The 57,152-nt window shown below is 73.5% G+C and carries 49 protein-coding genes; 28 read left to right on the plus strand and 21 right to left on the minus strand.

The window, feature by feature from the left end:
* Positions 1–383 precede the first annotated feature (383 nt).
* From ACH4E8_RS33610 to ACH4E8_RS33630, 5 genes are all read left to right on the plus strand, one after another.
* Positions 384–1,493 (plus strand): aliphatic sulfonate ABC transporter substrate-binding protein, encoded by a 1,110-nt coding sequence (locus tag ACH4E8_RS33610; protein ID WP_398455371.1) that lies wholly within the window; start codon positions 384–386, stop codon positions 1,491–1,493.
* 30 nt (positions 1,494–1,523) lie between these two features.
* A complete protein-coding gene (locus tag ACH4E8_RS33615) occupies positions 1,524–2,321 on the plus strand; it encodes an ABC transporter ATP-binding protein (protein WP_398455372.1) in 798 nt (265 codons plus the stop codon).
* The gene (locus ACH4E8_RS33620; protein ID WP_398455374.1) at positions 2,308–3,261 is read left to right on the plus strand and encodes an ABC transporter permease; all 954 of its coding nucleotides are present in this window, start codon (positions 2,308–2,310) and stop codon (positions 3,259–3,261) included. The genes ACH4E8_RS33615 and ACH4E8_RS33620 overlap by 14 nt, the downstream gene beginning before the upstream one ends.
* Before the next feature lie 8 nt (positions 3,262–3,269).
* Positions 3,270–4,082: a sirohydrochlorin chelatase gene (locus tag ACH4E8_RS33625; protein WP_398455375.1), complete on the plus strand. Its 813-nt coding sequence runs from the start codon at positions 3,270–3,272 to the stop codon at positions 4,080–4,082.
* 101 nt (positions 4,083–4,183) lie between these two features.
* Complete coding sequence (locus ACH4E8_RS33630; RefSeq protein WP_361970514.1) at positions 4,184–4,375, plus strand: DUF4236 domain-containing protein; 192 nt, start codon at positions 4,184–4,186, stop codon at positions 4,373–4,375.
* A 181-nt stretch (positions 4,376–4,556) separates the two neighbouring features.
* Here the strand turns inward: ACH4E8_RS33630 and ACH4E8_RS33635 are convergent, their stop codons facing one another.
* The 4 genes from ACH4E8_RS33635 to ACH4E8_RS33650 all read right to left on the minus strand — a co-directional run bounded on the left by ACH4E8_RS33635 (position 4,557) and on the right by ACH4E8_RS33650 (position 8,311).
* Positions 4,557–5,120, minus strand: a complete 564-nt coding sequence (locus ACH4E8_RS33635; protein ID WP_398455376.1) for a DUF1697 domain-containing protein — start codon at positions 5,118–5,120, stop codon at positions 4,557–4,559.
* A gap of 34 nt (positions 5,121–5,154) precedes the next feature.
* Complete coding sequence (locus tag ACH4E8_RS33640) at positions 5,155–6,471, minus strand: ABC transporter substrate-binding protein (RefSeq protein WP_398455377.1); 1,317 nt, start codon at positions 6,469–6,471, stop codon at positions 5,155–5,157.
* Positions 6,468–7,265 carry a carbohydrate ABC transporter permease gene (locus ACH4E8_RS33645; protein ID WP_398455468.1) on the minus strand — a complete coding sequence of 266 codons (798 nt, stop codon included), beginning with the start codon at positions 7,263–7,265 and terminating at the stop codon, positions 6,468–6,470. The genes ACH4E8_RS33640 and ACH4E8_RS33645 overlap by 4 nt, the downstream gene beginning before the upstream one ends.
* Positions 7,266–7,375: 110 nt before the next feature.
* Complete coding sequence (locus ACH4E8_RS33650; protein WP_398455378.1) at positions 7,376–8,311, minus strand: carbohydrate ABC transporter permease; 936 nt, start codon at positions 8,309–8,311, stop codon at positions 7,376–7,378.
* A 205-nt stretch (positions 8,312–8,516) separates the two neighbouring features.
* Here ACH4E8_RS33650 and ACH4E8_RS33655 point away from each other — a divergent pair, with 205 nt between their 5' ends.
* A complete protein-coding gene (locus ACH4E8_RS33655; RefSeq protein ID WP_398455380.1) occupies positions 8,517–9,383 on the plus strand; it encodes a phosphotransferase enzyme family protein in 867 nt (288 codons plus the stop codon).
* A gap of 247 nt (positions 9,384–9,630) precedes the next feature.
* Here ACH4E8_RS33655 and ACH4E8_RS33660 read toward each other — a convergent pair whose 3' ends face one another.
* Both ACH4E8_RS33660 and ACH4E8_RS33665 read right to left on the minus strand, forming a co-directional pair.
* Positions 9,631–10,353 (minus strand): exonuclease domain-containing protein, encoded by a 723-nt coding sequence (locus ACH4E8_RS33660; protein ID WP_398455382.1) that lies wholly within the window; start codon positions 10,351–10,353, stop codon positions 9,631–9,633.
* A 63-nt stretch (positions 10,354–10,416) separates the two neighbouring features.
* Entirely contained in the window at positions 10,417–11,652 is a 1,236-nt protein-coding gene (locus ACH4E8_RS33665; RefSeq protein ID WP_398455384.1) for an SAV2148 family HEPN domain-containing protein, read from the minus strand.
* A gap of 405 nt (positions 11,653–12,057) precedes the next feature.
* On the opposite strand from ACH4E8_RS33665, the gene glgX reads away from it, so the two are divergent.
* Both glgX and treY read left to right on the plus strand, forming a co-directional pair.
* The gene (glgX, locus tag ACH4E8_RS33670) at positions 12,058–14,202 is read left to right on the plus strand and encodes a glycogen debranching protein GlgX (RefSeq protein ID WP_398455385.1); all 2,145 of its coding nucleotides are present in this window, start codon (positions 12,058–12,060) and stop codon (positions 14,200–14,202) included.
* Positions 14,203–14,692: 490 nt separating this feature from the next.
* Positions 14,693–17,029 (plus strand): malto-oligosyltrehalose synthase, encoded by a 2,337-nt coding sequence (gene treY / locus ACH4E8_RS33675; protein WP_398455387.1) that lies wholly within the window; start codon positions 14,693–14,695, stop codon positions 17,027–17,029.
* A gap of 33 nt (positions 17,030–17,062) precedes the next feature.
* Here treY and ACH4E8_RS33680 read toward each other — a convergent pair whose 3' ends face one another.
* Complete coding sequence (locus tag ACH4E8_RS33680; protein ID WP_398455389.1) at positions 17,063–17,626, minus strand: FHA domain-containing protein; 564 nt, start codon at positions 17,624–17,626, stop codon at positions 17,063–17,065.
* A 304-nt stretch (positions 17,627–17,930) separates the two neighbouring features.
* Here ACH4E8_RS33680 and ACH4E8_RS33685 point away from each other — a divergent pair, with 304 nt between their 5' ends.
* The 3 genes from ACH4E8_RS33685 (at position 17,931) to ACH4E8_RS33695 (ending at position 21,950) form a co-directional block, all read left to right on the plus strand.
* The gene (locus tag ACH4E8_RS33685; protein ID WP_398455391.1) at positions 17,931–18,836 is read left to right on the plus strand and encodes a GNAT family N-acetyltransferase; all 906 of its coding nucleotides are present in this window, start codon (positions 17,931–17,933) and stop codon (positions 18,834–18,836) included.
* 302 nt (positions 18,837–19,138) lie between these two features.
* Positions 19,139–20,893: a malto-oligosyltrehalose trehalohydrolase gene (gene treZ / locus ACH4E8_RS33690; RefSeq protein ID WP_398455393.1), complete on the plus strand. Its 1,755-nt coding sequence runs from the start codon at positions 19,139–19,141 to the stop codon at positions 20,891–20,893.
* Between the two features lie 58 nt (positions 20,894–20,951).
* Complete coding sequence (locus ACH4E8_RS33695; protein WP_398455394.1) at positions 20,952–21,950, plus strand: aldo/keto reductase; 999 nt, start codon at positions 20,952–20,954, stop codon at positions 21,948–21,950.
* A gap of 416 nt (positions 21,951–22,366) precedes the next feature.
* On the opposite strand, the gene ACH4E8_RS33700 is transcribed toward ACH4E8_RS33695, so the two are convergent.
* The 7 genes from ACH4E8_RS33700 to ACH4E8_RS33730 all read right to left on the minus strand — a co-directional run bounded on the left by ACH4E8_RS33700 (position 22,367) and on the right by ACH4E8_RS33730 (position 28,928).
* Positions 22,367–23,506: an aminopeptidase P family protein gene (locus tag ACH4E8_RS33700; RefSeq protein ID WP_398455396.1), complete on the minus strand. Its 1,140-nt coding sequence runs from the start codon at positions 23,504–23,506 to the stop codon at positions 22,367–22,369.
* A gap of 55 nt (positions 23,507–23,561) precedes the next feature.
* The gene (locus ACH4E8_RS33705; protein ID WP_398455398.1) at positions 23,562–24,584 is read right to left on the minus strand and encodes a hypothetical protein; all 1,023 of its coding nucleotides are present in this window, start codon (positions 24,582–24,584) and stop codon (positions 23,562–23,564) included.
* A gap of 83 nt (positions 24,585–24,667) precedes the next feature.
* Positions 24,668–25,294, minus strand: a complete 627-nt coding sequence (locus ACH4E8_RS33710) for a nucleoside/nucleotide kinase family protein (RefSeq protein WP_398455400.1) — start codon at positions 25,292–25,294, stop codon at positions 24,668–24,670.
* Positions 25,295–25,668: 374 nt separating this feature from the next.
* A complete protein-coding gene (msrB, locus tag ACH4E8_RS33715; protein ID WP_398455402.1) occupies positions 25,669–26,076 on the minus strand; it encodes a peptide-methionine (R)-S-oxide reductase MsrB in 408 nt (135 codons plus the stop codon).
* Between the two features lie 13 nt (positions 26,077–26,089).
* Positions 26,090–27,490 (minus strand): UDP-N-acetylmuramate--L-alanine ligase, encoded by a 1,401-nt coding sequence (gene murC, locus ACH4E8_RS33720; RefSeq protein WP_398455404.1) that lies wholly within the window; start codon positions 27,488–27,490, stop codon positions 26,090–26,092.
* Positions 27,491–27,549: 59 nt separating this feature from the next.
* Positions 27,550–28,002 carry an indole-3-glycerol phosphate synthase gene (locus ACH4E8_RS33725; protein ID WP_398455470.1) on the minus strand — a complete coding sequence of 151 codons (453 nt, stop codon included), beginning with the start codon at positions 28,000–28,002 and terminating at the stop codon, positions 27,550–27,552.
* 125 nt (positions 28,003–28,127) lie between these two features.
* Positions 28,128–28,928, minus strand: a complete 801-nt coding sequence (locus ACH4E8_RS33730; RefSeq protein WP_398455406.1) for a pyrimidine reductase family protein — start codon at positions 28,926–28,928, stop codon at positions 28,128–28,130.
* Between the two features lie 37 nt (positions 28,929–28,965).
* Between ACH4E8_RS33730 and zapE the strand changes: the two genes are divergently transcribed.
* The 3 genes from zapE (at position 28,966) to ACH4E8_RS33745 (ending at position 32,188) form a co-directional block, all read left to right on the plus strand.
* Positions 28,966–30,039, plus strand: coding sequence for a cell division protein ZapE (gene zapE, locus ACH4E8_RS33735; RefSeq protein ID WP_398455408.1), 1,074 nt, complete (start codon positions 28,966–28,968; stop codon positions 30,037–30,039).
* Positions 30,040–30,129: 90 nt separating this feature from the next.
* Positions 30,130–30,555, plus strand: a complete 426-nt coding sequence (locus ACH4E8_RS33740; protein ID WP_398455410.1) for an OsmC family protein — start codon at positions 30,130–30,132, stop codon at positions 30,553–30,555.
* A gap of 271 nt (positions 30,556–30,826) precedes the next feature.
* Positions 30,827–32,188 carry an alkaline phosphatase PhoX gene (locus ACH4E8_RS33745; RefSeq protein ID WP_398455412.1) on the plus strand — a complete coding sequence of 454 codons (1,362 nt, stop codon included), beginning with the start codon at positions 30,827–30,829 and terminating at the stop codon, positions 32,186–32,188.
* Between the two features lie 161 nt (positions 32,189–32,349).
* Here the strand turns inward: ACH4E8_RS33745 and ACH4E8_RS33750 are convergent, their stop codons facing one another.
* Positions 32,350–32,853 carry a cupin domain-containing protein gene (locus tag ACH4E8_RS33750; protein ID WP_398455414.1) on the minus strand — a complete coding sequence of 168 codons (504 nt, stop codon included), beginning with the start codon at positions 32,851–32,853 and terminating at the stop codon, positions 32,350–32,352.
* Between the two features lie 142 nt (positions 32,854–32,995).
* Here ACH4E8_RS33750 and ACH4E8_RS33755 point away from each other — a divergent pair, with 142 nt between their 5' ends.
* On the plus strand, positions 32,996–33,850 hold the full coding sequence (locus ACH4E8_RS33755) for a polysaccharide deacetylase family protein (RefSeq protein WP_398455415.1): 855 nt from the start codon (positions 32,996–32,998) through the stop codon (positions 33,848–33,850).
* A 391-nt stretch (positions 33,851–34,241) separates the two neighbouring features.
* Here the strand turns inward: ACH4E8_RS33755 and ACH4E8_RS33760 are convergent, their stop codons facing one another.
* From ACH4E8_RS33760 to ACH4E8_RS33770, 3 genes are read right to left on the minus strand one after another with little or no spacing between them, the layout of a single operon-like run.
* Positions 34,242–34,907, minus strand: coding sequence for an ABC transporter (locus tag ACH4E8_RS33760; protein WP_398455417.1), 666 nt, complete (start codon positions 34,905–34,907; stop codon positions 34,242–34,244).
* Positions 34,904–35,764, minus strand: a complete 861-nt coding sequence (locus tag ACH4E8_RS33765) for an ATP-binding cassette domain-containing protein (RefSeq protein WP_398455419.1) — start codon at positions 35,762–35,764, stop codon at positions 34,904–34,906. The genes ACH4E8_RS33760 and ACH4E8_RS33765 overlap by 4 nt, the downstream gene beginning before the upstream one ends.
* Complete coding sequence (locus tag ACH4E8_RS33770) at positions 35,764–36,438, minus strand: AIM24 family protein (RefSeq protein WP_398455420.1); 675 nt, start codon at positions 36,436–36,438, stop codon at positions 35,764–35,766. Before ACH4E8_RS33770 ends, ACH4E8_RS33765 begins: the two co-directional genes overlap by 1 nt.
* 105 nt (positions 36,439–36,543) lie before the next feature.
* Here ACH4E8_RS33770 and ACH4E8_RS33775 point away from each other — a divergent pair, with 105 nt between their 5' ends.
* The 6 genes from ACH4E8_RS33775 (at position 36,544) to ACH4E8_RS33800 (ending at position 44,043) form a co-directional block, all read left to right on the plus strand.
* A complete protein-coding gene (locus ACH4E8_RS33775; protein WP_398455471.1) occupies positions 36,544–37,278 on the plus strand; it encodes a peptidyl-tRNA hydrolase in 735 nt (244 codons plus the stop codon).
* Positions 37,279–37,428: 150 nt separating this feature from the next.
* The gene (locus ACH4E8_RS33780; protein ID WP_398455421.1) at positions 37,429–38,274 is read left to right on the plus strand and encodes a DUF4142 domain-containing protein; all 846 of its coding nucleotides are present in this window, start codon (positions 37,429–37,431) and stop codon (positions 38,272–38,274) included.
* Positions 38,275–38,413: 139 nt separating this feature from the next.
* Entirely contained in the window at positions 38,414–39,721 is a 1,308-nt protein-coding gene (locus ACH4E8_RS33785) for a DUF692 domain-containing protein (RefSeq protein WP_398455423.1), read from the plus strand.
* Positions 39,722–39,723: 2 nt separating this feature from the next.
* On the plus strand, positions 39,724–40,713 hold the full coding sequence (locus ACH4E8_RS33790; protein ID WP_398455424.1) for a TIGR04222 domain-containing membrane protein: 990 nt from the start codon (positions 39,724–39,726) through the stop codon (positions 40,711–40,713).
* Positions 40,714–41,297: 584 nt separating this feature from the next.
* A complete protein-coding gene (locus ACH4E8_RS33795; RefSeq protein ID WP_398455425.1) occupies positions 41,298–42,287 on the plus strand; it encodes a TIGR04222 domain-containing membrane protein in 990 nt (329 codons plus the stop codon).
* 133 nt (positions 42,288–42,420) lie between these two features.
* Positions 42,421–44,043: an alpha/beta hydrolase gene (locus ACH4E8_RS33800; RefSeq protein ID WP_398455426.1), complete on the plus strand. Its 1,623-nt coding sequence runs from the start codon at positions 42,421–42,423 to the stop codon at positions 44,041–44,043.
* 174 nt (positions 44,044–44,217) lie between these two features.
* Here ACH4E8_RS33800 and hemQ read toward each other — a convergent pair whose 3' ends face one another.
* Both hemQ and hemG read right to left on the minus strand, forming a co-directional pair.
* Positions 44,218–44,931, minus strand: a complete 714-nt coding sequence (gene hemQ, locus ACH4E8_RS33805) for a hydrogen peroxide-dependent heme synthase (RefSeq protein WP_398455427.1) — start codon at positions 44,929–44,931, stop codon at positions 44,218–44,220.
* Positions 44,928–46,412 carry a protoporphyrinogen oxidase gene (gene hemG, locus ACH4E8_RS33810; RefSeq protein ID WP_398455429.1) on the minus strand — a complete coding sequence of 495 codons (1,485 nt, stop codon included), beginning with the start codon at positions 46,410–46,412 and terminating at the stop codon, positions 44,928–44,930. The genes hemQ and hemG overlap by 4 nt, the downstream gene beginning before the upstream one ends.
* A gap of 174 nt (positions 46,413–46,586) precedes the next feature.
* Between hemG and ACH4E8_RS33815 the strand changes: the two genes are divergently transcribed.
* Together ACH4E8_RS33815 and ACH4E8_RS33820 are read left to right on the plus strand one after the other, a co-directional pair.
* Positions 46,587–47,534, plus strand: a complete 948-nt coding sequence (locus ACH4E8_RS33815) for a DUF4349 domain-containing protein (RefSeq protein ID WP_398455430.1) — start codon at positions 46,587–46,589, stop codon at positions 47,532–47,534.
* Positions 47,535–47,562: 28 nt separating this feature from the next.
* Positions 47,563–48,939 (plus strand): FAD-dependent oxidoreductase, encoded by a 1,377-nt coding sequence (locus ACH4E8_RS33820; protein WP_398455431.1) that lies wholly within the window; start codon positions 47,563–47,565, stop codon positions 48,937–48,939.
* 174 nt (positions 48,940–49,113) lie between these two features.
* Here ACH4E8_RS33820 and hemE read toward each other — a convergent pair whose 3' ends face one another.
* Entirely contained in the window at positions 49,114–50,181 is a 1,068-nt protein-coding gene (gene hemE, locus ACH4E8_RS33825) for a uroporphyrinogen decarboxylase (RefSeq protein ID WP_398455433.1), read from the minus strand.
* Between the two features lie 91 nt (positions 50,182–50,272).
* On the opposite strand from hemE, the gene ACH4E8_RS33830 reads away from it, so the two are divergent.
* From ACH4E8_RS33830 to ACH4E8_RS33850, 5 genes are all read left to right on the plus strand, one after another.
* The gene (locus ACH4E8_RS33830) at positions 50,273–50,962 is read left to right on the plus strand and encodes a DUF3000 domain-containing protein (protein ID WP_398455434.1); all 690 of its coding nucleotides are present in this window, start codon (positions 50,273–50,275) and stop codon (positions 50,960–50,962) included.
* Positions 50,963–51,277: 315 nt separating this feature from the next.
* Positions 51,278–51,943, plus strand: coding sequence for a response regulator transcription factor (locus tag ACH4E8_RS33835; RefSeq protein ID WP_361544737.1), 666 nt, complete (start codon positions 51,278–51,280; stop codon positions 51,941–51,943).
* Between the two features lie 89 nt (positions 51,944–52,032).
* Positions 52,033–53,316 (plus strand): HRDC domain-containing protein, encoded by a 1,284-nt coding sequence (locus ACH4E8_RS33840; RefSeq protein WP_398455435.1) that lies wholly within the window; start codon positions 52,033–52,035, stop codon positions 53,314–53,316.
* A gap of 460 nt (positions 53,317–53,776) precedes the next feature.
* On the plus strand, positions 53,777–54,994 hold the full coding sequence (locus ACH4E8_RS33845; protein ID WP_398455437.1) for a thiolase family protein: 1,218 nt from the start codon (positions 53,777–53,779) through the stop codon (positions 54,992–54,994).
* Positions 54,991–57,126, plus strand: coding sequence for a 3-hydroxyacyl-CoA dehydrogenase NAD-binding domain-containing protein (locus ACH4E8_RS33850; protein ID WP_398455438.1), 2,136 nt, complete (start codon positions 54,991–54,993; stop codon positions 57,124–57,126). The genes ACH4E8_RS33845 and ACH4E8_RS33850 overlap by 4 nt, the downstream gene beginning before the upstream one ends.
* Positions 57,127–57,152 lie beyond the last annotated feature (26 nt).

The following is a 57,152-nucleotide window of genomic DNA, read 5'->3' on the forward strand; positions in this document are numbered from 1 at the left end:
CCCTCGACCCCTACACCCACTCCCGCCGCACCGGCGCCTTCCTCCTCATCGACCCCAACGACGGCACCACCCTCACCGCCGCCATGACCGGCGACAGCTTCGTGACCGCGGCCCGGTCGGCGCGGGCCGCGGCGGAGCCCGCCGACACCCCTGACGAGAAGTCGGAGTGGGATTTCTGATGCAGAACGTGTTCGCCACCTTCGCGAAAGAGGGCGGTCGGGTGGGTAGTGGCACCCTCGGCGCCGGTTCGGGAGGTGTGGAGCGATGTGCGCGCTGACCCGCGTCCCGATCCACCCGCGCCGGAAACGAAGACCCTTACCCGATGACTCCCCGGCCGCGCCGCACCGGCGTGGCCCCAGGGGACAACGAGAGGAACACCTCCCGTGCCTGCCACCCGCCCCACCCTCCGCCGTACCCTCGCCCTGACCGCTGCGCTGCCGCTGCTGGTCGGCACGCTCGCCGCCTGCGGCTACGGCTCCGAGGCCGAGAAGGACGACGAGGTCGCCCCGGCCGCGAAGGGGAAGAAGCTCTCCGCCGACAGCGTGCGCCTCGGCTACTTCCCCAACCTCACCCACGCCACCGCGCTCGTCGGTGAGCAGGAGGGCATCCTCCAGAAGGAGTTGGGCGGGACCGCGATCAAGTCGACGACCTTCAACGCCGGCCCCTCCGAGATCGAGGCGCTGAACGCGGGCTCGATCGACATCGGCTTCATCGGCCCCTCCCCCGCGATCAACGGCTTCACCAAGTCCAAGGGGAAGAACCTGCGGATCGTGGCGGGCTCGGCATCCGGCGGGGTCAAGCTGGTGGTCAACCCGGCGAAGATCAAGACGCTGGACGACCTCAAGGGCAAGAAGATCGCCACCCCCCAGCTCGGGAACACCCAGGACGTCGCCTTCCTCAACTGGATCGCGGAGCGGGGCTGGAAGACCGACGCGCAGAGCGGCAAGGGCGACGTCTCCGTGGTCCGCTCGGACAACAAGATCACCCCGGACGCGTACAAGTCCGGCTCCATCGACGGCGCTTGGGTGCCGGAGCCGACCGCCGCCCGCCTAGTCAGCCTGGGGGCGAAGGAGCTCCTGGACGAGTCCACGCTGTGGCCGGACAAGAAGTTCGTGATCACCAATGTGATCGTGAACCAGAAGTTCCTCAAGGACCACCCCGACGTGGTGGAGGCCGTGGTCCGCGGCACGGTGAAGACCAACGCGTGGATCAACGCCAACTCGGACGCCGCGAAGAAGTCCGCGAACAGCAAGCTCAAGGCGCTCACCGGCAAGGAGCTGCCCGCGGAGATCATCGACGGCGCCTGGCCGTCGATCCAGTTCCTGGACGACCCGCTGGCCAGCACCCTCCAGGCGCAGGCCGAGAACGCCGTGCAGGCGGGCCTGTTGAAGGAGCCCGACCTGGCCGGCATCTACGACCTGCGGCCCCTGAACAAGGTGCTGAAGGCCGAAGGCAAGCCCGAGGTCCCCGACGCCGGTCTCGGCGTCAAGTAAGCCGTAAGCCAATCCCAGGAGGTGACGACCATGGCCAGCGCCACTGTGACGAAGGACCGGGCCGGGGCCCGTACGACGGCCGGGTACGCCGCGCGGATCGAGCACGTCTCGAAGTCCTTCGCGACGCCTGCGGGGCGGCAACTCGTCCTGGACGACATCAGTCTCGACGTCGCTCCGGGCGAGTTCGTGACCCTTCTCGGCGCCTCGGGCTGCGGCAAGTCGACGCTGCTCAACCTGGTCGCCGGGTTGGACGCGCCGTCGGCGGGGGCCATCGAGACCCCTGGCGGACGCCCGGCGCTGATGTTCCAGGAGCACGCGCTCTTCCCGTGGCTGACCGCGGGGCGGAACGTGGAGTTGGCGCTGCGGCTGCGCGGCGTCCCCAAGGCGGAGCGGCGCCCCGAAGCGGAGCGACTGCTGGAACTGGTGCGGCTGGGCGGGGCGTACGGCAAGCGGGTGCACGAGCTGTCCGGCGGCATGCGCCAGCGCGTCGCGCTGGCCCGGGCGCTCGCCCAGGACAGCCAACTGCTGCTGATGGACGAGCCGTTCGCGGCGCTGGACGCCATCACCCGGGACGTGCTGCACGACGAGCTGACCCGGATCTGGCGGGAGACGCAGCTCTCGGTGCTGTTCGTGACGCACAACGTCCGCGAGGCGGTCCGGCTGGCCGAACGGGTGGTGCTGTTGTCGTCCCGGCCGGGGCGGATCGCCCGCCAGTGGGAGGTCGGCATCGAGCAGCCGCGGCGCATCGAGGACGCCGAGGTGGCGGAGCTGTCCATCGAGATCACCGAAGAACTGCGGGGGGAGATCCGCCGACATGGCCAGCACTGAGAGTCCGGCGAAGGACGCCAGGGGCGCCGACGGTCCCAAGGGCGCTTCGGACGCCGGGGACACCGGGGCGCCCCGGGCCGGCTCGGGGGACCTCGCCGGGTTGGAAGCGGGGCTGGACGCCCTGGACGCCGTACAGACCCAGCGGACCCCGCTGCGTCAGGTGCTGCTGAACAAGGTGCTGCCGCCGCTGGTGGCGGTCGCCCTGGTGGTGGCGGTCTGGCAGACGCTGGTGTGGGCGGAGGTCACCGACGAGGGTTCCCTGCCCGCACCGTCCGCGGTGTGGGACAGCCTGTCCGACCTGTGGCTCCAGGGGACGCTGCTGGAGATCGTGTGGACCAGCGTCTCGCGCGGTCTGCTCGGCTTCCTGCTGGCGCTGGCGATCGGCACCCCGCTCGGTCTGCTGGTCGCCCGGGTGAAGTTCGTCCGGGCGGCGATCGGGCCGATCCTCTCCGGTCTCCAGTCCCTCCCCTCGGTGGCGTGGGTGCCGCCCGCGGTGATCTGGCTGGGGCTCAACAACCAGATGATGTACGCGGTGATCCTGCTCGGCGCCGTCCCGTCGATCGCCAACGGGTTGGTGTCCGGCGTGGACCAGGTCCCGCCGCTGTTCCTGCGGGCCGGGCGCACGCTCGGCGCCACCGGCCTCAAGGGCACCTGGCACATCGTGATGCCCGCGGCGCTCCCGGGCTACGTGGCGGGGCTCAAGCAGGGCTGGGCGTTCTCCTGGCGGTCCCTGATGGCGGCGGAGATCATCGCCTCCTCCCCCGATCTGGGGCTCGGCCTCGGCCAGTTGTTGGAGAACGGCCGCAACAACTCCGACATGCCGGGGGTCTTCCTGGCGATCCTGCTGATCCTGGTGGTCGGCATCGCCATCGACCTGTTGATCTTCAGCCCGCTGGAGCGCGCGATCCTGCGGGGTCGCGGTCTCCTCGTCAAGAACTGAGCACCGGCATGCGCCCTCCCCGTCTCCTCGTCGTCGCCCACGGCAGCCGTGACGCCCGGCACGCCGCGACCGTGCACGCCCTGGTGGGGCGGGTGCGGGCGCTGCGGCCCGGACTGCGCGTGGAGACGGGGTTCCTCGACTTCAACGCGCCTTCGGTGCCGCAGGTGTTGGAGCGGCTGGCGGCCGAGGAGCCGGGGGCGGCCCGGGGTGCGGGGGCGCGGGACGGGGTGACGGACGTGGTGGCGCTGCCGCTGCTGCTGACGCGCGCCTTCCACGCCAAGTCCGACATCCCGGCCGTGCTGGCCGAGGCGTCCGCCAGGCTGCCGCGGCTGCGCGTCCGACAGGCGGAGGTGCTCGGCCCTTCGCCGCTGCTGCTGGCGGCGGTGGAGCGGCGGCTGACCGAGGCCGGAGCGGCGCCGTCCGCCGCCGTCCGACGCTCGACCGGGGTCGTCCTGGCCTCGGCGGGCTCCACAGACCCGGAGGCGATCGCAGCGATCGCAGAAACGGCGCGGGAGCTGCGGCGCACCGGTTGGTGCTCCGTGCGGCCTGCGTTCGCCTCCGCATCCCTTCCGCGCACGGAGGACGCCGTGCGCGCGCTGCGGGCCGACGGCTGCGCGCGCGTGGCCGTCGCCCCGTACGTGATCGCCCCCGGCCGCCTCCCGGACCGGATCGCGGCCGGCGCCCGTGACGCGGACGTCCTCGCGGACGTCCTCGGCCCGGCCCCGGAACTGGCCCGGCTGCTCGTCGAACGGTACGAGCAGGCGGTCGCCGCGACCCGCGGCGAGCGTGCGGCGTCCGATCGGATCGAGGTTTCCGCGTAGGGCCCGGTACGGTCGGTGGTCCGTGACGCGCTCGTGGCACCTCGGTGACGGGGACGCAGCGCAGGGCGGGCACGATCGGGGGCAGAGGGCAGGAGGCCGAGATGCCGTTCCACTACCACAAGCGGATCACGCTGATCCCGAAGCTGCTGCACGTCACGATCAGCCGGCACGGCTGGTCCTGGTCGCTCGGCGGCCGGCGGGCGCATCTGACGCGGGACAGCCACGGCCGGCGCAGCGCCGCGGTGCGGCTGCCGGGCGGCTTCAGCCTGCGCCGGGACTCCCGCCGCCACTGAGGCGTGCCGCCGGGCTGGCCGGGGTAGGCGCGGTTCCGCCGTGCGGCGGGCTGCGCTGTGGCGTCTGCGGCCCGTCTGTGGCTTGTCGCGCAGTTCCCCGCGCCCCTGATTCGCTCCCCCCGTCACTCGCCTGCCGGCTGAAGGCGGAGGCGTTTGGGGCGCGGGGCCTTCCGGGCGTGACCTAGAGGCTCGTCAGTTCGACGAGTTTAGTCACCGTGTTCCAGTTGCGGGTGGTGGCGACGAGGCCGCGGGTGACGGAGGGGCGGGCGAGGGCGTCGGCGAGTTTGGAGCGGCCGAGGCCGTCGGGGGCGTAGAGGTACAGCGCGCGGTCGCCGATGCGGAACTCCTCGGGGGCGAACGCCGCTTGGTCGATGCCGTCGAACCGCTCGGGCGCGACGGGCCCGGAGAAGTACGTGACGTGGAGCTGCTTGGGCTCCAGCGCATCCGCGGGGAACGGGCAGTCGGTCACGACGGCGCGAAGGTAGGCGGCGTCGCGCACGAGGCAGTCGACGGCGAAGCCGAAGCGGCGCTCGATGGCCTCCTCCAGCGCGCGGCGCACCGCATCGCCGGCGGCCTCGTCGGCGGCGTCGTCGACGGCGGTGAAGGCCGCGTTGCCGCTCTGGAGGTGGGTGACGACGTCCCGGTGGCCCAGGTCCGCGATGACGGAGCGCAGTTCGGCCATGGGGACCTTGCGGTGGCCGCCGACGTTGATCCCGCGCAGGAGCGCCGCGTATCTCGTACTCATGCGACTCACTGTAGGGACCGGGTCCGACAGCGGGTCAGTCCCGCTGGTAGCGGGCGAGCACCAGGTTTCCGTCGCGCACCAGTCGCTTGCGCAGCTCCCGTTCGTCGATGGCGCCGCTGTAGTACTCCTGGTACGCCGGGGTCGCCACCTTGTCCTTCCACTCCGGGTAGCCGCGGACGGACTGGGCGGGCGCGGGGCGCAGTCCGCGCGCCAGGGCGGTGCCGACGGCCCACCCGTGTTCGGCGGTGCGCAGGGACGGGTCGGCCAGGGCGCGGGTCCCCGTCGGGAGCATCCAGTCGCCGCGGGCGAGCCGGACCGTGTTCTGCGGCTGGAGCAGGAAGTCGACGAAGCGGGCGGCCTCCCGCTTGTGGCGGGCGTCCTCGGCGATGGACAGGGTCTGCGGGCTCACGCCCTGCACGGCGCCGCCGGGGCCGACGGGCATCGGCAGCACCGTCCACTCGAAGCCGTCGGGGGCCTGCTGCACGACCTGCTGGCGGTACGAGAAGCCGAGCGGCACCATCGCGTACTTGCCGCCGAAGAAGCCGGGCAGGGTGTCGGAGCCGCCGCCGCCGAGGGTGGTGCGGGCCGCGGTGCGGTCGCGGTTGACCTGGTCGCGCACGACGGCGGGCACCACGCCGTCCGCGTCGGTGAAGCGGATGCGGACCTTGCCGTCGTCCTCGCGGTGGAAGAGCCGTCCGCCGGCCGACAGCCCCATGTTGAGGCTGATGGAGACGGGCTCCTTCAGGGGCCAGGCGACGGCGTGCTTCCCCTCGCCCATCCGGGCGGTCAGGTCCTTGGCGACCTGGCGGAACTCCTCCCAGGTCCAGGGCGCTTCGGGGGTCGGGACGCGGACGCCGGAGGCCGCGAGGAGCTTGCGGTTGGCGATGAGGACCTTCGGCTCCTGGAGGAAGGGGACGCCGTAGACGCCGTCGCCGAAGGTCGTGGTGCGCCAGCTCTCCCGGGGGATGTCGGAGACCAGCCGCTCGGGCAGCAGCCCCCGCAGGTCGGCGAGGTATCCGCCGTAGGCGAAGTCGGCGAGGTCGTCGGACGCGTCGTGGATGACGTCGGGCGCCTCGCCGCCCTCGAAGGAGGTCAGCAGTTGGTCGTGGACGCTGTCCCAGTTGCCCTGGACGTACTGCACGCGGACCCCCGGGTTGGCCGCGTTCCACTCCCGTACCAGCGCCTTGTTGGCGTCGACGGACTCCTTCTGCCAGGCCAGGGAGAGGAAGCGGAGGCGGATGGTGCCGTCGTCGGGTCCGTCGTCGTCGGCGGTGCAGCCGGTGAGCAACAGGGCGAGTACGGCCAGGAGGGCCAGCAGCTCGGGCGGCGTCGGCAGCTTCGTCCGCGTCACGACTTCATCGCCCCCGCGAGCACGCCGCCGGTGATCCGCCGCTGGATGAGCGCGAAGACCAGCAGGGACGGGAGGGTCGCCAGGAACGCGGCGGCTGCGAGCGGGCCGAGGTCGGCGACGCCCTCCGCGCCGATGAAGTGCGTCAGCACGATCGGCAGGGTCTGTTTCTCCGGGGACTTCAGCAGGACGAGCGCGAAGAAGAACTCGTTCCACGCGGTGACGAAGGCGAAGAGCGCGGTGGCGACGATGCCGGGCCCGAGCAGCGGCGCGGTGACCGACACCAGGGTGCGGGCCCGGCTCGCGCCGTCGACCGCGGCGGCCTCCTCCAACTCGCGCGGCACCGCCCGCACGTACCCGGTGAGCATCCACAGCGCGAACGGCAGCGCCCACACCACGTACACCAGGACCAGCCCGGAGAGGGTGTTGATCAGCCGCAGGTTCTTCAGGACGAGGAACAGCGGGATGATCAGGAGGACGAAGGGGAACGCCTGGCTGAGCACGACCCAGCCGGTGGCGGCGGTGGCCAGCCGGGTGCGGGCGCGGGCCATGGCGTACGCCATCGGGGTGGCGATCACCACCGCGATCAGCGCCGCCGAGAGCGCCACCAGCAGGCTGTTGCCGGCGGCCCGCAGCAGCGGGTGCTCGTCGAACGCCTGCCGGAAGTTGTCGAGGGTGGGGTCCTCCGGGATCCAGGTGGGGTGCAGCGAGCCGAGTTCGCGGGCCGGTTTGAAGGCGGTGGAAACCAGCCACAGAAACGGCAGGGCGAGGAAGAGCAGATAGCCGACGAGGGCCAGGTACTGCCCGGCGCGGCCGGCCGTCGCCCGGGCACCGCGGCGACGGCGGCGGGCCGGGCGGGGTGCCCGGGCGGGCGTGCGGGCGGGGTCGACGGTGCCGCTGGGCTGCTTCACCGCTCGTCGCCTCCTTTGAGCCGCCCCACCAGGTAGCAGGCGAGCAGCACCGAGATGACCGCGACCATGACGCAGCCCATGGCCGCGGCGTAGCCGAACTGGCCGTAGCGGAAGGCTTCTTCGTACGCGAAGAGCATCGGGAGCCGGGTGCGACCGCCGGGGCCGCCGGAGGTGAGCACCCACACCAGGGCGAAGGCGTTGAAGTTCCAGATGAAGTTGAGGGCGGTGATCGCCAGGGCGACGGGCCGCAGCGCCGGCCAGGTCACGGTGCGGAAGCGGCGCCAGGCCCCGGCGCCGTCGAGGACGGCGGCCTCGTGCAGTTCCTGCGGGGTGTTCTGGAGGCCGGCGAGCAGGGCGACCGTGGTCTGGGGCATGCCGGCCCAGATGCCGACGACGATCACGGCGGGCAGCGCGGTGCCGAGGCCGGTGAGCCAGGCTTGGCCGTCGCCGAGGCCGAGGTCGCGGACGGTCTCGTTGAGGATGCCGGCGTCCGGGTTGTAGACCAGGCGCCACATGATGCCGACGACGACCTCCGGCATCGCCCACGGGACGATCGCGAGGGCGCGCGCCAGCCAGCGCAGACGCAGGTCCTGGTTGAGCAGCAGGGCGAGCCCGAGGGCGAGGGCGAACTGGGGGACGGTGACCCCGACGGCCCACAGCAGCCCGATCCCGAACGACTCCCAGAAGAGGGTGTCCTTGAGCAGGTCCTGGAAGTTCAGGGTGCCGATCCACTGGGTGGGCTGGGTGCGGCCGGCCTGGGCGTCGGTGAAGGCGAGGGAGACGCCGTACAGCAGCGGGCCGACGCTCAGCACGAGGATCGGGAGCAGCGCGGGCAGGACGAGGAACCAGGCGCCGTGGTCGAGGTGCCGACGCTTTCGAGGGCGGGGACGGGTGCTGGTGTCGGTGTCGGGAGCCGCGGTCGCCGCTGTCACGGTTACGACTCCTTCGGTTCTGCGCCGGCCTGCGCCGTGGGCTGTCTACATACGGACCTGCTTCTGCGGGATTGCTCTGCGGGCCTGTGACATCGTCGTGACGGCCCCACCGGGCGTCAAGGACGCCTGCCGCGAATGCGACACTTTGGCGAGTTCGCACAGGTGGACGGCGAGTGGCGAGTACGGAAGGCGCGGGACGCGAGGGATGGACGAGACACGGGCGCGGCAGGTCCTGGACGCCGCGGGGCTGCGGGCGGCGGGTCCTTCGGGAGGCGCGGAGCTGGTCGCGCTGGGCGAGAACGCGGTGTTCGCCGTCGGCGACGTGGTCGTCAAGGTCGGCCGCTCGCGAGAGCTGTTCGAGCGCGCGCAGCGCGAGGTGGCCGTCGGGGCGTGGCTGGCGGCGGCCGGGGTCCCGGCGGTACGGCCGGCGGAGGACGGCGCGCGGCTGGTGGAGGGGCATCCCGTCACCGTCTGGCACCGGCTGCCGCCGGCGGTGCGCCCCGCGCAGCCCGTCGACCTGGCGCCGCTGCTGCGTCGGGTGCACGCCCTGCCGGCGCCCGACTTCGCGCTGCCGCGCCGTGAGCTGCTGGGCGGGGTGGAGCGGTGGCTACGGCTCGCGGGCGACGCGATCGACCCGGCGGACGCGGCGTACCTGCGGTCGCGGCGGGACGGTTTCGCGGCGGCCGCGGCGGCGCTGACGCCGCACCTGCCGCCGGGCCCGATCCACGGCGACGCCCTGCCGCGCAACGTCCACGTCGGCCCCGACGGGCCGGTCCTGGTCGACCTGGAGACCTTCGCCACGGACCTGCGCGAACACGACCTCGTGGTCCTGGCGCTCTCCCGCGACCGGTACGGCCTGCCGCCGGAGGCGTACGACGCGTTCACCCGGGCGTACGGGTGGGACGTGCGCGCTTGGGAGGGCTGCGGGGTGCTGCGCGGGGCGCGGGAGACTGCGAGCTGTGCGTGGGTGGCGCAGCACGCCCCCACGAACCCGAAGGCCCGCGAGGAGTTCACCCGCCGCGTCGCCTCCCTCCGGGACGCGGATCCGTCCGTCCGCTGGTACCCCTTCTAGCGCGACGGGTGCGGCGACGCGGGCCGCGTCTTATCTGTGGCCCGTTGCCGGTTGCCCGCGCAGTTCCTCCCCCTGTGCCCCGCGGGCACGGGGCTCTTCAAGCGACCCTGTTGCGGCTTGCCGTAGCCCTGTGCTTCCTGCTTCCGGTGCGCCATGCCAACCCCCCTCGCCCGTAGGGCAGGGGGGCTGGGCGAGGAACTGCGCGAGCAGCCCACGCCGGTCGCAGGGAGCGCGCGGCGCGGTGGGGTCAGTGGGGCGCCGGGGTCGGGGCGCGCAGGGGCCAGGAGGTGTCGACTTGGGCCGAGGCGTTGCCCTTGCGGCGGAGGAAGGACTCGAAGTCCTTCGCCCACGTCGCGTACCAGACGATCTGACGCTCATGCAGGTCGGCCGCCGAACTCGCCGCCACCGACGCGTGGCGCGCCGCCAGCGCGCGCGCCACGCGGACCGCCGCCTCCGCGTCCGCCGTCGCGTCGTGCGCGTCGGCGAGCGCGACCGCGTACTCCGCGCAGGCCGCTTCGAGGGTGCGCTTGCCCTTGCGGTAGCGGTCGACGGCGCGGTCGATGGTGAGCGGGTCGATCACGGGCGCCGCGTCGCGGCCGCCGAGGCGCTCCGCGAGCGTCGGCAGGCCGTGCCGCTGGAGCTCCGCGGTGAGCAGGGTCAGGTCGAACGCCGCGTTGTACGCGACGACGGGGGTCCCGCGCTCCCAGTGCTCGCACAGGACCGTGGCGACCTCGTCGGCGACCTCGCGCGCGGGGCGGCCCTCCGCCGTCGCCCGCTCCGTCGTGATGCCGTGGATCGCGGACGCCTGCTCCGGGATCCGCACCCCGGGGTCGGCGAGCCAGACCCGGCGCTCGACGGGCGCCTCCACGTCCATGTGGACGATCGCGGCGGTGACGATCCGGGCCTGGAACGGCTCCGTGCCCGTCGTCTCCAGGTCGAAGCCGACCAGTGGTTGCGTGTGCCAAGTCATCCCGGGCCCCTTCTCCATGACGCTCCCCCAGTTGCCCTTCACCCTCGCATGCCGCACTGACATTCAAGACACCGGGCGGGAGTCGGCCCACGCCGACTCGAACTCCTCGCGGTAGATCTGGAACAGGCCGTGCTCCCCCGGGTCGGCCGGGTCCGCGGCCCGCACCACCGACCGTCCGCCGCCCCGCAGCACCAGCACGGGCGCCTCGATGCCGCGGGCCTTGCGCAGGTAGGTCTGGACGACGGCGACGCCGTCGGGGCCGTCGCCGTCGACCAGGTACGCCGTGAAGCGGGGCGTCTCGTCGAAGACGTGGATCTCGAACGCGCCCGGGTCGCGCAGCCGGGCGCGCACCCGGCGCACGTGCAGGATGTTCATCTCCACGGTCCGGCTCAGCTCGCCCTTCTTGATGCCCAGTTCGCGTTCCCGCCGCTTGACCGCGCTGCTCGCCGGGTTGAGGAAGAGCAGCCGCACCCGGGCGCCCGCCTCGGCGAGCCGGACCAGGCGCCGGCCGGAGAAGTTCTGGACGAGCAGGTTGAGGCCGATGCCGACGGCGTCCAGCCGGCGGGCGCCGCCGAACAGGTCCTCGGCCGGGAGCTGGCGCTGGAGGCGCACCCGGTCGGGGTGGACGGAGACGACGTCCGCGTACCGGTCGCCGACCAGGTCCTCGACGGCGTCGACGGGCAGCCGGTCCACGGAGCGCGCGCCGGTGCCGAGCATCTCCAGCAGCCGGGCCGACGCCCGTTCCGCCTGGGCGAGGACGGCTTCGTTCAGGGCCCGGTTGCGGGAGACGACGTTGCGCGCCACCTCCAACTCGTCCAGGGCGAGTTCCACGTCGCGCCGGTCGTCGAAGTACGGCTCGAAGCAGGGCCAGTGCTGCACCATCAGCTCGCGGAGCTGGGGCAGGGTCAGGAAGGAGAGGACGTTGTCGTCGGCGGGGTCGAGGAGGTAGCCCTTGCGCCGGGAGACCTCCCGGACGGCGACGGCCCGCTGCACCCACTCCTGCCCCGCGGGGCCGGCCGCCGCGACGACCCAGTCGTCGCCGTGCACGGGTTCGTAGATGGGGCGCAGCACCGCGGCCACCACGGCCCTCAGCCGCTGCTCCACCAGGTTCAGCCAGATGTAGGCGCGGCCGGCGCGCTGGGCGCGGGTGCGCACCTCGCGCCAGGACTCCGCGTCCCACTCCAGCTCCGCCCCGATCTCCACGGGTCTGGCGAGCGAGACCGCGCCCGGCGGGGCGTCGGTGGTGTCCCCCTCGTGACCACCGTCACCGGGGGGTAGCTCCAGCCCTCCCGAGCTCACCGGCGTGCCCCTTCCCGTCCCCCACCAAAGATCACCGCAGACTACTCCGCAAGCGTGAGTGGGTGCAGCCGGATGGACAGGCTCTTTTCCCAACTCCCGGTCGGGCGGAGGTCGTTCTCCTCGGCGGCGGTCCGGGGAGTGAGCGGATTCATAGCGGTGGGGCCGGCGCGGCGGGCCGGGGGGCTCGTCGGGGCGGTCGGGGCGGGCGCCCGGCCGTGGTCCCGGGCGTCTCGCGGGTGACGGAACGAGCCGCGTGTTGACCGGCGTCGCACGGCGTCCGTCGGGGGCGGTCGGGGGGCGCTCGGCGCCGTCCGCGGGCGGTCCAGGGACGCTCGGGGTACGTTCGGTCGGGAACCGGGCCCCGCGTCCCCCACCCGCCCGGATCAGAAGGGGCAGAGTCGATCCATGCAGGTCTGGCCGGGGCAGGCGTATCCCCTCGGTGCCACGTACGACGGCGCCGGCACGAACTTCGCGGTGTTCTCGGAGGCCGCCTCCCGCATCGAGCTGTGCCTCCTGCACGACGACGGGTCCCAGACCGCGGTGGAGCTGCGGGAGACGGACGCCTTCGTACGGCACGCCTACCTGCCGGGGGTGATGCCGGGGCAGCGGTACGGCTTCCGGGTCCGCGGCCCGTACGCGCCGGAGCGCGGGCAGCGGTGCAACTCCGCCAAACTGCTGCTCGACCCGTACGCGCGTGCGATGAGCGGAAGCGTGCAGTGGGACGAGTCCGTCTACGGGTACCGCTTCGGCCGGCCCGACTCCCGCAACGACCTGGACTCGGCGCCGCACACCATGAGCTCGGTGGTGGTGAACCCGTACTTCGACTGGGGCGACGACCGCTCGCCCCGGACGGACTACCACCGCACGGTGATCTACGAGGCCCATGTGAAGGGTCTGACGATGCTCCACCCCGAGCTGCCGCCGAAGCTGCGCGGCACGTACGCGGGGCTGGCCCATCCGGCGGTGCTCTCGCACCTGACGGAGCTGGGCGTCACCACGCTGGAGCTGATGCCGGTGCACCAGTTCGTGCACGACCACCGGCTGGTGGACGCGGGGCTGCGCAACTACTGGGGCTACAACACGATCGGCTTCTTCGCCCCGCACAACGCGTACGCCTCCTGGGGCGACCGGGGCGAGCAGGTGCGGGAGTTCAAGCACGCGGTGCGCGCGCTGCACCGGGCGGGCATCGAGGTGATCCTCGACGTGGTCTACAACCACACGGCGGAGGGGAACCACCTCGGCCCCACGCTCTCCTTCCGGGGGCTGGACAACGCGTCGTACTACCGGCTGGCGGAGGACCGGCGGCACTACACGGACACCACCGGGACCGGGAACTCGCTGTTGATGCGCTCCCCGCACGTCCTCCAGCTGATCATGGACTCGCTGCGGTACTGGGTCACCGAGATGCACGTCGACGGGTTCCGCTTCGACCTGGCGGCGACGCTGGCGCGGCAGTTCCACGAGGTGGACCGGCTGTCGTCGTTCTTCGACCTGGTGCAGCAGGACCCGGTGGTCAGCCAGGTGAAGCTGATCGCGGAGCCGTGGGACCTGGGCGAGGGCGGCTACCAGGTGGGGAACTTCCCCCCGCTGTGGACCGAGTGGAACGGAAAGTACCGCGACACGGTGCGCGACCTGTGGCGCGGCGAGCCGCGCACGCTGGCCGAGTTCGCCTCCCGGCTGACCGGCTCCTCCGACCTCTACCAGGACGACGGGCGGCGCCCGCTGGCCTCCATCAACTTCGTCACCTGCCACGACGGCTTCACGCTGCGGGACCTGGTGTCGTACGACGAGAAGCACAACGAGGCGAACGGCGAGCAGAACCGGGACGGGGAGAGCCACAACCGCTCCTGGAACTGCGGGGTGGAGGGCGAGAGCGACGACCCCGGGGTGCGGGAGCTGCGGGCCCGGCAGATGCGGAACTTCATCGCCACGCTGATGCTCTCGCAGGGCGTGCCGATGCTCAGCCACGGCGACGAGTTCGGCCGCACCCAGGGCGGCAACAACAACGCGTACTGCCAGGACAACGAAGTGGCGTGGGTCCACTGGCCGCAGCCCGAGGCGGTCGACGACGGGCCGGGAGACGGCCTGGCTCGGCGGGCGCTGCTGGAGTTCACCCGGACGATGGTGTGGCTGCGCCGCGACCACCCGGTCTTCCGCCGGCGCCGCTTCTTCCGCGGCCGGCCCGTGCAGGGCACCCGCGACGAGCTGACGGACATCGCCTGGTTCACCCCGCAGGGGGCGGAGATGCGGCCGCGGGACTGGCAGTCGGCGCAGGCCCGGGCGATGTCGGTGTTCCTCAACGGGCACGCGATCTCCGAGCCCGGCCCGCGCGGGGAGCGGATCCGGGACGACTCGTTCCTGCTGATGGTGAACGCCGGCGACGAGGACCTGGACTTCACCGTGCCCGTGCACCACGGCAGCGAGTGGCAGGTGGTGGTGGACACGGCCCGCACGGCGGGCGTCCCTCCGGGCGGCGGCACGAAGGTGTTCGGCGGCCAGCGCGTCCGACTGCTGAACCACAGCCTGACGGTGCTGCGTCGCCCCGCGTAGGCCAGGCCCCGGGGACCTGCCCGGAGTCCCGTGCGGCCGGTCCGACGGCGCCGCTGCCTCGCCGTGCGGCGGACTGCGTAGTCGTGTCTGCAGCCCGGTGGTGGGTTACCCGCGCAGTTCCGCCCCCTCGGCCCAGAGGGCCTGGGGGGACCCCAGCGCCACCTGATTCGCTGCCCCCGTCACTTTGTCTGCGGGCCGCGGCGAAGGTGTTTAGGGGTGCGGGGAACTGCGCGACCAGCCACAGGCGGGCCGCAGACGCAACGACACAGCCCGCCGCACGGCGAATCCGCGCCTGCCAAGGCAACAGCACCGCCGGACAGGCCACACGGAACGCGCGAGCAACCCGCCACCGGGCCGCAAACACCGACGCTCCCGCAAGGGACACCGCGGCCGATCGGGTGCGGGCCGGCGGGGTGGTGTCACTCCACCGGTGGAGGCCAGGGGCGGCGGCACTGACACGGCGGCCGTCGGCCCGGGTACGTACGCCAGCATGAACCCCACCGCCACCTATCGGCTCCAGCTCCAGCCCGACTTCCCCTTCGCGCGGGCCGCGGCCGTGCTGCCGTACCTCGCGGGGCTGGGGATCTCCCATCTGCACCTGTCGCCGGTGCTGGAGGCGGTGCCCGGCTCCACCCACGGCTACGACGTCACGGACCCCACCCGGGTGCGGGCCGAACTCGGCGGCGAGGACGGGCTGCGGGCGCTGGCGCGGGCCGCCCGGGAACACGGCATGGGCCTGGTGGTGGACGTCGTGCCGAACCACATGGCGCTCAGCCCGCGCCACAGCCCGGCGCTGTGGGAGGTGCTGCGGGACGGCCCTTCCTCGCCGTACGCCCGCTGGTTCGACGTCGACTGGGACGCGGGCGGCGGCCGGGTGCTGCTGCCGGTGCTGGCCGGGCCGTTCGGGGAGGAGCTGGCGGACGTACGGGTGAACGGCGACGCGGTGGAGTACGGGGAGCACCGCTTCCCGCTGCGCGTCGACGGGCCCGGCCCCGACGCCGACCTCCTGGAGTTGCTGGACGCCCAGCACTACCGCCTCGGCTGGTGGCGGCTGGCCCGTACCGAGCTGACGTACCGGCGCTTCTTCACCGTCGCGGAGCTGATCGGGGTGCGGGTGGAGGACCCGGAGGTCTTCGACGCCACCCACGCCAAGATCCTGGAGCTGGTGCGGGACGGGGTGGTGGAGGGGCTGCGGGTGGACCACCCCGACGGGCTCGCGGACCCGGAGGCGTACCTCGCCCGGCTCGACGGGGCGACGGGCGGGGCGTGCTGGACGGTGGTGGAGAAGGTCCTCACCGGCACCGAGCACCTGCCGCCGTCCTGGCCGGTCGCCGGCACGACGGGGTACGACGCCCTGCGGTACGTCGACGGTCTCCTCACCGATCCGCAGGGCGCGGCCGAACTGACCGCCTCCTACCGTCGGTTCACCGACGTCGCGGGCGACCGCGGCGGCTATTGGGACGCGACGGTCCGCCGCGCCGCGTACCGGGTGGTCGTCCACGAGTTGGCGTCGGAGACCGCGGCGCTGACCCGGCTCGCCGTGCGGGTGTGCGCCGGGGAGCCGGCGCTGCGCGACCACGCGCCGTGGGCGCTGCGGGCCGCGGTGCGGGAGCTGCTGGTGCGGCTGCCGGTGTACCGGCCGTACCGGGTCGGCGGCGACGAGGTGCTGACGCTGCGGGCCGCGGCCGTGGCGAAGGCCACCTTCCCGGTGCTGGCGGAGAGCTCCGCGGTGGACGTCGTACGGGACCTGGCGCTCGGGCGCCTCGGCGCGGGCGCGGACCACGACGCCTTCCGCGCCCGGTTCGCCCAGACCGCGTCCGCGCTGCGGGCGAAGTCGGTGGAGGACACCGCGTTCTACCGGTACGTCCCGCTGCTGAGCGCGAACGAGGTCGGCGGCGACCCGGGCGCGCCCGCCGTCACCCCGGCCGCGTTCCACGAGCACTGCGCGCGCATCGCCCGCGACTGGCCGACCACCGGCACGGTGCTCACCACGCACGACGCCAAGCGCAGCGCGGACGTGCGGGCGCGGATCGCGGTGCTGTCCCAGTGCCCCGAGCGGTGGGACGCCTTCTTGGCGCAGGTCACCGAGGAGGCGGCGGGGGCGGACGGCGGTCGGGCGCCCGACGCGCAGTTGGCGTGGGCGGCGTGGCAGACCGCGGTCGGCTTCGGCTTCCCGTACGAGGACCGGCTGCGGGCGGCGCTGCTGAAGGGGGCCAGGGAGGCGGCGCTGCACACGAGTTGGACGGAGCCGGACGAGACGTACGAACGGGCGCTGGCGGCGTTCGTCGCGGCCGGCCCGGCGGGTCCCCCGCTGTACACGGTGGCGCGGTTCGCCGCCGAGTTGGAGCCCTGGGCGCGGGCGAACGCGCTCGGGGCGGCGCTGCTGCACCTGACGGTGCCGGGCGTGCCGGACGTGTACCAGGGCACGGAGCGGGAGTACCTGGCGCTGGTGGACCCGGACAACCGGGCCCCGTTCGACGAGGGGCCGGGCGACGGGAAGACGGCGCTGACGCGGGCGGCGCTGCGGCTGCGCCGGGAGCGCCCTGAGGTGTTCGGCGCGTCGGGCACGTACGTGCCGTTGGACGTCAGCGGGCCGGCCGCCGAGCACTGCGTGGCGTACTGCCGCACGGGCGAGGTGGTGGTGGCCGTCACCCGGCTGGCGCTGCGGCTGGAGCGGGCCGGCGGGTGGCGGGGGACGGAGGTGGAGTTGCCCGAGGGGCCGTGGGCGGACGTGCTCGCGGGGCGGACGGTGCGCGGCGGGCGGGTGGCGGTGGCGGAGCTGTTCTTGGAGGGCCCGGTGGCGCTGCTGGCCCGCCCCCGCGACTGAACACCACCATCCACGAAGAACTGTGACGTTGCGTCAGCGGGCGGTGAGGCGGAAGGCGATGTTGCCGAAGGTGACCGCGTCGCCGGCGCGCACCGGGATCGCGCCGGTCACCCGGCGGCCGTTGACGGTGGTGCCGTTGGTGGAGCCGAGGTCCCGCAGGATCCACACGCCGTGCCGCAGGCTCAGCTCCGCGTGCGCCCGGGAGACGCTCTCGTGGCTCAACCGCAGGCCGTTGCCCGGGTCGCGGCCTATCCGCAGGGCGTCGGGCCCGGGCTCGGGAAGCAGCAGCGCCGGGAGCTTCTCGGCGTGCCACGCCCTGCGCAGCCGTACGAAGAAGGCGGACACCCCGCCCACCGAGCGGACCAGCCGCTGGGCGAGGTCGCCCTCGCCGCGCAGATCGGCGGTGAGGGCGTCGAGTTGGGCCGGGTCGCGGGCGGCCAGGGCCAGTTCCATCCGGCGCTGGAACGTGTCGTACGAGAGCCGGCCGTCGGCCGCGCCGTCGGTGAGCACGCCGATGGCCCGGTCCCGCTCGGCGTCGGTGGGGCGCGGCGGCACGGGGCCGACGGGCAGCGCGGGGAACTCGGTGGACGACGTCACGCCGTCAATTGTCGGTCCGGCACGGTCGGGGTGTCCACACGATCGACGGCTTCGACCGTCACGGTCCGGTTGTTGACCTGCGCGGAAGCCACGGGGGCCGGGGAGCTCGGCGGGTGGAAAAGCCGCTGGACGGCGGACGGGTCCCCGGGTTAGCGTGCTCACGACGCCGAAGAGACCAGGTCGAAAGGAGGCGAGTGCCGTGCAGTCCATCGCAATCTCGCGCTCCCTTTCGCACCTTCGCGCGTTCGTCAGCTGACCCGGGAGCGCTCCTCATCGCAGGTTTTGCATTCCGGAGGCTTTTTCCATGACCTCTCTGGTCATCCGCGCCCTCTCCGAGGGCGACGCACATCTTTTCGACACCCTGCCCGACCCGCTCGGCATGGCCGAGGCGCTGGCCGGCCGTTCCCACCGCCCCGAGTGGAAGCGGGTCGCGCTGCGCGACGGCAAGGTCGTCGCCCGCGCCGCCTGGTGGGGCGGCCCGAACGACCCCTCCCCCATCAACGTCAACTGGTTCGACGTCGCCGAAGGCGAGGAGGAGGCGGGCGCCGAGCTGCTGCGCACCTCCCCGTACCAGGTGGACTACGAGCTGGTGCTGCCCGCCGGCTGGCGCGCCGACCCGGTGCTGAAGGCCGCCGGCGAGGCCCGGCTCCGGGCCGCCGAGGCGGCCGGCATGAGCGTCCTCGTCGAGCGGTACCGCTATCTGTGGACGCCCGAGTGCGGGCTCCCCGAGCGGCCGGGCCGGCTGGTGTTCCGGCCGGAGCCGGACGACGAGGTCGTCCTGGACGTGCTGCGGCGGGTCCACACCGGCACCCTCGACGCGCACGCGCTGCACTCCATCGCGGAAGGCGGCCTGGAGCAGGCGGCCCGCGAGGAACTGGAGTTCTTCCACTGGTGCCCGTCGCCGCGCGAGTGGTTGCAGCTCGCGCACACCCCGGACGGCGAGCTGGTCGGGCTGCACGTGCCCGCCCACAACCCGAGCGGGCCGTGCGTGGGCTTCATCGGGGTGGTGCCCGAGGCCCGCGGGCACGGCTACGCCTACGACCTGCTGGTGGAGTGCACCCACCGACTGGTCGAGGAGGGGGCGCAGGAGATCGCCGCGGCCACGGACCAGCCGAACGTGCCCATGGCGAAGAACTTCGCCCGGGCCGGCTACCCGATCGTGCAGGAGCGCATCGACCTGCTGCCGGGGGCGGCGCCGACCGCCGTGTGATCCGTACCCGGTCCCGTCCTGAGCGTTGATCGTGCGCGGGGGTGTCCGTGAGCTTCGGGCACCCCCGCGCCGAGCGCGCTCCGGGCGAGCCGTGGAGAGCCACGTCGACGTCCTCGACCCGGCCGGGGCTCCACCCGGCCGGGAACTTCCGCAGCGTCGGTGCGGCCCGTGACCCCACTGGCCGCACCGACCGCCCCTTCAGGCCCCGGGCTTGTCAGGATGGGGGCCGTACGGCCTCCGGCGGCCCGGGCCCCGGGGTCCGTCGCACGGGTTGCGTACGGCGTCGAGGACGAGGGGATGCGGTGCTGTTCGAGGTGTGGGCGCCCCGGGCTCGCGAGCGGGTCACGCTGTGGCTGGCGGGCGAGTTGCGGGCGATGGAACGGGACGAGGACCGCCCCGGCTGGTGGTGCACCGAGGCGGACGCGGGCGACGGCACGCGGTACGGCTTCGCGCTCGACGACGGCCCGGTGCTGCCCGACCCGCGCTCGCGCCGCCAGCCCGAAGGCCCCGACGGCCCGAGCGCGGTCGCGCTCCCCGACGCGCACGACTGGCGGCACGACTGGCCGGGGCGGGGGCTGCCCGGCGCCGTCCTGTACGAGTTGCACATCGGCACGTACACCGTCGAAGGCACCCTGGACGCGGCCGCGGACCGGCTCGGCGAACTCGCGGAGCTGGGCGTGAGCCACGTGGAACTGCTGCCGCTGTGCCCCTTCCCCGGGGTGCACGGCTGGGGGTACGACGGGGTGCTGCCGTGGGGGGTGCACGAGCCGTACGGCGGGCCGGCGGCGCTGAAGCGGTTCGTCGACGCCGCGCACGGGCACGGCCTCGGCGTCGTCCTCGACGTGGTGCACAACCACTTCGGCCCGTCGGGGAACCACCTGCCGGCCTTCGGCCCGTACCTGACCGATGCGCACCGCACCCCGTGGGGCGCCGCGGTCAACCTGGACGGACCCGGCTCGGACGAGGTGCGGGCGTACCTGCTCGGCAGCGCGCTGCGCTGGCTGCGGGAGTTCCGGTTGGACGGGCTGCGGCTGGACGCGGTGCACGCGCTCGTCGACGACCGCGCCCGCACCTTCCTGGAGGAGCTGTCGACCGCGGTGGACCGGCTCGGCGAAGACCTGCGCCGGCCGCTGTTCCTGATCGCCGAGTCCGACCGGAACGACCCGCGCACCACCGCGGCGCGCGACGGGGGCGGCCTCGGGCTGCACGCCCAGTGGAACGACGACTTCCACCACGGGCTGCACACCGCCCTCACCGGCGAGTCCCAGGGCTACTACGCCGACTTCGCCGCCCATCCGGAGGGCGGGGCCGCGGGTGCGCTCGCCAAGTCGCTGACCCGGGTGTGGTTCCACGACGGCACGTACTCCGCCTTCCGGGGCCGCTCCCACGGCCGCCCGGTGGACCTGACGCGCGCCCCGGCGCACCGCTTCGTCGGCTTCGCCCAGTCCCACGACCAGATCGGCAACCGGGCTGCCGGGGACCGGCTTTCGGCGTCGCTGGAGCCGGGCCTGTTGGCGTGCGCGGCGGCCCTCGTACTGACGGGCCCCTTCACGCCGATGCTCTTCATGGGCGAGGAGTGGGGCGCCGGCACGCCCTGGCAGTACTTCACCGACCACACCGACCCGGAGGTGGCGCGGGCCGCGCGGGAGGGCCGGCGGCAGGAGTTCGCGGCGCACGGCTGGGGCGCCGGGGACGTGCCGGACCCGCAGGACCCCGCCACCCGCCGGCGCTCCTGCCTGGACCGGGCCGAGCGCACCCGCCCGCCGCACGACCGCCTGCTGGCCTGGCACCGGGAGCTGATCGCGCTGCGCCGCGCACAGCCGGACCTCACCGACCCGGACCTGGCGACGGTGCGGGCGACGCACGACGGGGCGGGCCGGTTCGTGGTGCGCCGCGGGGACCTGCGGATCGTCTACAACTTCGGGGCGGAGCCGGTGCGGGTTCAGGTGGGCGCGGACGCGCAGGTACTGGCCTCCTGGGACCCGCCCGAGGCGCCGGACGCACAGGGTGGGCTACGGCTCGGCCCGCGCACCTGCGTCGTCGTCCTCGTCCCGTGACGACCGTGCTCCGGGTGATCACGTGACGGTCGCGCCCGGGGACCATAGGGTCGGTGCCATGGAGCAGAAGAACCTCGGCAGGACGGGCCTGCGCGTCAGCGAACTGGCCCTCGGCACCATGAGCTTCAGCGGCGACGAGGACGGCCACCGCGTCCTCGACGCCTTCGCGGACGCGGGCGGCACGTTCATCGACACCGCCGACATGTACGCACGGGGCGAGTCGGAGGAGATCCTCGGCCGCTGGCTCGCCAAGCGGCGGCGGGAGGACTTCGTCATCGCGACGAAGGTGTGGGGGCGCATGGGAGACGCTCCCAACGACCAGGGGCTGGGCCGCAAGCACCTCGTCGCCGCGGTGGAGGCGAGCCTGCGGCGGCTGGGCACCGACTACGTCGACCTCTACCAGACCCACATCTGGGACGCCTGGACCCCGTTGGAGGAGACCCTCGCGACCCTGGACTCCCTGGTGACCGCGGGCAAGGTGCGCTACCTGGGCACCAGCAACGTGACGCCCGCCCAACTCCAGCGCTCCCTGGACCTGGCGCGGCACTCGGGCTGGCAGCCGTACGTCTGCCTCCAACCCCGGTACAACCTGCTCTGCCGGGAGACGGAGTGGGAGTTGCTGCCGCTCTGCGCCGAGCAGGGCGTCGGCGTCATCCCGTGGGGCCCGCTGGCCGGCGGCTGGCTCACCGGCAAGTACCGGCGGGGCATGGAGTCGGTGCCCGAGGGCTCGCGCGAGGCGCACTGGCAGCGGCAGAGCGGCAAGGAGGGCTGGCGCACCAAGGCGACGGAGGAGACCTGGCGGGTGCTCGACGCGCTGGACGAGGTCGGCGAGCAGACCGGCCGCACCCCCTCCCAGGTGGCGCTGCGCTGGCTGGCGGAGCAGCCCGGGGTGACCGCGCCGATCCTCGGCCCCCGCACCGCGGAACAACTCGCGGACCACCTGGGCGCGGTGGGCTGGACCCTGACGCCCTCCCAACGCACCCGCCTCGACGCGGCCAGCGCCCGCCCCCTCCCGTACCCCTACGAAATGCAGTCCCGCCTCGGCGACAGCCGCTAAGCCCTTGGCGGGGGCCGGGGGGCGCGGTCGCGTCGCGGGTGCCAAGCGGTGACGGCGTCTGCGGCCCGGTGGTGGGTTGTTCGCGCAGTTCCGCCCCTGTGCCCGGAGGGCGTGGGAGGTACTCCCAGCGCCCCTGAAACCCCTGGCCTGCTGGTGACCGACAAGAGCAGGGAAACAGGGGCGCGGGGAACTGCGCGAACAACCCACCACCGGGCCGGACAGACCGACGCTCCCGCAGGGCAACGGCGGCTACGTCCACCCGCACAGGGAAGCGCACCGGACTTTCCGGACGAAGGTTTCAGGGGTTGCTGGGTCCCCCAGCCAGGCCCTCCGGGGCCGGGGGGCGGGACTGCGCGACCCGCCGCAGACGGGCCGCAGACGTCGCAGCCCAAGCTCGCCGCACGGCGAAACCGCGGCTACTCGACGATCGCCATCGTCCGGTCCGTGTCGTTCAGCCGGCGGCCGCCGTCCTCCGTGACCGTCACGATGTCCTCGATGCGGACGCCGAACCGGCCCGGCAGATAGATCCCCGGCTCGACGGAGAAGCACATGCCCGGCACCAGCGGCTGTTCCTCCCCCTCGACGATGTAGGGGGGCTCGTGCGTCGTGACCCCGATGCCGTGGCCGGTGCGGTGGATGAACAGGTCTCCGTAGCCGGCCTGTTCGATGATCTCGCGGGCCGCCCGGTCGACGTCCTGGCACGGCACGCCGGGCCGTACCGCGTCGCAACCGGCCTGCTGGGCCTCGCGCACCACGTCGTGGACGTGCTGCTCGGCCGGCGTCGGCTCGCCGACGTGGACGGTGCGCGTGGTGTCGGAGCCGTATCCGTCCTTGAGGCCGCCGAAGTCCATCACGACCATGTCGCCGTGCTCGATGGTGCGGTCGCCGGCCTCGTGGTGGGGGTTGGCGCCGTTGGGGCCGGCGCCGACGATGGTGAAGTCCACCTGGGAGTGGCCGAACTGCCGCAGCAGCGAGTCCAGGTCGCGGGCGACCTCCGACTCCCGGCGGCCGGCGAACCGCACCTTCAGGATCTCCTCGTACGTGGCGTCCGCCGCGGCGCCGGCCGCGGCCAGCCGCGCCAGTTCGTGGGCGTCCTTGACGGCGCGCAGCATCGGCAGGACGTCGGTGAGCGCCGCGTACGAGGTGTCCGGCAGCGCCCTTTGCAACCCGAGCAAGTGCAGGGCCCAGGTGTTGTCGCTGACCGCGTAGCGGCCGGTGGGCGCGAGCAGGTCGGCGGCGATCGCGTACGGGTCCCGGCCGTCGGTCCAGTCGCGCAGCGCGAGCGCGGGGGCGCCCACGGCCTTCGCGGCGTCCGGGGCCTCCAGGGCGGGCACGACGAGGACCGGGTCGGCTTCGGCCGACAGCACGAGGAGGGTGAGGCGTTCGGTGTCCGCGGGCGGCCCGTAACCGGTGAGGTGGACGAGGTCGGGCCCGGGGGCGACGAGCACCCCGGCGAGTCCGGCGTCCGCAGCGGCCCGGGCCGCCCGGTCCATGCGGGCGCGGTATTCATCGGCCGTGAAGGGCGCGGGCACGGGCGACTCGGATTCGGTGGACATGGCTCCATCGTGCCCGCGGCGGGTGGCCTGCGCGACCCCTGTGCGGGCGCTACGACTACGGTCTGCGACCGTCGCCGGGGCCGCCGGGGCCTGCGTCGCCCGGGCCGTCGTCGCCGGGGATCCCCTGGTCCTCGGCGATGAGCCGCTCCAGCAGTTCCTGGAACTCCCGGCCGACCACGATCCGCATCGCCTCGCCGTCGCCTTCGTCGTCCCGGTCGCTGAGCTGGGTGAGGGTCCCGTCGCGCCACCAGTAGACGTACGGGCTGATCGCCCCGGGCGTGTCGGCGAACCCCGACGCGGCGAAGCCGGCGAGCGCGTTGAGCGCGGGGATCAGGCTCACGTCCCGGATGACGTGGAAGGCGAGCTGGTGCCGGAAGGGGAACGCGACCAACGCGCCTTCGGGCGGCAGGGTCTCCCCCGTCGCCTCCCGCACGACGCTCTCCAGCACCAGCACCCGGCTGGCGGTGTAGAAGGAGTCGCCGACGACGACCTCGAAGCGCACGCCGTCCTCGCCCTTGACGGTCTCGTGGCCCTCGATGGGCAGTCCACGGAGGTTGTACAGGGCCTGTTCGCGCAGGTAGCGCAGGTCCCCCAGCGGTGCGAGCGCCTCGTCGGTGAGCATCATGACGCTCTCCGGCAGATCGAGCGCGATGACCTCCCACAGTCCGGGGGCGAGGCCGCGGGCGTACTCGAAGCCGGCCGGGTCGAAGCCCTCGGCGCCGAGGACGCGGGGGTAGAGCTGGGCGCGGATCTGCTCGGTGGGGAGGGTGTCCAGGGCGGACGGGCCCTCCATGGTGCGCAGCACCATGCCGACGTGCTTGCGGACCAGCTCGGGCCAGGCGCGCGGGCCGCGGTCGTCGTTGTGCACCACGGCGGCGAGGTTGGCCAGACCGAACTGGCGGCCCGCGCTGTCGGCGACGACGTCCGCGTACACCGTCACTTCCAACCCCTGCTCGGCGAAGGCTTGCCGCACGTGGGAGCGGAAGCGGGCGCCCTCGTCCACGGAGAAGTAGGAGAACTCGGGGTCCCGGGGCGCGTCGCGTCCGTCGCGCTTCGGCCCTCGCCGGAAGAACCCCACGTCATCCGCCTTTCACTCGACTGCCGTGCCTTCCTTCGAGCGTACCCACCCTGATCGTCCGGCCAGGCAAAGCGCGGTTCAACTCAGGGCGCGCTGGGCCGTACGACGTGGTCGGCGCGGTGGCGGCCGGGGGCGACGAGCCGGGCGTTCGCCTCGTCGGACCGAGCCACCCAGCGTTCGGCCGCGGCGCGCTCCTTGCCGTGCGCGACGTGCCGCTCCACCAGCCGGCGCACCCGGACGTCCCGGTCCAGCTCCAGGTACCACACCTCGTCCAGCAGCGGCCGGACCCGGGCCCAGGGGCCGTCGTCGTGGAGCAGGTAGTTGCCCTCGGTGACGACCAGGGGGACGTCCGGCGGCACGGCGATGCTCCCGGCGACCGGTTCCTCCAGGTCCCGGTCGAAGGAGGGCGCGTACACGGTGACGCCGGGGGCGGGGGAGCGCAGCCGGGCGAGCAGTGCGAGGTACCCCTCGACGTCGAAGGTGTCGGGCGCGCCCTTGCGGTGGGCCCGCCCGAGCCGTTCGAGCTCCGCCTGCGCGAGGTGGAACCCGTCCATGGGGACGAGCACGGCGTCCCCGGCGAGCGCGTCGACGAGCTCCCCCGCGAGCGTGGACTTCCCGGCGCCGGGGGCCCCGGCGATCCCCAGGATCCGCCGACCCCCACCCGCGACGAGGTCGCCCGCGCGCCCCGCCAACTGCGACGACAACCTCATGCGCGCATTCTCCCACCCGCCCTGCCGACGCGACCCGCGTCCCGGGACGCACCTGCGGTTTCCCTACGGGGTGCGGAGGTCTCTGCGGCCCGGCGCCGGGCCGCTCGCGCAGACCCCCAGCGCCCCAAACCCCCTACCCCGCAGGTGACCGACAAGGGAGCAAATCAGGGGCGCGGGGAACTGCGCGACCAGCCACAGACGGCCCGCGCAGACCAATGCACCTGCAGGGATACGGCGGAGGTTCCTCGGGGCGCTGGGAGTCCCCCGTGCCCACACGGCACGGGGGGGGCGGAACTGCGCGAGCAGCCCGGCACCGGGCGCACAGACCTACGCGCCCCGCAGGGGAAACCGGGGCGCCGCAAAGGGCGGGGCGTTCAGGACTCCGTAGGGGTCAGTCGCAAGGACACGCTGTTGATGCAGTACCGCTGATCCGTCGGCGTCGGATACCCCTCGCCTTCGAAGACGTGCCCCAGATGCGACCCGCACCGCGCACACCGCACCTCCACCCGCACCATGCCGTGCGAGCTGTCCTCCAGGAGTTCGACCGCGTCGGAGTCCTTCGGGTCGTAGAAGGACGGCCAGCCGCAGTGCGAGGCGAACTTGGTGTCGGAGCGGAACAGCTCCGCACCGCACGCCCGACACTCGTAGACGCCCTCCGTCGTCGTGTCGGTGTACTCCCCGGTGAACGCGGGCTCCGTGCCCGCCTGCCGCAGGACCTGGTACTCGGCGGGGCTCAGCTCCGCGCGCCACTGCTCGTCCGGCTTCTCGATGTCGTACGCCATGAAAACCGCTTCCTCAGCTCGACAGACGGGCCAGGATGCGCGGACCGAGGTCCGTCACGTCACCCGCCCCCATGGTGAGAACGAGGTCACCGGGCTTCGCCATTCCCGCCACCACCTCCACGACCGCGGCCGCGTCGGCGGAGCGGACCGCGGTGACGTCCGCGCCCGCCGCGCGGGCCGCCTCGACGATCACGTCGCTGGTGACGCCGGGGATCGGGTCCTCGCGCGCCGGGTAGATGTCCATGACCACGGAGGCGTCGGCCGCGGCGAGCGCCTGGCCCATCTCCTTGCCGAGTTCCTGGGTGCGGGAGAAGAGGTGCGGCTGGAAGACGACGAGCAGCCGGGAGTCGGCCGCGGCGCCCCGCATGGCCTCCAGGTCGGCGGTCATCTCGGTGGGGTGGTGGGCGTAGGAGTCGATCACCTGGACGCCCGCCGCCTCGCCCTTGAGCTGGAGGCGGCGCTTCACTCCGGTGTACGCGCCGAGCGCGCGCGCCAGGTCGGCCGCGGGGACGCCGAGCGCCGCGCCGGCGGTGAGCGCGGCGACCGCGTTCAGGGCGTAGTGGCGGCCGGGCACGGAGACCGTGAAGGTCAGCTCGGCGCCGTCGAGCGAGACGGTGACTTCGCTGGTCAGGCCGTGCGGAACGATGCTCCGCACCTGGACGTCCGCCGTCGCGGACTCGCCGTACGTGGCGATCCGCAGGTCCGGGCGGTCCCCCAGCCGGGAGGTCAGCTCGACGGCGCCCTCCTGGTCGGCGGAGACGACGAGCGTGCCGCCGGGGGCGACCTTGCCGACGAAGGTTTCGAAGGACTCGTGGATCTCGTCCATCGAGGCGTAATTGGCGTGGTGGTCCAGCTCCACGTTGAGGACGATCGCGACCTCGGGGTCGTACTTGTGGAAGCTGCGGTCGCTCTCGTCGGCCTCGGCGACGAAGATCTCGCCGTCGCCGTGCCGGGCGTTGGTGCCGGGCCCCGCCAGGTCGCCGCCGATGGCGTACGAGGGGTCGAGGCCCAGCTCGCCGAGGGCCACGGCCAGCATGGACGTGGTGGTGGTCTTGCCGTGGGTGCCGGCCACCGCGATGGCGCTGCGCCCGGTCATCAGGGACGCCAGGGCGTCGGAGCGGTGGACGACCGGAACGGACAGCTCCGCCGCGCGCAGCAGCTCCGGGTTGTCCGCGCGGATGGCACTGGAGACGACGACGCAGCTCGCGTCGGACGCCAGGTGCCCGGCCGCGTGGCCGATGTGGACCGTGGCGCCCAGTTCCCGCAGGGCATCCGCCGTGGGCGACTCCTTGGCGTCGCTGCCCGCGACCCGGGCACCGCGTCGGGCGAGGATCTGCGCGATGCCGGACATCCCAGCGCCACCGATGCCGATGAAGTGCGGGCGTTCCATGGCCGTGGGGATGGCGGATGCCATGCGTATCTGCCTTTCTGGTGCAAGCCTCCGGCCGGTCGCTCGCCCGGCCGGAGACCACCCTATTCGCTGTGCGCGAAGAGCTTGAGCACCGGGACGCCGACCTTGTGGCGGGCCCGGGAGGCCCAGTCGCGGTGGAAGAACTCCTCCACGTAGTGCGGGGCGGTCAGCACGATCACCTCGTCGGCGTTGGACTCCTCGACGACCGACTTCAGCTTGTCGAGCGGGTGGCGCTCGATGACCTGGCCGACCGCCTCGGAGCCCGCCTCGCGCAGCGCGCGCACGGAGTGCTCCAGGGCGAGTTCGGCCGGGGCGAGCGCGTCCTCGCCCTCCGGCTCCTCGCCCTCGTGGACGGCGTCCTTCAGCTCGCCGAGCGCCACGTCGTCGATGGCGCGCAGCAACGCGTCCGCCTGGTCGCCGCGGGGCTGCAACAGCACGACGAAGGAGACGCCCTCGTCCCCGTGGAGGGTCGTCACGAAGTCCACGTCGTCAGGGGTTAGAGGCTTCTCGATCATCAGTACGGTTGTGAACACGTTCAGGAGCCCTTCTGCGGAAACCATCCTTCCCCGTGCCCGCACGGGGTCTGCAGGAGTAAGTGTGCCCGCCCGAAGCTAACCGGAACGAGAAATTCCGCTGATTGTCAGATGCGGTGGTAACGGTGGTATCGGGTGAAAAGGAAGCCGCCCTCCTCCAGGACGGACGCCAGTGCGAACCGCTCCGGAACGGCGACCTCCGGACCGCCCGCGATCCGCTGCGCGCCGCCCGCCGTGAGCAGCGGCGCCACGGTCAGACACAGTTCGTCCAGCACTCCGGACGCCACGAACTGCCCCAGCAGCCTGGGCCCGCCCTCGGTGAGCTGTCGGGTCATCCCGCGCTCCGCCAGCGCCCGCACGGCGCGCACCGGATCCACCCCGGCGCCCTCCCCCGCGACCACGACCTCGACGCCCTCCTTCTGCGCCGCGCGCAACCGCTCGGCGGGCGCTGCGGCGCCCGTGAGCACCAGGGTGGGCACCAGGGCGTCGGTGAAAAGCGGAGCCTCGAAGTCCAGGTCGAGCGAGGCGCTGACCACCGCGATCGCCGGGGCGGGCCGCTGACCGGCCGCCGCGCGGCGCGCCGCGAAGGCTTCCCGGGCCCGGGCCGGCCGGTACCCCTCCCGGCGTACCGTTTCCGCGCCGGCGATCACCACGTCGCTCAGCGCCCGCAGCACCCCGAAGATCCGCATGTCCGACGCGCTCGACAACGGCTGCGACGCGCCTTCGTGCTGTGCGGCCCCGTCGAGCGAGGACACCATGTTGGCCCGCAGCCACACGGCGGCGCCGGCACCCACGGAGGATGCCTCCGGATAGGCGTAAGCATCCGCCAGCTCGTCCAGCGACCACTCGCGGTCGTCGGGCCCGAGGGTCGGTGCTGTCGAATCGGTCACAGGGAACAGGCGTCGCATGACGTGCAGTCTTACACGGCGTTTACAGTGGTGAACTGTGTCGTCACCTGTCACTAGTCCCATAGCCCACGGTTCGCCGCAGTCGCTGTGCGAGCGTGCGCCGCACGTCCCCGCCGACCGGCTGGTGGCCGAGTTGAAACCGCCGCCGCGCTTCGACGCCGTGCGCTTCGACACCTACCTCCCGGACCCGGCGCAGCCCAGTCAGCGCGAGGCCGTCTCCGTGCTGTCCTCCTTCGCGGCGGGGCTGGGCGGGGCCCACGCCAGCGGTGCGGGCAAGCGCCGCTGGTTCGCCCGCAAGCCCGCCGCCCCCGCCGGGCCGCGCGGCGTGTACCTGGACGGCGGGTACGGGGTCGGCAAGACGCACCTGCTGGCGTCCCTGTGGCACGCCACCCCCGCCGAGCCGGCGCTCAAGGCGTTCGGCACCTTCGTCGAGCTGACGAACCTGGTCGGCGCGCTGGGCTTCCAGGAGACCGTGCGCACCCTCGGCGGCCACCGGCTGCTGTGCATCGACGAGTTCGAGTTGGACGACCCGGGCGACACCGTCCTGGTGTCGTCGCTGCTGGCGAAGCTGGTCGAGTCGGGCGTGGCCCTGGCCGCCACCTCGAACACCCTGCCGGGCAAGCTCGGCGAGGGCCGGTTCGCCGCCGCCGACTTCCTGCGCGAGATCCAGGGCCTGTCCGCGCACTTCCGCCCGCTGCGCATCGACGGCGAGGACTACCGGCACCGCGGGCTGCCCGAGGCCCCGGCGCCGTACGCCGACGACGTCGTGACGAAGGCCGCGTACGCCACCCCGGGCGCTTCGCTGGACGACTTCCCCGCCCTGTTGGAGCACTTGGCGAAGGTGCACCCCAGTCGGTACGGGGCGCTCACGGACGGGATCACCGCGGTGTGCCTGACGGGCGTCGGTCCGGTTCCGGACCAGTCGACGGCGTTGCGCCTGGTGGTGCTCGCGGACCGGCTGTACGACCGGGAGGTCCCCGTACTGGCCGCCGGGCTCCCCTTCGACCGGTTGTTCGGCGAGGAGATGCTGCGGGGCGGCTACCGGAAGAAGTACTTCCGGGCGATCTCGCGCCTCACCGCGCTGGCGCGCGACGCCAAGTCCTTGCTGTAGCCACCGGCGTGGCGGCGCGTTTCCCGCACACGGCGCGCGACCAGTAGGTTCGGGGAGCGTAACCACCGTTCTTGAGAAGGGATCCACACCATGGCCACCACTCGCACGGCGCACACGGTCTGGCAGGGCGAGCTGCTCACCGGGTCCGGCGAAGTCACCTTCGACTCCTCCGGCATCGGCACGCAGCCGGTCTCCTGGCCGTCCCGCGCCGAGCAGGCCAATGGCAAGACCAGCCCGGAGGAGCTCATCGCGGCGGCGCACTCCAGCTGCTTCTCGATGGCGCTCTCGCACGGCCTGACCGGCGCCGGCACCCCGCCCACCCGGCTGGAGACCAAGGCCGACGTCACCTTCCAGCCCGGCGAGGGCATCACCGGCATCCACCTGTCGGTGCGCGGCGAGGTGCCCGGCATCGACGAGGCGGCCTTCGTCGCGGCGGCCGAGGGCGCCAAGAAGAACTGCCCGGTGAGCCAGGCGCTGACCGGCACCACGATCACGCTCTCCGCCGAACTGGCCTGACGTTCCGTCCCGGGCCTTTGGCCAGGGAAACGTAGAGTTTCAGACGACACAAGAACATCGGTGACCCGCACGGTTCACGCACCCACCAGGTGCGTGCTACACACGTGCGGGTCACTTCTTTCTCCTGACCCCCGCGCCACCTCACCGCCCCCAACTTCCCCACCTCCCCGCGCCTGTTCACCGTCCCGCGAGGCACACCGGCCGCACCGGTCCCCGCCGCGGGACGTCTGACCGTCCGTCTGTTCTCTGTCCGCCAACAGGGAGTTGCCTCATGTCCGAAAGCACAAGACGCCAGGTCCTCGCCCGCACCGGCGTGCTCGGCGCCTCCATCGCCTTCGCCGGCACCGTCTCCGAACTCTTCGCAGGCACCGCCGCCGCCCACGGCCGCCGCGGATACGGCCCGCTCGTCCCCGATCCCGCGGGGCTGCTCGACCTCCCCGCCGGCTTCCGCTACCGGGTCCTGTCCCGCGAGGGCGAGCCGCTGCGCTCCGGCGAGGGCGCGGTCCCCGGCTGTCACGACGGCATGGCGGCCCTCGCCGGCCGCCGCGGCCGGGTCCACCTCGTCCGCAACCACGAGAACGACCACGCCGACCCGCTCGCCGTGCCCACCGTCGCCGGCCTGACGTACGACCCGGCGGCCCGCGGCGGCTGTACGGTCCTGGAACTCGACAGCCGGGGCAACGTGCGCTCGGAGCGGGTCGCGATCGCCGGTACGGCGGTGAACTGCGCCGGCGGCCCCACGCCCTGGAACACCTGGCTGACCTGCGAGGAGAACGAGAACAAGGCCGGCACCAACGGCTACACCAAGGACCACGGGTTCATCTTCGAGGTCGACGGCGCCGACCCGCACCGCTCCGGGGCCGTACCGCTGACCGCGATGGGCCGCTTCGCCCACGAGGCGGTCGCCGTCGACCCGAAGACCGGGGTCGTGTACGAGACGGAGGACGCCCGCAACCCCTTCGGCCTCTTCTACCGCTTCCTGCCGAACCGGCCCCTCGGCGGCCACGGGTCCCTGCGGGCCGGCGGCGCGCTGGAGGCCATGCGGGTGCCCGGCGTGCCCGACCTCGCGGCGGTCGCCGAGCCGGGCGCGGCGTTCGACGGCGTGGAGTGGGTCCCGGTCCCGGACAGCCAGGCCGTCCAGACCTCCGTCCGCAAGCAGGACTTCGGCCCCAAGGGCATCACGCGCGCCCAGAAGCTGGAGGGCGCCTGGTGGGGCGGGCGTTCGGTGTACTTCGTCTCCAGCTACGCCCGCAGCAGCCAGGGCTCCGCCGGCGACCACTTCGGACAGGTGTGGAAGTACGAGCCGGCCCGCCGTCGGCTGACCCTCGTGGTGGTCTTCGGCCCGAGCACGGACATCCAACTGCCGGGCGAGTCCCCCGACAACATCTGCCTCGCGCCCGGCGGGAACCTGATGGTGTGCGAGGACGGCGACGGCGCGCAGCACGTGTACGGGCTCTCCCGGAAGGGCGAGTTGTACGAGATGGCCCGCAACCGCCAGAACATCGGCACCCCCGAGGCCCCGGAGTGGGGCGAGTTCGCGGGGGCGGTGTTCTCGCCGGACGGGGAGACGATGTACGTCAACTGCTACCGGCCCGGCACGACCTTCGCGATCACCGGCCCCTGGCAGGACTGAGCGGAACGGGAAAGACGTCGGGCGGGCCGGAGTCCGGCCCGCCCGACGTCCCGTGGGGGTCGGAGCGCTCGCGAGGCGCTCCGCTCCTTGATACGCAGGGGGCGGCGGGGGCGTTCAACGTCCGCTGCCCCGTTTTCGCCGTTCCGCCTCCGCACCCTTCACTACGACGGCAGGGCCGTGCCGCAGCGGCTGCAGTACGCCGCGGTGGCGTCGTCCGACGGGCGGTCGCAACCGGGGCAGATCCGGTGCAGCAGGCACGCCCCCTCACCGCCCTCGTCCACCGCTTCGACCGGCGCGGCGCGGCCCGTGCCGCGGACGGCGAGGCCGGGGCGGCGGCGGTGCGCGGTGACGTAGACGAGTCCCTCGTCCCCCGCGGTCACGGCGCGGGGCGTGCCGTGCGGGAGCCAGGCCACGCAGCCGGGCTCCAGCAGTTGCCGGCCCGCGGCGCTCTCCAACTCGCCGCCGCCGCCGATGACGCACAGCAGGACGTCCAGGTCCGGTTCGACGTGGGCGTCGATGCGCGTCCCGGGGCGCACCCGGACGACGTTCGCGTCCAACTGTCGCCCCGCGGCGGCGAGCCGCCACAGCGCGCCGCCGCGGTCGTCGGGCACGGCCCGGACGTCTACCGGGCCGGTCAGTACTCCCGCCGCCGGCAACTGGTCCATCGTCTTCCTCCTCGACGCGGCCTCCGCCCCGGGTTCCCGTCCCGGGGTCTGACCCGCTCGGGTGGACAGCCTGGCCGGGTTCCCGACACCCACGCAACACACCCACCGAACGGTGAGATCATCACATATTTTCCGTTATGTGATGATCAACGTACGCATGCTCACGGCTGCGGTCGCGCTGGGCGCCTTGGGTTCCGTTCTCGTCGGCTGCGGCGGTGACGGCGCGGAACGCTCGCCCGTCGGAGCCCCGACGAGCCCCGGCGCCGGGGCGGAGGCGGCGCCGCCGCCGAACCTCGCGCCCGGCCGCGGTGGGGTGACCCCCGTCTTCGAACGCTCGGCGGTCCCGCCGGACCGGGCCCGCAAGACGGTCGCCCTCACCTTCGACGCCGACATGACGGCGGACCAGGGCCCGCGGGCGGCGGCGGGCGAACGCTTCGACAACCCCGGGCTGATCGACGCGCTGCGCACCCTGAAGGTCCCCTCGACGATCTTCATGACCGGCCGCTGGGCGGAGGAGTACCCCGACCAGGCCAGGTCGATCGGCACCGACCCGCTCTTCGAGATCGCCAACCACTCGTACAGCCACCACGCCTTCAAGACCCCCTGCTACGGCCTGCCGACGGTCGCGCGACAGGACATGGCGTCCGACGTGGACCGCGCCTTCGCGGCGTTCCGTAAGGCGGGTGCGCGCAACGTCGTGCCGTACTTCCGCTTTCCGGGCGGCTGCTACGACGACGCGGCGCTGCGGGCGATCGCGCCGGGGAAGGTGACGGCGGTGCAGTGGGACGTCGTCAGCGGCGACGCGTTCGCGCAGGACGCGACGAAGGTGGCGGAGCAGGTCCTCACCCAGGTGAAGCCGGGTTCGGTGGTGGTGCTCCACTGCACGCGCAGTGCGGCCCCGGTGACGGAGCGGGCGATCCGTGAAATCGTCCCCGCGCTGCGTGCCCGCGGCTACGACTTCGTGAAGGTCTCCACCATGATGCGCCCCGCGCCCTGACCCCTGCGGCGCGGGTTCCTCGCCCCTCGCGACGTGCCCGCCGTAGCCCCGCGGACGCGGTGGTCCCTGCGGCTCGGTGGGGCGGGTTCGCGCAGTTCCTCCCCCTCGGCCCCAGGGGGGCTTGGGGGACCCCCAGCGCCCTTGTTTCGCTCAGCCCGTCGGTCACCTGCGGGCCGTGTGCGGGTTTGCCCCATCGCCCATTCGGCATGGGCTCATGGCCGGTGCAACCCGTCTGCCACGTGCGGCGTCGGGGAGGGCAACCCAGGGGCGCTGGGGGTCCCCCCCAGGCCCCAGGGGGCCGAGGGGGAGGAACTGCGCGACAAGCCACGGACAAGCCGCAGAGACCAATGCACCCGCAGGGCAACGGCGGGGACGTCACAGGCGCGAAGGGCTAGCGCGCGGTCGCGCGGGTGAGGCGGGCCGTCAGGGCGAATGCGGCGCACGCCACGGCCAGCGCCGCGGCCAGCGGCAACAGCGGGAGGGGCGAACTCGTGCCGCCCGCTCCGTCGACCATGTCGAACACCGCACGGTTCGCCGGCGAGTACGGCACCACCAGCGCCAACAGCGACAGCAGCGCCGTCGCCGCCCACGACCAGCCCGCCCGCCGCAGCACCGGCCGCGTGCACACCGCGCCGATCGCCGCGCCCGTCAGAACGCACGCCGCCGCGGCGAGCAGCCCCGCGGCACCCGCCTCCGCCAGCGGGACGGCGGGCCCGCGCGGCGGATCGGCGGCCTTGCCGAGGAGGACCGCGCCGGTCCCGAGCACCCCCAGCGCCCCCGCGCAGACCGTCGCCGCCAGCAGCGCCGCGGCGTGCGCGCGGACCGGCCCGCTCGCCGCGGCCACGACGTCGCGCGCCGCCGCCGGCTCCTGGTTGGCGCAGAGCCGGACCAGCCACGCGGTGACGGGCAACAGCCCCGCCGCTGCGTACCCCAGGGACTCCAGCGGACGGCCGGACAGCGCGCCGTCCGCGATCAGGAGGGCGTAGAGCACGAGCGGCGCCAGCCAGCGCTGGGAGCGCAGGAGCAGCGCGGTCTGGTAGCCGAGCAGCGCGATCACCGGTCGCCCCCTTCCGACGGCGCGACGGGCTCGACGGCCCGGATGTGCCAGGGCGGGCCGGCCCCCAGCAATGCGCGCAGCACGTCGTCGCCGTGTACGGCGGGCACGGTCAGCACGGTGGCGCCGTCCGGCCCCGGCTCGCGGCGGGGCTTGCCGGGCAGGAGCTGCGGCAGGGGGCCGCCCGCCCCGGACGCCACGATCCGCACCCAGCCCCCGGGGTCCGCCGCGGGCACCTGCCGGGCGGGCGTGGCGGGCCGGGCCACGAGGGTGCCGTCGGTCAGCTCGTACACCGCGTCCGCGCGCCCCGCGAGCCGCTGCGGATCGTGGTCGACGAAGACCACGGCCCCGCCGTCGGCGGTCCGCTCGGCCACGGCTCGGTCGAACTCCGTACGGGCGCCGGTGTCGAGCCCGGTCCACGCCTCGTCGAGGACGAGCAGCGCCGGCCCGGCGAGCAGGGCCTGGGCGACGGCGACCTTCTGGCTGGTGCCCTTGGAGAGTTCGGCGAGCGGCGTACGGGCGTGTTCGGCCGCGCCGAGCCGGTCGAGCCAGTCCGTGGCGCGCCGACGGGCCGCCGCCCGGCTCAGACCGTGCACGCGGCCCAGGTGCGTCAGGTAGTCGAGCGCGGTGAAGGGGAGGGCGGCCGGGAAGCGCTCCGGTACGTACGCGGTGCGCGGCCGGCCCTTGACCCGGCCCTCGGTGGGCGCGTCGATCCCGGCGATCAGCCGCAGCAGGGTCGACTTCCCGGTGCCGTTCGTGCCGACGACCCGGGTCAGCGTGGCCGCGGGCAGCGCGAGGTCGACCCCGCGCAGCACCCACGGCCCACGGACGCCGTAGCGGCGCCCCACGCCTTCTAACATCAGCTGCTCGACTTGGCGGGGACCACTTCGCTGGGGCGGACGATGACGAAGCCCTCCCCCGAGAGCACGAGCTGGATCGCTTCGCCGGAGCCGCCGCGGATCATCGAGCCGACGGACTGGGAGCGGTGCAGCGAGGTCTGGAGGCTGGCGCTCCAGCCGACGACCGCGTCCGTGTCGACGTACACGGGCTGCTGGGCGGAGACCGGTATCACGATCGGGGTGCCCTCGCACATGACGGCGAGCTTGCCGTATCCGGAGAAGACGCTGTTGAAGAGCCCGCCGCCGGTCACGCCGGCGCCCTTGACCGTCTTGATCTCGTAGGAGAGCGTCGGGTCGAAGCAGAGCACGTTGCGGCCGTTGATGGTCAGCGCGTCGCCCTGCTCGACCTCCACGATGAAGCAGTTCGCGGCCTCGTGGGCGAACCACGCCTCGCCCTGCCCGCTCACCGTCATCAGCGCCAGTCCCTCGCCGGTGACGGCGCGCTTCAGCATGCCGCCCAGGCCCTGGCCCTTGCGCTCGAACTGGAGGTTGCCGCGGTAGGCGACCATCGAGCCCTGCCGGGCGTACATCTCACCGTTGACGACGTACTTGATGGACTTGGCGTTCTGCTGGACCATGCCCGGTGCGGACGCCGGCTGGGCCATGTTCTCGGAGGCGAAGAGGTCGCTTTTCATGGAGTGCATCCTCACCCGAACGGCGCTGTTTGACCAAAGAATCACCCTTCCCGGCCGGCTGGCAGACTGGGCGGGGTGAGCAGCGAACCCCTCAGCGCCGAGCCTCTGAGCCCCGAGAACACCGAGAACGCCGAGAACGCCGGGAGCACCGACACGTCCGACCGCGACGCGGCGCCGCAGTTCGTGCTGCCGATGGTCGCCCGGATCGAGAAGTCCGCTCCCCCGGCCCGTACGGACGCCCTGGAGACGGCCGCCCGCGCGGTGTTGACGATCCTGGCCGACGAGCGGTCCCTCGGCGACGGCGAATGGGCGCGGGCGGTGCGGGACTGGCAGGACGCACGGATCCGCAAGGTGGTCCGTCGGGCCCGCGGCGCCGAGTGGCGGCGGGCCTCGGCGCTGCCGGGCATCACGGTCCGCGGCGCGGCGGCGGAGGTGCGGGTCTATCCGCCCGTACCGCTCGACGGCTGGCCGAAGGACCTGGCGCGGCTCCAGGTCTCCGGGACCGACCTCACGGACCCCGCGGCGCCGGCCGCGCCCGCCCCCGGGTCGCCGGTGCTGTGGCTGAGCCCCGGGCTCGACATGTCGGCGGGCAAGGCCATGGCGCAGTCCGGGCACGGCGCCCAGCTCGCCTGGTGGGAGCTGACCGGTGCGGAGCGCACGGACTGGGCCGAGGCGGGGTTCGCCCTCGCGGTGCGCACCGCGGAGCCCGGGCAGTGGGACGCGCTCGTCGCGAGCGGGCTCCCGGTCGTGCGGGACGCCGGTTTCACGGAGATCGCCGCCGGGTCGTGCACGGTCGTCGCCGACCATCCGGCGCTGCGGGCGAGGCTCGCTCCCCGCTGACCCCCGGGCCGTCGCGTCCGTTGAACGCCGGCCGGCCCGTTTGCGTACCTCTCCCTGCCGTCGCACCGACGAAGCCCATGAGACCGGTGTCGGTGCGACGGCCGGTCCGGCGGTCGAGTGCGCCGGGGGCACATCGGCTCGGGAGGCACCTTGCAGCGGCGCGTCAGCGGAACGGCCCTGATCATCGCGGCCCTGCTCGCCACGGCAGGGGCGCTGGCGTTCCCGGTGTGGTCGTACGCGGACCGGTCGGGCACGGGACGGGACAAGCTGGCCGCAGCGACCGTGGCGACCCCCTACGGGCCGTTGTCCGCCACGGACCGCGACTTCCTGGTGAAGGTGCGGCTCGCCGGCCTGTGGGAGCTGCCGGCCGGCCAGCAGGCCGTCGAACGGGCGCCGACCCGGGCCGTCCGGGACGCCGGTGACCACCTCGTCGTCGGCCACACGGACCTGGACGCCCGCGCCCGTGACGTGGCGGCCAAGCTCGGGGTGGAGCTGCCGAACCAGCCGAACGAGCAGCAGCAGGGGTGGCTGCGGGAACTGTCCGCGGCCAGCGGCCGGGAGTACGAGCGGAAGTTCGCGAACCTGCTGCGCAACGCGCACGGCAAGGTGTTCGCGCTGGTCGCCCAGGTCCGGCACACCACCCGCAACTCCCTGATCCGTCAGTTGGCGACGGACGCCAACCAGACCGTGCTGGACCACATCACCATGCTGGAGGCCACCGGCCTGGTGGACTTCGACGCGATCGCCGGCGAGGCGGCGGACGGCACGACCGCGAGCCCGACCGGTCCGCCGCCGCCCGACGCGGAGCTGCCGGCGGCCCCGGACGCGGCGCGGCCGACCGGGAGCGACGCCTTCACCTCCCGTCCGTCGACCGGGCCCGGTGCGCCCACGGCCGTCAACACCGACCGCCCGGCCCCGCCCGCCGGAGGACCGGCGGAAGCGCCCGCGGAGGGACTGGTGGAAGCGCCCGCCACCCTCGCGCCGGCGCCGTCGTGAGAACCCGCCGATTTATCCGCGCCCGACGGGAACCTCAAATCCTCCTCTGAACGTCCCTCTTCGGGGATTCACCACCGCACTGCGGGGCCATGACCCCTGCACGCACCGTCGTACGGCGCAGTCACCAGGGGGAGGAACGATGCGACACAGCACGCTCGGCACCGGCATCGGCTGGCGACCGGAGATCGCGGAGGCGGTGGAGCGCCTGAGCGGTGTCGACTGGGTCGAGGTCGTCGCGGAGAACGTGTGCCCCGGCCACCTGCCCGCGTCCCTCACCCGGCTGCGCGCCCGCGGCACCACCGTCGTCCCGCACGGCGTGTCCCTGGGTCTGGGCGGCGCGGACCGCCCCAGCGAACAGAAGCTCAAGGACCTCGCGGAGCGGGCCGTGGCCCTGGACGCGCCGTTGGTCACCGAGCACATCGCGTTCGTCCGGGCGGGCGGCGCGCGCACCGCGTCCCCGCTGCTGGAGGCCGGGCACCTGCTGCCGGTGCCGCGCACCCGCGACGCGCTGGCCGTGCTGTGCGAGAACGTCCGCATCGCGCAGGACCAGTTGCCCGTGCCGCTCGCGCTGGAGAACATCGCGGCCCTCATCGCCTGGCCGGGCGAGGAGATGTCGGAGGGGCAGTTCCTGGCGGAGTTGGTGGAGCGGACCGGGGTGCGGCTGCTGATCGACGTGGCGAACCTGCACACCAACCACGTCAACCGCGGCGAGGACCCCGTCAAGGCGCTGGCGGAGCTGCCCGTCGAGGCGATCGCGTACGTCCACGTCGCCGGCGGCGTCGAGCGGGACGGCGTCTGGCACGACACCCACGCCCACCCGGTCCCCGGCCCCGTGCTCGACGTGCTCCGCGAGTTGGTGGCGCGGGTGGCGCCGCCGGGCGTGCTGCTGGAGCGGGACGACAACTTCCCGCCGCAGGAGGAGTTGGCGGCGGAGCTGACCGCGATCCGTACGGTGCTGGACTCGGCCCGCCCGCAGCCGGACGCCGCTGCCACCGGGGGCGGCCCGCCCGCGGTGGAGGCGGAAGACGGGGCCACGGAGACCGCGCGGGAGCGGCTGGCGATATCCCAGGCCGCGCTGCTGTCGGCGCTGGTCGCCGGGACGCCCGCGCCGGAGGAGTTCGACCAGCGCCGGCTGCGGGTGCAGAGCCGTGCGTTGACGGTCAAGCGGGCACAGGTCGTCGCGAAGGTCGCGCCGGAGCTGCCGGAGATCCTCGGTGACGGCTACCGCGCCGCCTTTCTCGCGTACGCCGCGAAGCGTCCGATGCGCGCCGGGTACCGTCGGGACGCGCTGGACTTCGTCGAACAGCTGTTGGTCGCCGGCCGTCCCGAGGACGAGCGGGCGCGCCGTCAGCTGACGCGTTGGTGGCAGGAGCGGACCGGGGAACGTCGCCCGCGCCGCGCCGCCCGCATCGTCCGTGCGGCCCGGGCCGCACTCGTGGGGAGGTAGTCGTGGAGCTGAGCACCGTCGCCGTGCTGGTGAACGTCGTCGTGGGGGTCCTCACGGTCTGGCTGCTGATCGAGGCGTCGGTGTCCCGCCGACAGCGCCGGCGCGGCGTGACCGCGGCCAGGGCCGAGGACGCCCGCGTCGACGACGTGTACGAGGCGGCCTTCCTCAGCGGCGGCCCGCTGCGGGTCGTGGACGCCGCGATCGTCGAGCTGATCGCCGACGAACGGCTGCGGCTGGCGGAGCCCGGCATCGTCTCGGTCGTACGGGCCGAAGCGCGGGACGCCGTGGAGCAGGCGGTGCTGGCCGCCGCCGAGAACGCGCCGAACGGCTCGCTGTCCACGCTGCGGCACAGGGCCGCCGCCTCGGTCACCGTCCAGTCGCTGGGGCACCGGCTCGCCGGCCAGGGCCTGATGGTCACGCCCACCAAGGACCGCCGGACGCTGCGGTACTGGGCGCTGGCGCAGAAGACGGTGTTCCTGTTCGCGCTGTTCGCCTCCTTCGCACTCACCGCGGCGAACTACGACTACGACCTGCCGGGCGTGAGCGGGCCGTTCGTCCTCCACGTCGGACCGATGCTGCTGGTCGGCGCGGTCGTCGCGGGGATCGTACGGAGCAAGGTCCGCGGCCGGACCACCAAGGCCGGTCTGAAGGCGCTCGCCGACCACCGGACGCGGAACGAGAAGACGGAGTCCCCCGCGGGCCTCGTGGTGGTGAAGGGCCTGAAGAAGGGCATCGAGGACCCCACGGTCCAGAAGCTGATGGTCGCCGCGGCCGCGGTGGCCTTCGTCGCGGTCGCCGCGCCCGCCGCCATGGCCGCCGACGGCTCCCAGCAGTCCGTGTGGTGCGGCTCGGGCGCGACGACGAGCTGTGGCGGCAGCGAGGACAAGCAGGGCGGTTCGAGCTGCGGCGGGGGCGGCGGGAGCTGCGGCGGCGACGGAGGGGGCTGCGGTGGTGGTGGCGGCTGCGGCGGGTGTGGCGGCTGCGGCGGCTGACCCGAACCGCCCGGCCCGTAGGGTCCCGTGCGCTTCCTTGCGCCTCCGGACGTGCGCGCCGTTTCCCTGCGGAAGTGTTGGTCTCCACCGCCCGGTGGTGGGCTGGTCGCGCAGTTCCGCCCCCTATGCCCGGAGGGCATGGGGGGACCCCCAGCGCCCCTGATTGCCCACGCCCTACGGGCGTAGGGCAAAACGTGCCCGCCCCGCAGGTGGTCGACAAGGGCAGCGAAACAGAGGCGCTTGGGCCCCATGCCCTCTGGGCATGGGGGGCGGAACTGCATCACCGAGCCGCAGACACCAACGCTCCCGCAGGCAAGTGACGGGAGCAGCGAAACAGGGGCGCGGGGAACTGCGCGAACAACCACGACGGAGCGGCAGGGGCCAACGCTCCCGCAGGGAAACGGCGAGGTTACTTAGGCGCGCGACAAGCCGCAGACGGTCGCAGAGACGGCGCCACAGCTCGCCGCACGGCGAAACCGCGGTGCTACCGGAAGGGGGTGGGAAGGGTCGAGGCGGCTTCCGGGCCGCCCTGCACGCACAGAGCCCGCTGCACGGCGACACCGTGCCCACCCAGGGGGAACCGCATGAACGACCATCCGATTCTCGCCCTCGTCCTCTCCTCAATCGTCGGCGGCCTCAGCGTCGCCCTGATCGCCGCCGCCCTCTCCCTCCGCGCACCCCGGGCGCCCCGCGGCGGGGCCCGTGCCGTCCACGACGCGTACGACGCGGCGTTCCTCAGCGGCGGCCCGGCGCGCGTCGTGGACACCGCCGTCGCCGGCCTCAACGAGGACGGGAAGCTCGACATCACCGCGCCGGCCCGGGTCTCGGGCCACGGCGTCGTCGCGGTCCGCGGCACCCGCGGTCGCGGCGCGGTGCAGCAGGGCGTCCTGGACGTCGCCCGGCAGCACGACCGCGGGGAGCTGAGGACCGTGCGGAACGCGGCGGTCACCGCATCCGTGATCCAGGAGATCGGCGACCGGCTCGCCGACCAGGGACTGATGTTCCGGCCGTCGCGGCAGCGCCGGGCGGTGGGCCGATGGGCCCGGATCCAGTGGGTCGCGTGTCTGCTCGGCCTCGTCGTGGCGCTCGCCGTCACCTTCGTCACGCTGCCCGACGAGTCCGTCCTGCTGGCGTTCCTGCCGCAGCTGCTCGTGGGCGCGCTCGTCGCGGGCGTGGTCCACCGGCGCGTGCGGCGCCGGGTGACCGGGCCGGGCCGGGTCGCGCTGCGGAAGTACCGCAAGGCGCACAGCGCCACGCGCGCCACCACGGTGCGGGTGGCGCTCCTCGGCCCGCGCATGGTGCCCGACGCCGACGTGCGGGTGCTCATGGCAGCCGCGGCGGCGGCTCCGCTCGCGGTCGTGACCGCGAGCCCCTCCACTTCCTCCGGCAATTCCGCCGGCCCCTCCGCCGGGGCGAGTTGGTGCGGTGGCGACACCGGCGGCTGGGGCGACGGCTCCGGCTGCGGCATGAGCGGCGGCTGCGGAGGCGGCAGCGGGGGCGGCGACGGCGGAGGCGGAAGCAGCGGCGGCGGAGGCTGTGGCGGCGGCGGGGGTTGCGGCGGAGGCGGCGCCTGACGGGCGCGCACCGGCGGGCGGACGGCGCATAGGAGGCATTGCCCGCGACACCCGCACAAAGGTGCTTTACAGCTCGCCGCGTACCCCGAAAAATCCCTGGACTGCACTGCCGTCCGCACGAAGGGAACGGAACGTGACGAGAGCAGGGTTGGCGTACGGACTCGTGGCCGGACTCGGCTCGCTGGTGGTCTCCGCACTCGCCGTGCCGACCGCCAACGGCCTTGCCCCCGGCCGCGAGGCCCCGCCCGACGCCGAGTCCCGCGGCACGGCGATCGCCGCCCAGCGCGCCGCCGCGGCCGGGGTCTCCTTCGGCACCTGCCCGAAGGAGGAGTCGCTGCCGTCCGCCGTCTCCTGCGGCACGGTGGAGGTCCCGTTGGACTACGCGCACCCCGACGGCCGGTCGATCCGACTGACCGTCAGCCGGGTGCGGGCCAGCGGCGAGACCACCGAGCACCAGGGCACTCTCGTCTACAACCCCGGCGGCCCCGGCGCGTCCAGCATGTACTTCCCGCTGTACGCGGAGCTGCCGAAGTGGCGGCGGCTCGCCCGCGCGTACGACCTGGTCGGCTACGCGCCGCGGGGCGTCGGCCGCTCCGCGCCGCTGTCCTGCCAGGCCCCCGAGGACCACGTGAAGGCGCCGACGCAGTCCCCCACGGCCCCCTCGGAGGCGTTCAAGCGGGAGCGGATCGCGGAGGCACGGGCGTACGCGGACGGCTGCGCCCGCAGGGCCGGCGACGCCCTGCGGCACTACACGTCCCTCAACAACGCCCGGGACCTCGACGTGTTGCGCGCGGCGCTCGGCGAGGAGCGGCTGACCTTCATGGGCGCCTCGTACGGCACCTACATCGGGGCGCTGTACGCGACCTTGTACCCCGCGCACGTACGGCGCATGGTCTTCGACTCGGCGGTGCACCCGGCCCGCGAGAAGATCTGGTACCGCAACAACCTCGACCAGTCGCTGGCGTTCGAGCGCCGCTGGGCGGACTTCCGGGCGTGGGTCGCCCGGCACGACGACGCCTTCGGACTCGGCAGCACGCCCGAGGAGGTCGCCGACCGCTACGAGGAGGCGAAGGCGAAGCTCGCCGACGAGCCCGCGGGCGGGGTGGTGGGCCCCGGCCAACTCCAGTCCGCGTTCCTGGGCGCCGGCTACTACGACGACTACTGGGTGCCGCGCGCCACCGCGCTCTCCGAGTACCTGCGCGGCAACCACGAACCGCTGGTCGAGCAGGCCGCGCCGCGGCGCGGGCAGGCGAAGGCGGCGGAGAACGCGAACGCGGTGTACACGGCCGTGGAGTGCAACGACGCGCCCTGGCCCACGCGGTGGGAGGTATGGGACCGCGACAACACCGAACTGGCGCGCAGGGCGCCGTTCGAGACCTGGGACAACGCCTGGCTGAACCTGCCGTGCGCCTACTGGTCCGCGCCCCGGCAGCAGCCGCTTCAGGTGCGCACCCGCTGGGGCCAACTGCCGCCCGTGCTGATCCTGGCCGCGGAGCGGGACGCGGCGACGCCCTACGCGGGGGCGAAGGAGTTGGCCCGCCGGCTCAAGGGTGCCGTACTGATCACGGAGGAGGACGCCGGCACCCACGGCATCGGCGGCGGGCCGAACGACTGCGTCAACTCGTACCTGGAGGACTACCTCCTGCGCGGCGAGGCGCCGGTGCGGCGCGCGTCGTGCGCGCCGCACCCGGAGCCCGACCCGGTGTCGCTGGACCGGAGCGCGCCGCAGCCCGTGCTGCCGCGCCCTTCCGTCTGATCTTCCGGGTCCCGGTGGCGGGACCGCAGTCCGGTTCCGCCACCACATCACCGGCCCGGGATCACCGGGCCGCAGCCCGAAGATTACGCCAGTCCCGCCGCCAAGTCGGCCACGGACTTCCGACGCCCCGTGCTGCATCCCCCGGGGAACGACCCCCGGGCCACCGGTCGAAGGCTACGCAAGCCCCGCCACCAACTCGGCGACGGACTTCCGGCGCCCCGTGTAGAACGGGACTTCCTCACGGACGTGCATCCGGGCGTCCGACGCGCGCAGATGGCGCATCAGGTCGACGATGCGGTGCAGTTCGTCGGCCTCGAAGGCGAGGATCCACTCGTAGTCCCCGAGGGAGAACGACGCGACCGTGTTGGCGCGCACGTCCGGGTAGCCGCGGGCCATCTTGCCGTGCTCGGCGAGCATCCGGCGGCGCTCTTCGTCGGGGAGCAGGTACCAGTCGTACGAGCGCACGAAGGGATACACGCTGACGTAGTCGCGCGGGGTCTCGTCGGCGAGGAACGCCGGGATGTGCGACTTGTTGAACTCGGCGGGGCGGTGCAGCGCCATGTTCGACCAGACGGGCTCCAGCGTGCGCCCGAAGCGGGTGCGGCGGAAGAGGTTGTACGCCTCCTGGAGCTCGTCCGCGGTCTCGGCGTGCCACCAGATCATCAGATCGGCATCGGCGCGCAGCCCGGAGAGGTCGTACGTGCCGCGGATCTTGACGTCCTTGGCGGCGAGCTGGTCGAAGAGGTCCTGGACCTCGTCGGCGTAGCCGGTGCGGTCCTCGGGCAGCACGTCGCGCAGCTTGAAGACCGACCACAGCGTGTACCGGATGACCTCATTGAGGTCCTTGGCCTTCTTGCCCGCGTTCGGGATCTTTTCTGGCGCACTCATGAGGCCATTGTCCCGCGTCCCGATCGACGTCCGTCAGCAGGGTGGTCCTGATCGAGGACCTCGTCCGCGGCCCGCTGTCCGTCGGCGATGCAGGCGGGGATGCCGACGCCGTCGTACGCCGCGCCGCAGACCCGCAGGCCGGGCAGTTTGGCGACCTCGGCGCGGATCCGGGCGGTGCGTGCGACGTGGCCGACGGGGTACTGCGGCAGGCCGCCGATCCAGCGGGTGACCTCGGTGGCCACCGGCCGGGCGGCGAGCCCGACGGCGTCGCCGAGGTCCCGCAGGGACGCCGCGACGAGTTCGACGTCCTCGCGGTGCAGGTGCTCCTCCTCGCCGTACCGCCCGAGCGAGGTCCGCAGCACGAAGAGGTCGGCCGCGGCGTCGGCCACCCACTGCCACTTCTGGCTGGAGAAGGTGGACGCCTTGATCGACCGGCCGTCGACGGGCGGCACGAGGAAACCGCTGCAGCCGCTGCCGGCGGGCAGCGCGCCCAGCTCGGAGCGGCGGAAGGCCAGGGTGACCAAGGACATCGAGGCGTACTCGATGGAGCCGAGTGCGCTGGCGGCGGCCGGGGACTCGCCGGAGAGCAGTTCGGCGGCCGACCAGGCGGGGGTGGCGATGATCACGGCGTCCGCGGTGAGGGTGTCGCTGTCGGTGCGCACCCGCCAGCCGTCGGCGCCGGCGCGGGCCAGGCCGAGGACGCGGGTGCCGGTGCGCAGCTCGCCCCCGGCGGCGCGGACCGCGTCGGCGACGGCGAGCGGCAGGGTGCCGACCCCGCCGTCGATGCCGAGGAAGACCGGCCCGCCCTGCTGCTGGGCCTGCGCTTCGGCCTGGACCTCGCGCACGGCGTCGAGGAGCGAGGGGTGTTGTCGGGCTGCTTCGAAGAGCCGGGGGACGGCCGCCCGCATCGAGATCTGGTACGAGTCGCCGGCGTACACCCCGCCGAGCAGCGGTTCCACGAGCCGGTCGACGACCTCGCGGCCGAGGCGTTCGGCGACGTACTGCCCGATGGCGACGTCGTCGCCGAGGTCTGCGGGGTCGGCGGGGGCGAGCTCGGACTCCCGGGCGATCCGGGCGACGCCCTCGTCGGAGAGGAGCCCGGCGAGGGCGTCGGGGGTGGCGGGGACGCCCATCACGTGGCCGCGCGGCATGGGGCGCAGCGTGCCGCGGGTCCAGATGGACGCGGTGCTGGTGGCGGGCGCCTGGAGCCGGTCGCCGAGTCCGACGGCGCGGGCCAGGTCGACGGCCTCGGGGCGGCGCGCCAGCATCGACTCGGCACCCAGGTCGACGGGTGCGCCGGCGATCTCGCCGCGGTGGAGCTTGCCGCCGAGCCGGCCGCCGGCCTCCAGCAGGGTCACCCGCGCTCCGGCGGTGACCAGCCGATGGGCGGCGGCGAGCCCGGAGATGCCGCCTCCGATGACGACGACGTGACGGGCGGGCGGTCCCGACCCTGGTGCGGTGTCCACATGCTGGGAAGACATGGCTCCACTGTCTCAGACCCCGTTCCGAGTCCCGAACGTGACCGGTTCGGAACCGGTCCGCACCCAACGGTCCGGGGTGCTTCGAACGTCCAAGAAGCATCGGGCAACGGCCGGCCGGTATCCGTCGGTTGGCCGGAACCCGACCGGATGACGGCGGAAGGCGGAGGGGGACACATGGGGGCGGACGTACGGGCACGACGACTGCTCGTTGCACTGGTGGTCGCGGCGGGCGTCGCGGTGACGGGGTGCAGCGCCGGCGGCGACTCCGGCGACAAGGCCGGCGGGAGCGTCCAGCGCGCCGCGGACGAGGCGGCCGGGAAGGCGGAGCCCACCGGACCCGGGGGCGCATCGGCGGCGCCGGACGCGCGGGGCGGCAGCAAGGGCGCGGGGGCATCGGCCCCGCCGGTGACGTCGTACGTCGTGCGCACCGCCGAGCTGCGGCTCGCGGCGAAGGACCCGGCCCGGGCGGTGGCGCACGCCCGTCGGGTCGCGGAGGAGGCCGGCGGCTTCGTCTCCGAGGAGACGACCGAGCAGGCGCACGGCACCGGCGCCGACGGGCTCACGTCACGGCTGGTGCTGCGGGTGCCGCAGCAGAAGTACGCGGATGCCCTGGCGCAGTTGGAGAAGGTCGGCCGGGTGCTGTCCCGCACGTCGAGCGCCGAGGACGTCACCGACCAGGTCGTGGACGTGGAGAGCCGGATCGCCTCCCAGCGGGCGAGCGTGGCCCGGGTGCGGGAGCTGATGGAGCGCGCGGAGAAGCTGTCCGACGTGGTCGCGCTGGAGGCCGAACTGGGAAGGCGTCAGGCGGACCTGGAGTCCCTGTTGGCCCGGCAGTCGTCGGTGAAGGACCGCACGTCGCTGTCGACGATCACCCTCGACGTCTCCGCGCCCGCGAAGGAGGACGACGAGGAGGGCGACGACGGCCCGGGCCCGCTGGACGCCCTGGGCGGGAGCTGGGAGGCGCTGAAGGCGACGGTGCTCTGGATCGGCGTCGTGCTCAGCGCCGTGCTGCCGTTCGCCGCAGCCGCCGGTGCGGTGTACGCGATCTGGCGCTGGCTGGTGCGCCCGCTGCTGCCGCGGCGGCCCGAGCCGCCCGCGGGGGACGGGGGCGAGGAGGGCTGACGCCGCCTGCCCCCGTAGCGTGTGGACCATGACAGCAGAGCGACTGGTGGTCATCGGGGGCGACGCGGCGGGCATGTCGGCCGCGTCGCAGGCGCGCAGGTTCCGCGCGCCGGAGGAGTTGGAGATCGTCGCGTTCGAACGCGGCCACTTCAGCTCCTTCTCGGCGTGCGGCGTCCCGTACTGGATCGGCGGCCAGGTCGCCGAGCGCGACGACCTGATCGCCCGTACGCCCGCCGAGCACCGCGAACGCGCGATCGACCTGCGGATGCGCACCGAGGTCACCGAGGTCGACACCGCGCGCGGCCGGGTCCGCTCGCGCGACCTGGAGACCGGCTCGGAGGGCTGGACGGGGTACGACAAGCTCGTGATCGCGACCGGTGCCCGTCCGATCCGCCCGCCGATCCCCGGCATCGACGCCCCCGGGGTGCACGGCGTCCAGACCCTCGACGACGGCCAGGCGCTCATCGACACGATCGCGGCCACCGAGGGCCGCCGCGCGGTGGTCGTGGGCGCCGGTTACATCGGCGTCGAGATGGCGGAGGCGATGCTGAACCGCGGCTTCGAGGTCACCGTCCTGAACCGCGGCGAACAGCCGATGGCCACGCTCGACCCCGACATGGGCCGGCTGGTGCACACCGCGATGGACGGGCTCGGCATCACCACGGTCGACCGCGCCGAGGTCACCGCGGTGCTGACCGGCCCGGACGGCCGGGTGCGCGCGGTCGCCACCGCGGACGCCGAGTACCCCGCCGACGTCGTGGTGCTGGGCATCGGCGTCGAGCCGGAGACGGAGCTGGCCCGCGCGGCAGGACTGCCGCTCGGCGCGTACGGCGGACTCCTCACCGACCTGTCGATGCGGGTGCGCGGCGAGGACGCGATCTGGGCGGGCGGCGACTGCGTGGAGGTGCTCGACCTGGTCTCGGGGCGCGAGCGGTACGTCCCGCTCGGCACCCACGCCAACAAGCACGGCCAGGTCATCGGCGCGAACGTGGGCGGCGGCTACGGCACCTTCCCCGGCGTCGTGGGCACCGCCGTCAGCAAGGTCTGCGACCTGGAGATCGCCCGCACCGGTCTGCGGGAGAAGGACGCGTCCGCGGTGGGCCTCCAGTACGTCACCGCCACCGTCGAGTCCACCGCGCGCGCCGGCTACTACCCCGACGCCGGCCTGATGACCGTCAAGGTCATCGCGGAGCGCCGCACGGGGCGGCTGCTGGGCCTCCAGATCGTGGGCCGCGAGGGCGCGGCGAAGCGGGTGGACATCGCGGCGGTGGCGTTGACGGCGGGCATGACGGTCGAGCAGATGACCGCGCTCGACCTCGGCTACGCCCCACCCTTCTCCCCGGTCTGGGACCCGGTCCTGGTAGCGGCCCGCCGCGCCACGAAGCGCCTCACCGAGCGCCCGTAACCCCCCGCGCGACCTCCGCGGACTGCGACTGGCTGCTCGCGCCCCTGGACACTCCCGCAGAGACCAACGCGCCCGCAGGAAAACGGTGAGGGTTTCTGGGGGCGCTGGGGCCAGCGTGCCCGCAGGGAAACGGCGAGTAGGTCCACCAAGCCCGCCGCAGGCGTCACGCAGGGGTTACGCCCTCGACGTCTCCGTGTGGACGAAGTCCACGAGGCGGGTCAGCGCGTCCGGGTCCATCGTCGGCAGGACCCCGTGGCCCAGGTTGAACACGTGCCCCTCCAGCCCCTCCGCCGCGGCCAGCACCTCCCGCGTCTTCGCCTCCACCGCCGCGGTCGGCGCGAAGAGGACCGCGGGGTCGAGGTTCCCCTGGAGCGACTTGCCCGGCCCGACCCTGCGGGCCGCCTCGTCGAGGGGGACGCGCCAGTCGACGCCGACCACGTCCGCGCCCGCCTCACCGAGGAGGCCGAGCAGCTCGCCGGTGCCCACGCCGAAGTGGATGCGGGGCACCCCGTAGCCGGCGACGGAGTCGAAGACCTTCGTGGACGCCGGCATCACGGAGCGCCGGTAGTCCACCGGGGCCAGCGCGCCGACCCAGGAGTCGAAGAGCTGGACCGCGCTCGCCCCCGCCTCGATCTGCACCTTCAAGAACGTGGAGGTGATCTCCGCGAGCCGGTCCAGCAGGTCCGCCCAGAGCTCCGGGTCGCCGTACATCAGCGCCTTGGTGTGCTCGTGGTTGCGCGAGGGGCCGCCCTCGACGAGGTAGCTGGCGAGCGTGAAGGGCGCGCCGGCGAAGCCGATCAGCGGGGTGGCGCCCAGTTCCTCGGTGAGCAGCCCGATCGCCTCGGTGACGTAGTGGACGTCGTCGGGCGTCAGGTCCCGCAGCCGGGCCAGGTCCGCGCGGCTGCGGATCGGCTCGGCGACGACGGGCCCGACGCCCGGCTTGATGTCGAGGTCGATGCCGATGGCCTTGAGGGGGACGACGATGTCGCTGAAGTAGATCGCCGCGTCGACCCCGTGCCGTCGAACCGGCTGGAGCGTGATCTCCTTGACCAGCTCCGGCCGCATGCAGGACTCCAGCATCGGGATGCCCTCGCGCACCTTCAGGTACTCGGGCAGCGAGCGCCCCGCCTGGCGCATGAACCACACCGGGGTGTGGGGCACCGGCTCTCGTCGGCACGCCTTCAAGAAGGCGGAGTCGTGCGTCTTCGGCTGGGGGCCCGCGGGGCGGTCGTTGGCGCTCACGCCCAAATCTTCGCACGTACCGGGAAAGCGGCCGTCGGGTGCGGGGTGTCCTTCCCTGCGCGCACGCCCCGTTCCGCCTAGTCTTCCCCGCATGGCTGCGGCTCAGGGACGTTTTTCCGATCATGCTGAACATGCTGGACCTCCAGGGAGCGCCGACTCGTCGTCGGACGCGGAGCAGGACGCCGTCCCCCGGGCGTTCCGGCTGGCGGTCGAAGCGCTACGGGCCGCGCGGCTGCGCCCCGAGGTCGAGCTCGACCCGGCCCGCCCCCCGCAGCGGCTCGCCCCGCACGCGTACGCCGTGGAGGCGGCGGTCGTCGACGACGACGAGGACCTGGCGGACGGCCGGCTGGTGCTGCTGCACGACCCGGAGGGGCACGACGCCTGGCAGGGCACGTTCCGTCTGGTGACCCTGGTGCGCGCCGAGTTGGAGCCGGAGATGGCGGCGGATCCGCTGCTGCCGGAGGTGTGCTGGTCGTGGTTGACCGGCGCGCTGGAGGCGCGCGGCCTGTCGTACGGGGAGCCGAGCGGCACCGTCACCCGGGCGAGCTCTCACTATTTCGGTGGACTCGGGCAGCGCCGCCCCGCGACGCAGATCGAGATCCGCGCCTCGTGGACGCCGAAGGAGGCGCACTGCGGAACGCCGGACGCGGCGGCGCACCTCGCCGCCTGGTGTGACCTGCTGTGTCAGATCGCGGGGCTGCCGCCGGCGCCGGTCGGGACGGCGGACATGGCGACGGGCGTGGTGACGCTTCCGCAGCGGCGGGGGCCGCAGCACCGCTGACGTCCGCCGGCGCACGCGGTGCGCTGCGACTCGTGCGGCCCGGGACACTGGTCCCGGGCCGCACCGCTGTCGGGGGCCGCGGTGCACCTTCGCTCCCGCACCGTCCGACCCGCCAGCCGACGGACCGTCAGTTCACTCGTAGGATGATCGATCACGCGTCCGAATTGCACTAATTGTTACTCACCAAATCGTGATCATTCCCTAAAGGACGTCCGTCGGGCTGCCGAAGAGGTCAATGACCCTAACTTCACGGAACGCCCCGGCTTCATCCCCGAGCCGGCCCCGTCCCTGCACCTTCCCCCCAGGAGGAGCCCGGTGTCCGTCCTTCTCGAGCAGCCCGCAAGCCTGGTCGCCTACCGTCCGAACAAGCCGACGGCCATGGTCGTCGTGGCCGACCCGCGCGTCCGCTCCACCGTCACCCGCCACCTGTGGGCCCTCGGCGTACGGGACGTCATCGAGGCGTCGTCGATCGCGGAGGCCCGCCCCCGCATCGCCAACCCGCGCGACATCTGCGTCGCCGACGTCCACCTGCCCGACGGCTCGGGGCTGACCCTGCTGTCGGAGACCCGAGCCGCCGGCTGGCCGAACGGCCTCGCGCTCTCCGCGGCCGACGACATCGGTGCCGTGCGCAACGCCCTCGCGGGCGGGGTCAAGGGCTACGTCGTCACCGGCACCCGTACGAACATCGGCCACCCCACCCGCCCCGGCGCGGCCCCCATCGGGGCCGCGGCCGCCCGGCTGGGCCACCGCCGCCCCCCGGGCGCCCCGAGCCACCCGGGCGGCTACCGGGAGCTGTCGGGCCGTGAGGTCGAGGTCCTGCGGCTGGTGGCGGAGGGCCAGTCGAACAAGGCCATCGGCGTCTCGATGGGCCTGTCCGCGCTGACCGTCAAGAGCCACCTCGCACGCATCGCCCGCAAGCTCGGCACCGGCGACCGGGCGGGCATGGTCGCGGTCGCGCTGCGCACCGGCATCATCCACTGACCCGCCCGCTCCCCCGCGCTTCCCCCGTGCGCCTGTCGACGGATCGTTTCCGTCGACAGGCGCACGCCGTTCACGGATACCCTTGACACGTGACCGACGCCCGAAACACCGCAGCAGAGACCGCACTGCGAACCGCCGGGGGCGCTCCCCCGGACGCCGGCGTCGCAGCCGAAGAGGCCCCGATCCCCCTGTTGGAGCCGCGTGAGGGCATTCCGCCCGTGGTCGCCGACGCCCAGGCGCTCGCCGAGGTCGTCGCCGCCTTCGCGGCGGGCAGCGGCCCGGTCGCGGTGGACGCCGAGCGGGCCTCCGGGTACCGCTACGGCCAGCGGGCCTATCTGGTGCAGCTGCGCCGCGAGGGCGCGGGCAGCGCACTGATCGACCCCGTCGGCTGCCCCGACCTCTCCCTCCTCGGCAGCACGCTCGGCGACACCGAGTGGATCTTGCACGCCGCAACTCAGGACCTGCCCTGCCTCCGGGAGATAGGCATGGTTCCCAGCCGGCTCTTCGACACGGAGCTGGCCGGCCGGCTCGCCGGGTTCCCGCGGGTCGGCCTGGGGGCGATGGTCGAGTCCGTGCTCGGCTACGCGCTGGAGAAGGGCCACTCCGCGGTCGACTGGTCCACCCGCCCGCTCCCCGAGCCCTGGCTGCGGTACGCCGCGCTCGACGTGGAGCTGCTGATCGACCTGCGGGACGCCCTGGAGAAGGAGCTGGACCGGCAGGGGAAGCTGGAGTGGGCGCACGAGGAGTTCCAGTCGATCGCCGCCGCCCCGCCGCCCGCGCCGCGCAAGGACCCCTGGCGCCGCACCTCCGGCATGCACAAGGTGCGCCGGCGCCGGCAGATGGCGGTCGTGCGGGAGCTGTGGACCACGCGCGACGCGATCGCCCAGCGGCGGGACGTCTCGCCGGGCAAGGTGCTCAGCGACGCCGCGATCGTCGAGGCGGCGTTGGCCCTGCCGGCGCACGTCCACGCGCTGAGCGGACTGACCGGCTTCAGCCATCGGATGGGCCGGCGGCAGTTGGAGCAGTGGCAGGCGGCGATCGACCGGGCGAAGGCGCTCCCGGACCTGGAGCTGCCGCAGCAGGGGCAGCCGCTGAACGGTCCGCCGCCGCCGCGTGCCTGGGCGGACAAGGACCCCGCGGCGGCGGCGCGGCTGTCCGCGGCGCGGGCGGCGGTCTCGGCGCTGGCGGAGGAGCTCCACCTGCCCCAGGAGAACCTGATCTCGCCGGACACGGTGCGGCGGATCTGCTGGGAGCCGCCGGCTGATCGCTCCCCGGATGCGGTGACGTCCGCGCTGCGGTTGCTGGGAGCGCGGGCTTGGCAGGCCGCGCTGGTCTCCCCCACGCTCTCCCGCGCCCTGACCTCGTCGAAGTAGCCCCGCGCCGAACGTGCGCGGGGCGCCCCGCCCCTGATGCGCCCGCCGTGCCCCCGCGGGAGTGCGGGTCTCCACCGGCCGGCGGGTGGCTTGTCGCGCAGTTCCCCGCGCCCCTGGAGCGCCCTGCCGGGCGTTCTGGGGCCCGTGGGCATCCCCACCGCCCACAGGACGGGCTTTTAGGCGCGCGGGGAACTGCGCGACAGGCCACCCACCGGCCGCGGGGGCCATACCGCCCGCAGGTCCACGGCGAGCATGTCCAGGTGGCGCGGGAGCCCGGACTCACCACGCCGGGCAAGCGCAGCGCAAGCGCATCCGGCGCGGGGTGTGACGTTCGCCGCTCGACGCGTGAGGGGTGGGCACTAGGGTTACTCGTAAGTAGCATGAGCAGGAAGCGCGCGCTTAGCCCCGCTCGGCACGCGCCCCGCAGCAGTGCCATCCCGCACCCTGGAGGAGAGCCATCGTGCCTCGTACCGTCAGGGACGTCGTCTTCGTCGACGGCGTCCGCACCCCGTTCGGCAAGGCGGGCCCGAAGGGCATCTACCACGAGACCCGCGCCGACGATCTCGTCGTCAAGGCGATCCGGGAGCTGCTGCGCCGCAACCCGGCCCTCGACCCCGCGAAGATCGACGAGGTCGCCATCGCCGCGACCACCCAGATCGGCGACCAGGGCCTGACCATCGGCCGCACCGCCGGCATCCTCGCGGGGCTGCCGCAGTCCGTCCCGGGGTACTCCGTGGACCGGATGTGCGCCGGTGCGCTGACCGCCGTGACGACGACCGCCGGTTCGATCGCCTTCGGCGCGTACGACGTGGTCATCGCCGGCGGCGTGGAGCACATGGGCCGCCACCCGATGGGCGAGGGCGTCGACCCCAACCCCCGCTTCGTCAGCGAGAAGCTGGTCGACGAGTCCGCCCTGTTCATGGGCATGACCGCGGAGAACCTGCACGACCGCTACCCCTCCATCACCAAGGAGCGCGCCGACGAGTACGCCGTCCGCTCCCAGGAGAAGGCGGCCAAGGCGTACGCCAACGGCACGATCCAGCAGGACCTGGTGCCGATCGCGATCCGCCGCACCACCCCCGAGGGCGGGGAGACCGGCTGGGGCCTGGCCACCCAGGACGAGCCGATGCGCCCCGGCACCACGATGGAGAACCTCGCCGGGCTGAAGACCCCCTTCCGCACCCACGGCCGGGTCACCGCGGGCAACGCCGCCGGGCTGAACGACGGCGCCACCGCCGCCGTCATCGCCTCCGAGGACTTCGCGCGCGAGAACGGCCTCCCGGTCAAGATGCGCCTGGTGGCGTACTCCTTCGCCGGCGTCGAGCCGGAGGTCATGGGGTACGGACCGATCCCGGCGACCGAGAAGGCGCTGGCCCAGGCGGGCCTGTCCATCGAGGACATCGGCCTGTTCGAGATCAACGAGGCGTTCGCCGTCCAGGTGCTCGCGTTCCTGGAGCACTACGGCATCGCGGACGACGACCCGCGGGTCAACCAGTACGGCGGGGCCATCGCCTACGGCCACCCGCTGGCCTCCTCCGGCGTCCGGCTGATGACCCAGCTCGCCCGCCAGTTCGAGGCTCAGCCCGAGGTCCGCTACGGCCTCACCACCATGTGCGTCGGCTTCGGCATGGGCGCGACCGTCATCTGGGAGAACCCGCACTTCGAGGGGGACAAGTGAGCACCACCGCTGAACTGCTGAAGGGTGCGGCCGAACTCTTCCCGGACGAGGTCGTCACCAGCGCGCACGTACGCCATCTGGATCTGCCGGGGGCCGGCCGGTTCGCGCTGATCACCCTGGACAACGGCCTGGACCACACCAAGCCGACCACCTTCGGCCCGCAGTCGCTGGCCAACCTGGACGCCGCGCTCGACCAGGTCGAGCGGGAGTCGGCCGAGGGCTCGATCGTCGGCGTCGGCATCACCGGCAAGCCGTTCATCTTCGCCGTCGGCGCCGACCTCAAGGGCGTGGAGCGGGTCGCCCGCCACGAGGACGCGCTCGCCATCGCCAAGAGCGGCCACGACGTCTTCAAGCGGCTGGCCTCCCTCGCGGTGCCCAGCTTCGCGTACTACAACGGCGCGGCGATGGGCGGCGGCGTCGAGGTCGGCCTGCACTGCACGTACCGCACCGTCTCGCGGGCGATCCCGGCCTTCTCGCTGCCCGAGGTCTTCCTCGGTCTGGTGCCCGGCTGGGGCGGCTGCGCCCTGCTGCCGAACCTGATCGGCGCGGACCGCGCGGTGTCCGTGATCATCGAGAACTCGCTCAACCAGAACCGTCAGTTGAAGGGCCAGCAGGTCCACGACCTGGGGATCGCCGACGCCCTCTTCGACGGCGCGGACTTCCTGGAGCAGTCGCTGCTGTGGACCGCTTCGGTGCTGACCGGCGCCACCGCGGTGGAGCGCGCCGAGGTCGACCGCGGTGCGGCCTGGGACGCCGCGGTGGCCCGCGGGCGGGCGATCGCCGACGCCAAGGTGCACGGCGCCGCCCCGGCGGCCTACCGCGCGCTGGACATCGTCGCCGCGGCCAAGGACGGCGACCTCCAGGCCGGTTTCGACGCCGAGGACCGGGCGCTGGCCGACCTGATCATGGGCGGCGAACTGCGCAGCGGCATCTACGCCTTCAACCTGGTGCAGAAGCGCGGCAAGCGGCCGGCGGGCGCACCGGACAAGAACCTGGCCCGTCCCGTCACCAAGGTCGGCGTCGTCGGCGCGGGCCTGATGGCCTCGCAGCTCGCGCTGCTGTTCCTGCGCCGCCTCGAAGTGCCGGTGGTGCTGACCGACATCGACCAGGAGCGCATCGACAAGGGCGTGGCGTACGTCCACGGCGAGGTCGACAAGCTGCTCGGCAAGGGCCGGATCAACCAGGACAAGGCCAACCGCCTCAAGGGGCTGGTGACCGGCGTGCTGGACAAGGCGGCGGGCTTCGCCGACGCCGACTTCGTCATCGAGGCCGTCTTCGAGGAGATGGGCGTCAAGCAGCAGGTGTTCGCGGAGGTCGAGGCGGTCGCGCCGGCGCACGCGATCCTGGCCACCAACACCTCCTCGCTCTCGGTGAGCGAGATGGCCTCGAAGCTGAAGCACCCGGAGCGGGTCGTCGGCTTCCACTTCTTCAACCCGGTCGCGGTGCTGCCGCTGTTGGAGATCGTCCGCGGGGAGAAGACGGACGACGCCTCCCTCGCCACCGCCTTCGGGGTGGCGAAGAAGCTGAAGAAGACCGCGGTGCTGGTGAAGGACGCCCCGGCGTTCGTCGTGAACCGGATCCTGACCCGATTCATGGGCGAGATCCAGAACGTGATCGACGAGGGCACTCCGGTCGCGGTGGCGGAGAAGGCGGTCGAGCCGCTGGGCCTGCCGATGTCCCCGCTGGTGCTGCTGGAGCTGGTGGGTCCGGCGATCGGGCTGCACGTCTCCGAGACCCTGAACCGCGCCTTCCCGGACCGCTTCACGGTCTCGCCGAACCTGGCGGCGGTCGTCAAGGCGGGCAAGCGGGGCTTCTACGTGTATGCCGACGGCAATCCGGCCAAGCCGGAGCTGGACCCCGAGGTCGCCGCGCTGCTGGTGCAGGGCGACGTCGTGCTGACCGAGGAGCAGGTGCGGGCGCGGGTGCTGGAGGCCGTGGCGCAGGAGATCGGTCTGATGCTGGACGAGGGCGTCGTGGCCGAGGCGCAGGACGTCGACCTCTGTCTGATCACCGGCGCGGGCTGGCCCTTCCACCTGGGCGGCATCACGCCGTACCTGGACCGTGAGGGCGTCTCGGAGCGGGTGAACGGCAAGACGTTCCTCGCGGGTGGGGTGGCGAGCGTCCCCGCCTGACCTGGTGTACGAAAGGGGCCGTGCGG

Source organism: Streptomyces sp. NPDC017979 (assembly GCF_044328175.1).
Lineage (GTDB): Bacteria > Actinomycetota > Actinomycetes > Streptomycetales > Streptomycetaceae > Streptomyces.

What these genes read in the sequence shown, in the direction of transcription:
- ACH4E8_RS33755 (WP_398455415.1), top strand. Translation starts at nt 32,996, where the DNA reads ATGATCAACGTACGCATGCTCACGGCTGCGGTCGCGCTGGGCGCCTTG.
- ACH4E8_RS33770 (WP_398455420.1), bottom strand. Translation starts at nt 36,438, where the DNA reads ATGAAAAGCGACCTCTTCGCCTCCGAGAACATGGCCCAGCCGGCGTCC.
- ACH4E8_RS33750 (WP_398455414.1), bottom strand. Translation starts at nt 32,853, where the DNA reads ATGGACCAGTTGCCGGCGGCGGGAGTACTGACCGGCCCGGTAGACGTC.
- ACH4E8_RS33795 (WP_398455425.1), top strand. Translation starts at nt 41,298, where the DNA reads ATGAACGACCATCCGATTCTCGCCCTCGTCCTCTCCTCAATCGTCGGC.
- glgX (WP_398455385.1), top strand. Translation starts at nt 12,058, where the DNA reads ATGCAGGTCTGGCCGGGGCAGGCGTATCCCCTCGGTGCCACGTACGAC.
- ACH4E8_RS33725 (WP_398455470.1), bottom strand. Translation starts at nt 28,002, where the DNA reads ATGATCGAGAAGCCTCTAACCCCTGACGACGTGGACTTCGTGACGACC.
- ACH4E8_RS33620 (WP_398455374.1), top strand. Translation starts at nt 2,308, where the DNA reads ATGGCCAGCACTGAGAGTCCGGCGAAGGACGCCAGGGGCGCCGACGGT.
- ACH4E8_RS33830 (WP_398455434.1), top strand. Translation starts at nt 50,273, where the DNA reads ATGGCTGCGGCTCAGGGACGTTTTTCCGATCATGCTGAACATGCTGGA.
- msrB (WP_398455402.1), bottom strand. Translation starts at nt 26,076, where the DNA reads ATGGCGTACGACATCGAGAAGCCGGACGAGCAGTGGCGCGCGGAGCTG.
- ACH4E8_RS33630 (WP_361970514.1), top strand. Translation starts at nt 4,184, where the DNA reads ATGCCGTTCCACTACCACAAGCGGATCACGCTGATCCCGAAGCTGCTG.
- hemQ (WP_398455427.1), bottom strand. Translation starts at nt 44,931, where the DNA reads ATGAGTGCGCCAGAAAAGATCCCGAACGCGGGCAAGAAGGCCAAGGAC.
- ACH4E8_RS33815 (WP_398455430.1), top strand. Translation starts at nt 46,587, where the DNA reads ATGGGGGCGGACGTACGGGCACGACGACTGCTCGTTGCACTGGTGGTC.
- murC (WP_398455404.1), bottom strand. Translation starts at nt 27,490, where the DNA reads ATGGCATCCGCCATCCCCACGGCCATGGAACGCCCGCACTTCATCGGC.
- ACH4E8_RS33635 (WP_398455376.1), bottom strand. Translation starts at nt 5,120, where the DNA reads ATGAGTACGAGATACGCGGCGCTCCTGCGCGGGATCAACGTCGGCGGC.
- ACH4E8_RS33820 (WP_398455431.1), top strand. Translation starts at nt 47,563, where the DNA reads ATGACAGCAGAGCGACTGGTGGTCATCGGGGGCGACGCGGCGGGCATG.
- ACH4E8_RS33660 (WP_398455382.1), bottom strand. Translation starts at nt 10,353, where the DNA reads ATGACTTGGCACACGCAACCACTGGTCGGCTTCGACCTGGAGACGACG.
- ACH4E8_RS33765 (WP_398455419.1), bottom strand. Translation starts at nt 35,764, where the DNA reads ATGTTAGAAGGCGTGGGGCGCCGCTACGGCGTCCGTGGGCCGTGGGTG.
- hemG (WP_398455429.1), bottom strand. Translation starts at nt 46,412, where the DNA reads ATGTCTTCCCAGCATGTGGACACCGCACCAGGGTCGGGACCGCCCGCC.
- ACH4E8_RS33655 (WP_398455380.1), top strand. Translation starts at nt 8,517, where the DNA reads ATGGACGAGACACGGGCGCGGCAGGTCCTGGACGCCGCGGGGCTGCGG.
- treY (WP_398455387.1), top strand. Translation starts at nt 14,693, where the DNA reads ATGAACCCCACCGCCACCTATCGGCTCCAGCTCCAGCCCGACTTCCCC.
- ACH4E8_RS33625 (WP_398455375.1), top strand. Translation starts at nt 3,270, where the DNA reads ATGCGCCCTCCCCGTCTCCTCGTCGTCGCCCACGGCAGCCGTGACGCC.
- ACH4E8_RS33745 (WP_398455412.1), top strand. Translation starts at nt 30,827, where the DNA reads ATGTCCGAAAGCACAAGACGCCAGGTCCTCGCCCGCACCGGCGTGCTC.
- ACH4E8_RS33710 (WP_398455400.1), bottom strand. Translation starts at nt 25,294, where the DNA reads ATGAGGTTGTCGTCGCAGTTGGCGGGGCGCGCGGGCGACCTCGTCGCG.
- ACH4E8_RS33785 (WP_398455423.1), top strand. Translation starts at nt 38,414, where the DNA reads ATGCGACACAGCACGCTCGGCACCGGCATCGGCTGGCGACCGGAGATC.
- ACH4E8_RS33695 (WP_398455394.1), top strand. Translation starts at nt 20,952, where the DNA reads ATGGAGCAGAAGAACCTCGGCAGGACGGGCCTGCGCGTCAGCGAACTG.
- ACH4E8_RS33730 (WP_398455406.1), bottom strand. Translation starts at nt 28,928, where the DNA reads ATGCGACGCCTGTTCCCTGTGACCGATTCGACAGCACCGACCCTCGGG.
- ACH4E8_RS33685 (WP_398455391.1), top strand. Translation starts at nt 17,931, where the DNA reads ATGACCTCTCTGGTCATCCGCGCCCTCTCCGAGGGCGACGCACATCTT.
- ACH4E8_RS33615 (WP_398455372.1), top strand. Translation starts at nt 1,524, where the DNA reads ATGGCCAGCGCCACTGTGACGAAGGACCGGGCCGGGGCCCGTACGACG.
- ACH4E8_RS33740 (WP_398455410.1), top strand. Translation starts at nt 30,130, where the DNA reads ATGGCCACCACTCGCACGGCGCACACGGTCTGGCAGGGCGAGCTGCTC.
- ACH4E8_RS33700 (WP_398455396.1), bottom strand. Translation starts at nt 23,506, where the DNA reads ATGTCCACCGAATCCGAGTCGCCCGTGCCCGCGCCCTTCACGGCCGAT.